General features: G+C 66.8%; 45 protein-coding genes, 2 tRNA genes and 1 pseudogene (1 of these 48 running past the window's edge). 16 read left to right on the plus strand and 32 right to left on the minus strand.

What is annotated here, in order from left to right; translation table 11 throughout:
- Window positions 1–90: 90 nt before the first annotated feature.
- Together ACZ3HL_RS31015 and ACZ3HL_RS31020 are read right to left on the minus strand one after the other, a co-directional pair.
- On the minus strand, window positions 91–468 hold the full coding sequence (locus ACZ3HL_RS31015) for a DUF3224 domain-containing protein (RefSeq protein ID WP_465418475.1): 378 nt from the start codon (window positions 466–468) through the stop codon (window positions 91–93).
- Window positions 469–515: 47 nt separating this feature from the next.
- Window positions 516–2,042 (minus strand): helicase HerA-like domain-containing protein, encoded by a 1,527-nt coding sequence (locus ACZ3HL_RS31020; RefSeq protein ID WP_465535037.1) that lies wholly within the window; start codon window positions 2,040–2,042, stop codon window positions 516–518.
- A gap of 112 nt (window positions 2,043–2,154) precedes the next feature.
- Here ACZ3HL_RS31020 and orn point away from each other — a divergent pair, with 112 nt between their 5' ends.
- The 3 genes from orn (at window position 2,155) to ACZ3HL_RS31035 (ending at window position 3,427) form a co-directional block, all read left to right on the plus strand.
- Entirely contained in the window at window positions 2,155–2,763 is a 609-nt protein-coding gene (orn, locus tag ACZ3HL_RS31025) for an oligoribonuclease (RefSeq protein WP_465418472.1), read from the plus strand.
- Window positions 2,764–2,841: 78 nt separating this feature from the next.
- Window positions 2,842–2,917, plus strand: a tRNA-His gene (locus tag ACZ3HL_RS31030).
- Between the two features lie 114 nt (window positions 2,918–3,031).
- Window positions 3,032–3,427, plus strand: a complete 396-nt coding sequence (locus ACZ3HL_RS31035; protein ID WP_465535038.1) for a hypothetical protein — start codon at window positions 3,032–3,034, stop codon at window positions 3,425–3,427.
- Window positions 3,428–3,479: 52 nt separating this feature from the next.
- Here the strand turns inward: ACZ3HL_RS31035 and ACZ3HL_RS31040 are convergent, their stop codons facing one another.
- Window positions 3,480–4,700: an Ig-like domain-containing protein gene (locus ACZ3HL_RS31040; RefSeq protein ID WP_465535039.1), complete on the minus strand. Its 1,221-nt coding sequence runs from the start codon at window positions 4,698–4,700 to the stop codon at window positions 3,480–3,482.
- A gap of 195 nt (window positions 4,701–4,895) precedes the next feature.
- Between ACZ3HL_RS31040 and ACZ3HL_RS31045 the strand changes: the two genes are divergently transcribed.
- Window positions 4,896–4,968 (plus strand) — tRNA-Lys (locus ACZ3HL_RS31045).
- 879 nt (window positions 4,969–5,847) lie between these two features.
- Here ACZ3HL_RS31045 and ACZ3HL_RS31050 read toward each other — a convergent pair.
- The 11 genes from ACZ3HL_RS31050 to ACZ3HL_RS31100 form a co-directional block, all read right to left on the minus strand.
- On the minus strand, window positions 5,848–6,093 hold the full coding sequence (locus tag ACZ3HL_RS31050) for a hypothetical protein (protein WP_465535040.1): 246 nt from the start codon (window positions 6,091–6,093) through the stop codon (window positions 5,848–5,850).
- A complete protein-coding gene (locus tag ACZ3HL_RS31055) occupies window positions 6,087–12,689 on the minus strand; it encodes a polymorphic toxin-type HINT domain-containing protein (RefSeq protein WP_465535041.1) in 6,603 nt (2,200 codons plus the stop codon). Before ACZ3HL_RS31055 ends, ACZ3HL_RS31050 begins: the two co-directional genes overlap by 7 nt.
- Window positions 12,690–12,883: 194 nt before the next feature.
- Complete coding sequence (locus ACZ3HL_RS31060) at window positions 12,884–16,321, minus strand: LamG-like jellyroll fold domain-containing protein (RefSeq protein ID WP_465535042.1); 3,438 nt, start codon at window positions 16,319–16,321, stop codon at window positions 12,884–12,886.
- Window positions 16,322–17,835: 1,514 nt separating this feature from the next.
- On the minus strand, window positions 17,836–18,279 hold the full coding sequence (locus ACZ3HL_RS31065; RefSeq protein WP_465535043.1) for a hypothetical protein: 444 nt from the start codon (window positions 18,277–18,279) through the stop codon (window positions 17,836–17,838).
- A 185-nt stretch (window positions 18,280–18,464) separates the two neighbouring features.
- The gene (locus tag ACZ3HL_RS31070) at window positions 18,465–18,890 is read right to left on the minus strand and encodes a hypothetical protein (protein WP_465535044.1); all 426 of its coding nucleotides are present in this window, start codon (window positions 18,888–18,890) and stop codon (window positions 18,465–18,467) included.
- A gap of 609 nt (window positions 18,891–19,499) precedes the next feature.
- Window positions 19,500–20,099, minus strand: a complete 600-nt coding sequence (locus tag ACZ3HL_RS31075; protein ID WP_465535045.1) for a hypothetical protein — start codon at window positions 20,097–20,099, stop codon at window positions 19,500–19,502.
- 680 nt (window positions 20,100–20,779) lie between these two features.
- Entirely contained in the window at window positions 20,780–21,541 is a 762-nt protein-coding gene (locus tag ACZ3HL_RS31080) for a DUF5984 family protein (protein ID WP_465535046.1), read from the minus strand.
- A gap of 213 nt (window positions 21,542–21,754) precedes the next feature.
- A complete protein-coding gene (locus tag ACZ3HL_RS31085; protein ID WP_465418425.1) occupies window positions 21,755–22,297 on the minus strand; it encodes a GNAT family N-acetyltransferase in 543 nt (180 codons plus the stop codon).
- Window positions 22,298–22,329: 32 nt separating this feature from the next.
- Window positions 22,330–22,527 (minus strand): hypothetical protein, encoded by a 198-nt coding sequence (locus ACZ3HL_RS31090; protein WP_465535047.1) that lies wholly within the window; start codon window positions 22,525–22,527, stop codon window positions 22,330–22,332.
- Window positions 22,528–23,180: 653 nt separating this feature from the next.
- Window positions 23,181–24,254, minus strand: coding sequence for a family 43 glycosylhydrolase (locus ACZ3HL_RS31095; RefSeq protein WP_465535048.1), 1,074 nt, complete (start codon window positions 24,252–24,254; stop codon window positions 23,181–23,183).
- Window positions 24,255–24,626: 372 nt separating this feature from the next.
- Complete coding sequence (locus tag ACZ3HL_RS31100; RefSeq protein ID WP_465535049.1) at window positions 24,627–25,400, minus strand: hypothetical protein; 774 nt, start codon at window positions 25,398–25,400, stop codon at window positions 24,627–24,629.
- A gap of 325 nt (window positions 25,401–25,725) precedes the next feature.
- Between ACZ3HL_RS31100 and ACZ3HL_RS31105 the strand changes: the two genes are divergently transcribed.
- On the plus strand, window positions 25,726–26,124 hold the full coding sequence (locus tag ACZ3HL_RS31105; RefSeq protein WP_465535050.1) for a hypothetical protein: 399 nt from the start codon (window positions 25,726–25,728) through the stop codon (window positions 26,122–26,124).
- Here the strand turns inward: ACZ3HL_RS31105 and ACZ3HL_RS31110 are convergent.
- From ACZ3HL_RS31110 to ACZ3HL_RS31130, 5 genes are all read right to left on the minus strand, one after another.
- Window positions 26,082–26,327: a hypothetical protein gene (locus ACZ3HL_RS31110; RefSeq protein ID WP_465418417.1), complete on the minus strand. Its 246-nt coding sequence runs from the start codon at window positions 26,325–26,327 to the stop codon at window positions 26,082–26,084. The genes ACZ3HL_RS31105 and ACZ3HL_RS31110 overlap by 43 nt on opposite strands.
- 17 nt (window positions 26,328–26,344) lie before the next feature.
- Window positions 26,345–27,235 (minus strand): AurF N-oxygenase family protein, encoded by an 891-nt coding sequence (locus ACZ3HL_RS31115; RefSeq protein ID WP_465535051.1) that lies wholly within the window; start codon window positions 27,233–27,235, stop codon window positions 26,345–26,347.
- Entirely contained in the window at window positions 27,232–28,113 is an 882-nt protein-coding gene (locus ACZ3HL_RS31120; RefSeq protein ID WP_465535052.1) for a crotonase/enoyl-CoA hydratase family protein, read from the minus strand. Before ACZ3HL_RS31120 ends, ACZ3HL_RS31115 begins: the two co-directional genes overlap by 4 nt.
- Window positions 28,103–28,702, minus strand: coding sequence for a TetR/AcrR family transcriptional regulator (locus ACZ3HL_RS31125; RefSeq protein WP_465418397.1), 600 nt, complete (start codon window positions 28,700–28,702; stop codon window positions 28,103–28,105). The genes ACZ3HL_RS31120 and ACZ3HL_RS31125 overlap by 11 nt, the downstream gene beginning before the upstream one ends.
- Window positions 28,703–28,799: 97 nt before the next feature.
- Window positions 28,800–32,369 (minus strand): discoidin domain-containing protein, encoded by a 3,570-nt coding sequence (locus ACZ3HL_RS31130; RefSeq protein ID WP_465535053.1) that lies wholly within the window; start codon window positions 32,367–32,369, stop codon window positions 28,800–28,802.
- Between the two features lie 259 nt (window positions 32,370–32,628).
- On the opposite strand from ACZ3HL_RS31130, the gene ACZ3HL_RS31135 reads away from it, so the two are divergent.
- Window positions 32,629–34,518 (plus strand): GTP-binding protein, encoded by a 1,890-nt coding sequence (locus ACZ3HL_RS31135; protein WP_465535054.1) that lies wholly within the window; start codon window positions 32,629–32,631, stop codon window positions 34,516–34,518.
- A gap of 59 nt (window positions 34,519–34,577) precedes the next feature.
- Window positions 34,578–35,321 carry a GAF and ANTAR domain-containing protein gene (locus ACZ3HL_RS31140; protein ID WP_465418391.1) on the plus strand — a complete coding sequence of 248 codons (744 nt, stop codon included), beginning with the start codon at window positions 34,578–34,580 and terminating at the stop codon, window positions 35,319–35,321.
- Here ACZ3HL_RS31140 and ACZ3HL_RS31145 read toward each other — a convergent pair.
- Complete coding sequence (locus ACZ3HL_RS31145) at window positions 35,318–36,457, minus strand: Gfo/Idh/MocA family protein (protein ID WP_465418388.1); 1,140 nt, start codon at window positions 36,455–36,457, stop codon at window positions 35,318–35,320. The genes ACZ3HL_RS31140 and ACZ3HL_RS31145 overlap by 4 nt on opposite strands.
- 88 nt (window positions 36,458–36,545) lie before the next feature.
- A complete protein-coding gene (locus ACZ3HL_RS31150) occupies window positions 36,546–36,917 on the minus strand; it encodes a MerR family transcriptional regulator (RefSeq protein WP_465418386.1) in 372 nt (123 codons plus the stop codon).
- Window positions 36,918–36,981: 64 nt separating this feature from the next.
- On the opposite strand from ACZ3HL_RS31150, the gene ACZ3HL_RS31155 reads away from it, so the two are divergent.
- Window positions 36,982–38,208 carry an MFS transporter gene (locus ACZ3HL_RS31155; RefSeq protein ID WP_465535055.1) on the plus strand — a complete coding sequence of 409 codons (1,227 nt, stop codon included), beginning with the start codon at window positions 36,982–36,984 and terminating at the stop codon, window positions 38,206–38,208.
- On the opposite strand, the gene ACZ3HL_RS31160 is transcribed toward ACZ3HL_RS31155, so the two are convergent.
- The gene (locus ACZ3HL_RS31160) at window positions 38,129–39,025 is read right to left on the minus strand and encodes a LysR family transcriptional regulator (RefSeq protein ID WP_465418382.1); all 897 of its coding nucleotides are present in this window, start codon (window positions 39,023–39,025) and stop codon (window positions 38,129–38,131) included. The two genes, ACZ3HL_RS31155 and ACZ3HL_RS31160, sit on opposite strands and share 80 nt — an antisense overlap.
- Before the next feature lie 86 nt (window positions 39,026–39,111).
- Here ACZ3HL_RS31160 and ACZ3HL_RS31165 point away from each other — a divergent pair, with 86 nt between their 5' ends.
- The gene (locus ACZ3HL_RS31165) at window positions 39,112–40,449 is read left to right on the plus strand and encodes an aspartate aminotransferase family protein (protein ID WP_465535056.1); all 1,338 of its coding nucleotides are present in this window, start codon (window positions 39,112–39,114) and stop codon (window positions 40,447–40,449) included.
- A gap of 46 nt (window positions 40,450–40,495) precedes the next feature.
- On the opposite strand, the gene ACZ3HL_RS31170 is transcribed toward ACZ3HL_RS31165, so the two are convergent.
- Window positions 40,496–41,299 (minus strand): alpha/beta fold hydrolase, encoded by an 804-nt coding sequence (locus tag ACZ3HL_RS31170; protein WP_465418377.1) that lies wholly within the window; start codon window positions 41,297–41,299, stop codon window positions 40,496–40,498.
- A gap of 8 nt (window positions 41,300–41,307) precedes the next feature.
- Window positions 41,308–42,162, minus strand: a complete 855-nt coding sequence (locus ACZ3HL_RS31175; protein WP_465535057.1) for a bile acid:sodium symporter family protein — start codon at window positions 42,160–42,162, stop codon at window positions 41,308–41,310.
- 182 nt (window positions 42,163–42,344) lie between these two features.
- Here ACZ3HL_RS31175 and ACZ3HL_RS31180 point away from each other — a divergent pair, with 182 nt between their 5' ends.
- On the plus strand, window positions 42,345–42,890 hold the full coding sequence (locus tag ACZ3HL_RS31180; RefSeq protein WP_465418373.1) for a DM13 domain-containing protein: 546 nt from the start codon (window positions 42,345–42,347) through the stop codon (window positions 42,888–42,890).
- Here ACZ3HL_RS31180 and ACZ3HL_RS31185 read toward each other — a convergent pair.
- The gene (locus ACZ3HL_RS31185; protein ID WP_465535058.1) at window positions 42,887–43,516 is read right to left on the minus strand and encodes a TetR/AcrR family transcriptional regulator; all 630 of its coding nucleotides are present in this window, start codon (window positions 43,514–43,516) and stop codon (window positions 42,887–42,889) included. The two genes, ACZ3HL_RS31180 and ACZ3HL_RS31185, sit on opposite strands and share 4 nt — an antisense overlap.
- 60 nt (window positions 43,517–43,576) lie before the next feature.
- On the opposite strand from ACZ3HL_RS31185, the gene ACZ3HL_RS31190 reads away from it, so the two are divergent.
- From ACZ3HL_RS31190 to ACZ3HL_RS31200, 3 genes are all read left to right on the plus strand, one after another.
- Window positions 43,577–44,008 (plus strand): RpiB/LacA/LacB family sugar-phosphate isomerase, encoded by a 432-nt coding sequence (locus tag ACZ3HL_RS31190; protein ID WP_465418369.1) that lies wholly within the window; start codon window positions 43,577–43,579, stop codon window positions 44,006–44,008.
- A 262-nt stretch (window positions 44,009–44,270) separates the two neighbouring features.
- Window positions 44,271–45,908: a glycosyl hydrolase family 18 protein gene (locus ACZ3HL_RS31195; RefSeq protein WP_465418367.1), complete on the plus strand. Its 1,638-nt coding sequence runs from the start codon at window positions 44,271–44,273 to the stop codon at window positions 45,906–45,908.
- Between the two features lie 10 nt (window positions 45,909–45,918).
- The gene (locus ACZ3HL_RS31200; protein ID WP_465535059.1) at window positions 45,919–47,280 is read left to right on the plus strand and encodes a cellulose binding domain-containing protein; all 1,362 of its coding nucleotides are present in this window, start codon (window positions 45,919–45,921) and stop codon (window positions 47,278–47,280) included.
- A gap of 330 nt (window positions 47,281–47,610) precedes the next feature.
- Here ACZ3HL_RS31200 and ACZ3HL_RS31205 read toward each other — a convergent pair whose 3' ends face one another.
- Complete coding sequence (locus tag ACZ3HL_RS31205) at window positions 47,611–49,380, minus strand: chitinase (protein WP_465535060.1); 1,770 nt, start codon at window positions 49,378–49,380, stop codon at window positions 47,611–47,613.
- A 225-nt stretch (window positions 49,381–49,605) separates the two neighbouring features.
- Between ACZ3HL_RS31205 and ACZ3HL_RS31210 the strand changes: the two genes are divergently transcribed.
- Window positions 49,606–50,241, plus strand: a complete 636-nt coding sequence (locus ACZ3HL_RS31210; protein ID WP_465535061.1) for a sigma-70 family RNA polymerase sigma factor — start codon at window positions 49,606–49,608, stop codon at window positions 50,239–50,241.
- Here ACZ3HL_RS31210 and ACZ3HL_RS31215 read toward each other — a convergent pair.
- From ACZ3HL_RS31215 to ACZ3HL_RS31235, 5 genes are all read right to left on the minus strand, one after another.
- Window positions 50,238–50,885: a response regulator gene (locus ACZ3HL_RS31215; RefSeq protein ID WP_465418358.1), complete on the minus strand. Its 648-nt coding sequence runs from the start codon at window positions 50,883–50,885 to the stop codon at window positions 50,238–50,240. The two genes, ACZ3HL_RS31210 and ACZ3HL_RS31215, sit on opposite strands and share 4 nt — an antisense overlap.
- On the minus strand, window positions 50,882–52,429 hold the full coding sequence (locus ACZ3HL_RS31220; RefSeq protein ID WP_465535062.1) for a GAF domain-containing protein: 1,548 nt from the start codon (window positions 52,427–52,429) through the stop codon (window positions 50,882–50,884). Before ACZ3HL_RS31220 ends, ACZ3HL_RS31215 begins: the two co-directional genes overlap by 4 nt.
- 30 nt (window positions 52,430–52,459) lie before the next feature.
- Window positions 52,460–52,939 carry a pyridoxamine 5'-phosphate oxidase family protein gene (locus tag ACZ3HL_RS31225; RefSeq protein WP_465535134.1) on the minus strand — a complete coding sequence of 160 codons (480 nt, stop codon included), beginning with the start codon at window positions 52,937–52,939 and terminating at the stop codon, window positions 52,460–52,462.
- Window positions 52,940–53,189: 250 nt separating this feature from the next.
- Entirely contained in the window at window positions 53,190–53,621 is a 432-nt protein-coding gene (locus ACZ3HL_RS31230; RefSeq protein ID WP_465418353.1) for a nitroreductase family deazaflavin-dependent oxidoreductase, read from the minus strand.
- Between the two features lie 10 nt (window positions 53,622–53,631).
- Window positions 53,632–54,414 (minus strand): TetR/AcrR family transcriptional regulator C-terminal domain-containing protein, encoded by a 783-nt coding sequence (locus tag ACZ3HL_RS31235; RefSeq protein WP_465535063.1) that lies wholly within the window; start codon window positions 54,412–54,414, stop codon window positions 53,632–53,634.
- A gap of 78 nt (window positions 54,415–54,492) precedes the next feature.
- Here ACZ3HL_RS31235 and ACZ3HL_RS31240 point away from each other — a divergent pair, with 78 nt between their 5' ends.
- Window positions 54,493–56,754, plus strand: coding sequence for an ATP-binding cassette domain-containing protein (locus ACZ3HL_RS31240; RefSeq protein ID WP_465535064.1), 2,262 nt, complete (start codon window positions 54,493–54,495; stop codon window positions 56,752–56,754).
- Between the two features lie 69 nt (window positions 56,755–56,823).
- Here ACZ3HL_RS31240 and ACZ3HL_RS31245 read toward each other — a convergent pair.
- Window positions 56,824–57,431, minus strand: a pseudogene (locus ACZ3HL_RS31245) (hypothetical protein); the annotation flags it as partial.
- A 137-nt stretch (window positions 57,432–57,568) separates the two neighbouring features.
- Here ACZ3HL_RS31245 and ACZ3HL_RS31250 point away from each other — a divergent pair.
- Window positions 57,569–57,671: the 5' portion of a metallophosphoesterase gene (locus tag ACZ3HL_RS31250; protein WP_465535065.1), read on the plus strand. Its footprint extends 1,031 nt past the window's final position; 103 of the gene's 1,134 nt are visible here — the first part of the coding sequence; the start codon lies at window positions 57,569–57,571; its stop codon lies off the right edge, out of view.

Raw genomic sequence — 57,671 nt, forward strand, 5'->3', positions numbered from 1 at the left:
AACCCACACCCACTACAACGAAAACACCGCCTGGGCCCACCACACCACCACCGCTTGACACACAAAACCCAGGGATGTCTTCACGGACATTCAGAGTTCGTAGGTGAGCGTGAAGGTGTGGTTGCCCTCGTCGTCCTTGACGATCTCCGCCGTTCCGGTGATGCCTGCCAGTTCACCGTGGCCGGAGCCAGGCAAGACGATCAGGTGATGCCCGTTCTCCCCCGCCGAGTGATGCAGGACGAAGCCGCCCTTGCGTCCACCGACGGTGACGGCCAGCCGCTCGAAGGCGACGTACGCCGACGACGTCTCGTTCACCGCCGTCAGCATCTCCACGGCACTGCTCCCTTCGACGTCGCCGGTGAACGTCTTGGTCAGCAGCACCCGCGAGAACTCGGTGCCTTCGGCCTTCTCGGTGGCTTGCGGATCCCAGCCGTCCACGGTGAACGACGCTGTCGCGGTGTTGGTCATACCGCCGAGCCTGCCGGACATACCTGACAGATCGCGTCAGGTATTCCTCACCGCCTCCGGTTCCCGAACAGGCCACGGGTGATTTCCCGCCCCAGCGCGCTCGCCGCCGAGCGGAGGAACGACTTCACCGCCGGGTTCTTCATCGCCTGCTCGACCATGCCGGGGCCTTCCTTCTCCGGTTTCGGAGCGGGGGCTGCGGGCGGCGGCGCCTCTCCGGCGGGCGGTGCGGCCACCTTCGCGGCGAGCATCTCGTAGGCCGACTCACGGTCGATCGTCTCGGAGTATTTCGCGTGCAGGTCCGAAGACGTCGTCGCCGCGGAGATGGCTTCGGCGCCGATGGAGCCCATCTTCGAACGCGGCGCGCGAAGGCGGGTCCACGCGACCGGCGTCGGCGCGCCCCGCTCGGAAAGGACGGTGACGATCGCTTCGCCGATACCGAGCGACGTCAGCGCCGAGTCCAGTTCGTAGTGCTTCGTCTTCGGATACGTCTTCACCGTCTTCGTCAGCGCCGCCTGATCCTCGGGCGTGAACGCGCGCAACGCGTGCTGCACGCGCGCGCCCAGCTGGGACAGGACGTTGTTCGGGATGTCCGTCGGGAGCTGCGTGCAGAAGAACACGCCGACGCCCTTCGACCGGATCAGCTTCACGGTCTGCTCGATGCGCTCCAGGAAGGCCTTCGACGCGTCGTTGAACAGCAGGTGCGCCTCGTCGAAGAAGAACACCAGCTTCGGCTTGTCGAGGTCGCCCTCTTCGGGCAGCTCCTCGAACAACTCGGCCAGGAGCCACATGAGGAAGGTCGAGAACAGCGCCGGCTTCGACTGGAGATTGTCCAGCTCCAGCAACGTCACCATCGCCTTGCCGTCGGCCTCGCGCATGAGGTCGTGGACGTCCAGCTCGGGCTCGCCGAAGAAGTCCTCGCCGCCCTGAGCCTCCAGATTGGACAGCGCGCGGAGGATCACCCCGGCCGTCGCGGCCGAGACGCCGCCGATGCCCTTCAGATCCTCCTTGCCCTCGTCACTCGTGAGGTGCGTGATGACCGAGCGGAGGTCCTTCGTGTCCAGCAGTGCCAAGCCGCGCTGATCGGCCCAATGGAAGATCAGGCCGAGCGTCGACTCCTGGGTTTCGTTGAGCCCCAGCACCTTCGACAGCAGGATCGGGCCGAAACTCGTGATCGTCGCCCGGATCGGTGACCCCTTGCCGCCCGTGCCCAGCGACAGGAACTGCACGGGGAACGCGGCGGGCTCCCAGGAGTCACCCAGCTCTTCCGCGCGTTTGGCGATCTTGTCGTTGCTTTCACCCTGCGCGGCGAGCCCGGACAGGTCGCCCTTCACGTCCGCGAGCACCACGGGCACTCCCGCGGCCGACAGCTGTTCGGCGATCAGCTGCAGGGTCTTCGTCTTGCCGGTACCGGTCGCGCCCGCGACCAGCCCGTGCCGGTTCAGCGTCGCGAGCGGCAGGCGGACCGCCGCGGCGGCGTCGGCCTTGCCGTCGATCACGACGGCGCCGAGCTCGACCGCCGCCCCCTCGCTGACATACCCCTGCGCGATCTCCTGGGCTGGACCCTGTTCGGCCACTGTCGCTCCCCGATCTGTGACATGACTCACCTGAGGATGCACACGGTGCCAGCAACGCGCCGAACCCGCACGTCGCGCGTCACGAATCCCCGGGTCGGGTTAGGGTTTCGGGGTGAACGACCGCCTAGTCTGGATCGACTGCGAGATGACGGGGCTCGACCTCGGCAAGGACGCGTTGATCGAAATAGCCGCGCTGGTGACCGACGCCGAGCTCAACGTCCTCGGCGAAGGCGTCGACATCGTCATCCACGCCGACGACGAAGCCCTCGACGGCATGCCGGAGGTCGTCCGCGAAATGCATGCCCGCTCCGGCCTCACCGAAGAGGTCCGGCGCTCCACCGTGACCATGGAGGAAGCCGAGCAGCGCGTGCTCGAGTACGTCCGCGCGCACGTGCCCGAGGCCAACGTCGCCCCGCTCGCCGGCAACTCCATCGCCACCGACCGCGGCTTCATCACCCGCGACATGCCGCTGCTCGACGCGCACCTGCACTACCGCATGGTCGACGTCTCGTCGGTGAAGGAACTCGTCCGGCGCTGGTACCCGCGGATCTACTACGCCAAGCCCGAGAAGGGCCTCGCGCACCGCGCGCTCGCCGACATCAAGGAATCCATCGGGGAGCTCGACTACTACCGTCGCGCCGCCTTCGTCCCACAGCCCGGCCCGACCAGCGAACAGGCCAAGGCGGCGGCCGCTGAAGTGCAGGAACGGCATCAAGGGTAACCCGTTGCGAGCCCCCGAAACGGGCACGCTAATATAGTGCGGCCGAGGTGATGGGGAAGCTTCCCGAGCCCGGCGATGGTGGGCGTAGCTCAGCTGGTAGAGCACCTGGTTGTGGTCCAGGAGGTCGCGGGTTCGAAACCCGTCGCTCACCCCACCACCCCAGTTCGGCCGGTTCTTTCCGGCAGGCTGGGGTTTCGCTTTTTCCGGGTATCGGTAACGCGGCACGGCCCACGCGCGAGTTCAGGAAGGAACTCGTGCGGAGGATGCCATGAGACGCTGGCTGGTCTTGGGAGTCTTGATGGCGGCCGGGGCCTGCACGACGTCTCCACCGGACCAAGTGCCCGTACCGGCGATGACGTCGACACCGGTCACGATCGTGACGCCGACGCCGTCCACCTCGGTGCCGCCGCCGGTGACCGTGACGGTGAGCCCGCCCAAGCCGACCGCCTCTTCGGCCAAGAAGTCACCGTGGCGATGCGAGCCGGGGTACCCGAACTGCACCAAGGCCCAATCCCAGAAGTACCTCGCAGAGCTCGAGTACCAGAAGTGCCTCCGTGATCCGGAGAAGATCTGGGACACCGGCACCCAGAAGTGCCGCTACAAGACCAGCGGCGAGGTGCAGTGGGAGCACTTCTACGGCACCCTGCCGCCCGGAACGCCATGAGGGGGCCCGTCAGGACGGAATTCGTCCTGACGGGACCCCTCATGGCTACGGGTCAGTTCCGGTCGCCGCCGGTCTTCCAGTCGTCCCACGACATCTGCCACACCGACCAGCCGTCGGTCGGCTCCAGCACCTGCGGGCCCGAATTGGTGACCGTGATGATGTCGCCCTTCTTCGAAGTGTCCATCAGCCACTTCGCGTTCTCGGTCGACAGGTTGATGCAGCCGTGGCTCACGTTCCGCTTGCCCTGCGAACCGACCGACCACGGCGCCGAGTGGTAGAAGATGCCGCTGTTGGACATCCGCACCGCGTACTTCACGAACGTCCGGTAGCCGGCCTTGCTGTCCGTCGGGACGCCGTACGTGCTGGAGTCCATCGTGTACCCGTTGTGCTCGCTCATCACCGTGTAGGTCCCGGCCGGGGTGCTGCTCGACGGCTTGCCCATCGAGATCGGCATCTGCTTGACCTCTTGGTCGTTCACCACGACCTTCATCTGGTGCGTACCGCCGTCAGCGGTCGCGACCAGCTTGTCGCCGACGACCACCTTGGCAGGCTTGTCCTCGCGGCCGAAGGTGTTGTTGCCGAGATTCTTGCCGTAGATCGCGGCGTTGACCGAGATCTTCGTGCCCGGCTTGAAGTACTCCTTGGGCCGCCACATCACGGTTTTCTCACCGAACCAGTGGAACGCGCCCTCGGCCTGCGGCTCGGTGACGATCTTCAGCGCCTTCTCGGTCGCGGCCTTGTCCGGCACGTTGCCGGTGAAGGTGAAGATCAACGGCAGGCCGACGCCGACCGTCTCCCCCTCGACCAGGTTGATCGAGACGCCGATCTGACGGCCCGGCTTTGCCGTGGAGAACGTCGAGGTCGAGGTGACCGGCTTGCCGTCGGTCCCGGTCGCGGCCGCGGTGACGGTGTAGGTCTTGCCGTAGCCGAGCGGCTCCGCCGACTCCCAGCCCGAACCGTCCTCCTTCGGCTTGCCCGCGACGACCTTGCCGTCGGCGCCGGTCAGCTTGACCTCGCCGACCTTGCCGTCGGCCACGGCCACCGTGACCGGCTCGCCGGGTGCCACGTTCGCCGCACCCTGCGCCGGGGTCAGCGTCACCACGGCGGGCTTCGGCTCCGGCGCGGGCGCTCCGCTCTGCTGCGACCCCCCGGGAGCACCACCCGGTGACGGTGATTCACCCGACGGTGTACTGGTGCACGCAGCCAGAGTGAACCCGGCCACCAAAGCCACCAAAGCCACCCGCGACCGCCCCGTCGCACCCCAGACCCTCATGCACACCGCCCGTTTCGCGTGGTACCAACCCCAACGTCTGGCTATAGTCTGCCTGACCGGCCGCAACGCTCGCGGCCGGATGGCCGAATACGTCCCGGCCCGTCGTTAGGGGACCCCCCTGAAACGGGCCCCAGCAACCCTGTGTTAATGTTTTCCACGTCGCCGAGGGGAACACCAAAGCGGCGGAACAAGCAGGCGCCATTAGCTCAATTGGCAGAGCAGCTGGCTCTTAACCAGCGGGTTCGGGGTTCGAGTCCCTGATGGCGCACAGTTCGAACGCAAAGCCCTCCAACGGTTTGCCCCGGATTTCGGGGTGCCGTCGGTGGGCTTTGATCGTATGTGCAGCCTACTGTGTGCCCCCTCCACGACGAATGAGGCGCGGACCTCGATCGCCACCCTGGTCTTCGATGTTGTCGACCGTGAGCGGACCGTGACCTGCAGATATTCTCACCGCTCGTAGCCGGCGCAACGAACAAGGCTCGCGGTCACTTCGATGTAAGTGTCGGCCGCTAGGACGATGCTCGCATGGTCCAGCAGCGTATACCCTGTCTTCAGACCGTTGCCACAGACAGTGACAGCGTCGCCGCACCATGCCGAAGGCCATGGAACCGCCCGACCCGGTCGAGGTCACACCAGCGCAGACCGAGGCTCGCCACGCCGCAGCACAGACGAGGCCGCGCCGCGAAGCATCGGCCGCAGCGGACACCGCCCGGCATGCGAAGGAACCCGGCGGACTGTTCAGCCGTCCACACCCGCCAACGATGAACGTTCCTCTGTCGACCGCCACAGCGCCACCCGCGTCTCCGCCCACGCCACCGGACGCGGCCGCCCCACCGAGAGCAACGCCACCCACCACGCCGGACAGCTTGCAACCAATCCACACCGGATAGTGCCGTTCAACGCCGCGCGCAACACCTCCCGCATCCGCTGCACCGTCGCCACCGACAACAGCCGACCGCACCCGCGCCCAGGAAGCCGTCGGATGTTCCCACCTTGAGGATCTTGCCCCATGGCAACGCGGTCAGAACTTCCCAGCCGGTTTGAGCAGGCTGCACGCGGCGGCCTGCCCGGCCGTCCATCATCGCCAACCAAGCGTCAGTAATGAAACCGGCCAGCCCTCGATGCCGCAGACCAGCGATCAGACCGATCATGAACCAGAAGATTCTCTCCCAAGCAGATACTCGAACTTCTCAGGAAATACTTCCAAGTCGAATCGGGTCGAGAGCCCTGAGAGCGCAGCCTCAGGAAGGTCGAACAGATCTCCGTCTCCAAGGTTGTCTAGCCCCAGCAGCAACCTAACATCATCGTCTGAGAGCCCAGTGAGCTTGTGTCGCCCGCAAAGACGCCCCGACGACGGATCAAATCTCTCCAGCACCCATCTGGCCATCAGCATCCCCCCAGCTTACGTCCAGGAACCGGCTTTCCCTTATTCCCAGGTAGCTGACTACCCGAATTGGGATCAAACTCACCCATATGCTTAGCGTTCTTTTTTCCGTTTGTCCACATTTCAATAGTGCCATGCGCGGAATCCCATTCAAGAACCCGACCATCCGGCATCGACCAACGAGCACGATATCCTCCACCTGATTTCGGGGAACCCTTACCGACATACTCGGCGTCAGGAAAACCCGGAAGGTTCTTATCGGAGGGCGGAGGTGTATAACCACCAGTGTTGTGGGCAAGAACTGGCACATCCTTGCCCGTGACATAGTAGGTGTGGTCGGTGTCGACAGTGAGGTTGTGGACCCGGGCGGGCGCGTCCCAAATACGCGTGGCGGCTACCTGCACCCGAGTACCTGTATTGCTCTGCAGCCAAGTCCCAGCGGTCAGCGCCTCGGCCGCGACCCATTCCCGCGACTCGGGGAGCCAGAACGGATGGCCGTCGGTGGCCACGATCGGCGCGCCGCCGGCGACGCTGATCTCCACCAGGCGTTTCTGACCCTGCCCGATGATCGTCGCCACGACCTTGCGAGACGTGGTCTTACCAGTCTCGGGATCTGTCGCCAAGACCTGATCGTCGAGCTCCAGCTCCTCGATCGGACGGCGGCTACCGTCCGCCATCACCACCAAAGTTCCTGGCACGAAGCTGTTACACGAGGTCTTCGACAACCGCTCCTCGGCCTCTTGCACCCGCCGCAGGTCCGCCTGAGCCTTGTCCCGCTTCCGGATCCACGCCAGCGTGTCCTGGAACGCGTTGACGATCTTGTCGACGATCTTCCCGCCCTTGAGGATCTTCCCCCAAGGCAGCGCGGTCAGAACCTCGAAACCGCACTGGAACAGGTTGAAGTTCTTGATGCAGTTGTCGACGATCCCCTTGACACCCACGATCTCCTGCAGAATGTCACCGCCGGCCTGGATCGCGATATCAATCCAGCCCCGCTTGTCTGCAGCAGCCTTCTTGGCTTCTTCGTATTCGGCCTGACTCAACCCGGCGTCCTTGACCGCCTGTTCCTTCTGGTTTCCACCCCCGCCGCCGCTGTTCAGCATCATCGACCAAGGCGAGTCGACCCAGACGCGGTAGACAAAGGTCTGGACAACCCAGTAGGCGAACGAGGCCAGCATCAACATGGGGAAGAACAGGCCGAGGAAGAACATCGACCAGACGAACCCGATACGAGCGGTCTGTTTGACGACCTTGACGGTCTTCCAGTAGAGACCGCTCGGGTCGGAGTTGGTCGCCGGCGCGTTGTTGGCGTAGGCGTAGCCGTTCATCTGCTGCGGATCGTCGGTGTCGAGCACCGGGTCCGGGGAGATGAACCGGCCGGTCTCAGAGTCGTATTGGCGCGCCCCGAGATTGGTCAGCCCGGTTTGATCCTTCGTTCCTCCGACGAAACCCTTGTCGTCCGGCCAGGTCTTCGCTTCCTCCCCGCGAGGGTTACCGAACGCGTCCTGCCGTCGCTGACTGACCGCGAGAGTGCTCGCATTGACGCTCATGGCAGCTGTGCCCTGGTGGTCTCCGAGCAGCCAGGACAACCCACCACCGGCACCGGAGGTCCTGACCGCGACGGCTGTACCGCCGTGGTCGTAGTACCGGCGGCCGGTCAGCTCCTGGGTGGCGGTCTTGAGCACCAGCTCCATGCCGTCGAGGTAGAGCGTGGTGGTCCCTGACTCGCGTTTGATCAACCTCCCACCGTCGGCGTCGTACAGGTAGGCCGACGTGCGACCGTCCGCCTCGGTGACCTTCTCGGTGCGGCCGAGGGGGTCCCAGTCGAGCTTCTGCGTCGACCCGGAGATGTTCCGGGTGGTCATGTTGCCGGTCGCGTCGTAGCCGAACTCGTCCTTCGACGTCCCCTTCGGCCCCGTTTCCGTGACTGAACGCAGAGAGTGGGGCTGAGTCCCGTTCTGGCCGCCATAGACGTAGGTGCGGGTGATGTCGCCGTCGAGCCGGTGGTCGACGTCGGAAGTACGGTTGCCCGCCTTGTCGTAGGCGTACTCGTGCCAGTACGGCGCGGCACCGCCCATTCCGGCGAGCGATGGCTGGACGGCGCAATCACCGTTCTTCGGGGTGAAGGCGCTGGTCATGCGCTTGAGGTAGTCGTAGGAGTAGCACTGTGTGTCGCCTATGACCCCTGGCGGGGTGTCGGCGATCTTGGTGACGTTGCCCGAAGGGTCGTACCCATAGCTTCGCTTGGCGAGGTAGGTGCTGCCCTCTAGGTTGCGCTGGACATCGACACCGGCGAGCCGCCGGGTGCCTTCCTCATAGAACATCGAGGTGTAGACCGTCTTTGCGCCGGAGCCCATGGTGAGCCGCAGCGTTTCGCCGTACTTGGAGTAAAGGTGCTCCGGCACGTACGTGTCGATGCCGAAGGTCTCGGTCGGCAACCCCAGTTCGTTGTACCGGTGGTTGATGATCTCCGCGTCGAGTCCGCCTGCCGCGGGTTGGGTCTGAGTCGCAACCCGCCCGGTGTTCGGCTCGTAGGAAGTCCTGAAGGTATAGGTACCGGTGAGTTTTCCTTCGCCTTCCGGGATGACGACCTTGGTCATGGTGGGCCGGTTCGCCGAGTCGTACGCGCCGACCTGCTTGGTGTAGGCCTTGCCGTCGATCCATCTGGTCGACGAGTCGACGAGCCCCTTCTTCAGACCGTCGTAGCTCCACGTCGCCGTCTTGACCTCTGCTTGGTCAGGCGCTCGCCGCTCAAAGTTCGCGACCTTGCGTCCGAGCAGGTCGTACTCGGCCCGGGTCGCCGCACCGCGCGAATCAGTGACCGTTTCGAGCTGGTCGAGTGCCGTGTAGGTATACCGACTCGTACCGCGGTCTGGGTCGTGGTCAGCGACACGACGGCCGAGCTGATCATGCTCGTAGCTCCACCGGGCGCCGTCCGGACCGGTGACCGACGTCGTCAGACCACGAACGTCATAGACGTACTTGGTGGAGTCGTAATCGCTGGTCGCCTGCCGCCCGTGATGCTGACGCTTCTCGACCGCACGGCCGTGCACGTCCCGGATCACCGTTGTCGTGGTACCACCCTCGGGCGGAATGACCGTGACCCGATCGGCTTCATACGACGACGAAGTCTGCCACTGCTTGATCCCGAGTTTGTGGTACGCGACTTCGGTTTCGCGCTGGAGCGCGTCGAAGACGGTGCGCGTCTGGTTCGGCACCGCGTTGTCGAGTACGCCGAGGAGAGCTTTCTCGGGCTCTTTCTCGTTGTAGTAGGCGCCATTGACCTTGTGCTTGAGGCCCCGGGAATCGTAGAACCAGTCGGTCAGGAGGCGGCCACCGGCGACTGCCGACAGCTGGGCTTGCCGCTCGCGCAGCAGGCCGTCGTAGAGCGTGTACGAGGTCGTATACTTGCCGTCCTCCCGGAGAACGCGGGTGGTGACGACGGTCGGCGCGTCCGTCCGGTATTCGTAGTCGAACTCGCTGCTCGGCGTTCGGCCGTCCGCTTTGGAGCGCCCTGGGGCCCAGGTCCGGACGACCCGGCCGAGCGGGTCGTAGTCGATGTCGGCTCGCTCACCGCTGATGCCGACGTCGGTCGTGGTAAGAGCCCACGCCGGGTCCAAAGTGGTGACCGACGTGTACCCGAGCGGGTCCTTTTTGGTCACTGTCCGGACACCGAACTCAGGGCCGGGGCTATAGGTGGTGGTGACCTTGTGCCCCTGGGAATTGACCACCTCGGCCGGGCGGCCCAGCGCGTCATAGGTGGTGCCCTGGGTCAGCTGCCAGGCCGTACCGGTCCACCTTTCGGTGGCAGTCAGGTTTCCCTTTGCCGGAACGGCACCGTACGCCTGGCCGTCGTAACTGGAGCGGACATGGGCGATGACGTCCTTGGGCGTGCCCTCTCCTGCCGCGCAGAGCAGGGTGACGGTGCGAACGGTCGAGGGCCTGGTCAGGATCCAAGCGTCGTTGTTGGCGACATAGGTCGTTCGAGAACAGGTTTCATCGCCGGTGACGCCGGTGTCTCCGGAATCCTCGACCTGGATGACATTCCCGTGATCGTCGAAAGAGTTGGTCACCTTGGTGCGCCGCCACGAACCATCACCGAGCAACGTCCGCCCTCGGACGGTGGCGATGTTGGTCATGTACGCCTTGTCTTCGCCCGCGGTCGCGGTCGGTCCATGGACCCAGGGGTCTTTGACCGAGGCGGACACGAGTTTGTCACCCTCGTAGGAAAGACTTTCCAGGCTGAACCCGGCGAGTGCTTCGGCGTCGGTGACCTTGCCTCCCTCCGAATCAATGACCTCGACCGTGCGTTTCTTGCCGTCCGGCAGGCGATCGCCATCCATGCCGCGCAGGAATCGCTCTGCCGTGACGGTTTGAGTCTTTCCGGGCTCCCCGGCGATGGTGCGGACTTCACTGAAGCCGCGCCATTGCGACCAGGTGCGGTGCTTCATCTCGGTGAACTCGGCATCGTCGAAGTGCCAGGCCGCGCCACCCTGGTACTGGTACTCGGTCTTCTTCAGTTCCGAGCCGCCGGTCCGGTCGTCTTCCGTGACCGCGGTGACGACGTACTTGTGAAACCAGCCGAGCACCGGCTCATAGCCGAATTCGGGAAGCCACCAGCTGGGGAAACACCGCATGGTGTTCGTTTCCGGGTTGGCGGGCATCGCCGATCCGGTCACACATTCGCGGTCGGAGTACTTGACCTCGGTGATGCCGCCGGCCTCGTTCTGGACCCGCTCGATGCGGTAGCGGGTGATCGGCGGCAAACCGTCGTTGGCTTCCACGCGGTTCGGCATGGACCGGCCGTGGAACACCATCTCGGGCAGCGCGGCAGTGCCTCCGGCCAGACCGGTGTGCGTGATCCCGGCCAGCCACAACGCCGGAGACAGCCCGTCACCGGTGTCGGGGAACTGGTGTCGCAACGTCCACGCGTCGACATCGCGCCACTGCGCCGGGCCGGTGACGTCGTCGCGGCGGATCTGGGTCAGCACCTTCACCAGCCGCTTACGGCTGAAGAACGCGGGCGAGGTGCGCCCATCACATTTCTCGCCCGACTTGCAGATCCGGTCGAAAGGAACGTCAGGCCAGGACTTCGCGGTGTCCTTGGTCAGCTGATCGGGGTTGCACGCGAACGTGCTGGTCGGCAGACAGCGTTCAGCGGTGTCGAACCACACTCGCGACGGTGCCGGGGCGAACAGCGCACCCGCGCGCAGGCCGTATTCGATACGCCGGACGAAACCGGCCGCGATGTAGGAGGTCTGCTTGTCCGCGGACTGGTCCCGGCCGTAGAAGTTCGTTTCGCGGTCGTAGTAGTAGGTGGTGGCGTTGCCGTTGGGATCGACGACGTAGTCGAGGTTCCACCGGTAGGCCTGCTGGCACCAGGAGTCGCCGAAGGCAGCTTTCGCGCAGGGTTCACCGGAGTTGTTGCCGAATACCGGAACCGTGAACGCCGAACCTGTCTCCGGGTTGCCCTCCACCCAGCCGGGAAGCCGATTGAGGCCAAGAAAGTACTGGGTGCCGTTGCTGCTGGTGACCTTCCAGTGCTCACCGTCATCATCCCCGTTGACAGCGCCGGTCAACCGTTCGATCCGCGACCCGTCATCATTCTTGGGCCGCCACGCACCGGTTTTCTCGTCTTTGACGAGCTCAGCCGTCACACCGTTGAGATGCAGGACGGCGTTGTCCGTGGCCCAGCACAGGTCACCGGTCTTCCGCTGCCCCTGGCTGCCACCGAGATCATCAGCGCAGGCTTTGTAGCGCCGTTCGATGAACCCGCCGGCGGAAAGCTCCCATCCATCACCTGGTGCGGCGGCCTGGTTGTTGGTGGCGCTCGTCCGGCCGTCGATCGTGCCCGACGAATAGCCGAGCCCGAGCTTCGGCGCGGTCCCCGCCGTCGGCGGAGGCACCCGAAGCGGGACGGAGTAGGTGAAGTCACCACTGGAACCACCGGCCGACCATTGCCCGGCGGGCGACAACCCGGTCGCCTCGAACGACCCACCGGCACCGGACGGGGCAGCCGTCGCGGCCAGCACCATCGTCGCTGCCCCGGCCTGATCTTTTTCCTTATGCGGAAGGGTGACCTTCCCGGTGAGCGTGCGCGCCTTGGTGTTGTTCTCCGTCTGCAACGGCTGCCCGGTGCGACATTCCGGTCTGTCCGGCGTGGTGATGGCGCATGTAGGCAACACGGCGAGCTTGAGGCGGGAGCCGTAGTCTCCGCCGAAAGCGTTGGCGAAGTCGCGGTAGTCGATCTGCACGGACATCGGCTTGCCCTCGGCGCCGCCGGCATCGGCTACAGCCACGACCAAACCCGTGACCCCGGCTTTGCCGGCCAGGGCCTGATCGTAGGTCTGCACCCGGACCTTCGCCGGGGCGGCCGCCGCACTTCTGGCTTCGGCGGAAGGTGGCTCGACGGCGACCGACACCGGCAGTGTCCCGGCGCGTTGGAAGCCGGCGGACGGTTTCACCGACCGTGCCGTCGCCGCGCTCGCGACCTCGACATCTGCCGATGCAGTCCCCGGCCACTTCGGCTCGGCCGGTGCCTTGACCGCCGCCGAATCGACCTCGTTCACCGGTATCGGCCGCGCGGGCACCGGCTTGCCAGGCACGGATTTCTCCTGCTGCAGCGAAGGTAGCCGCACGTGAGTGGGATCAGCGGCGACAGCGGGTACCGCCTGCGTCAGCGTAGCGACCATTACCGCCGACAACACGAAGGCGATCGCGACCGCAAAACGTCCTCTGGACAAACCTGGCTCCCGGAAAGATCAGGAAAAGAAAGAATGAGGTCTTGGAGGGGTTGCCGTTATCCCTGTGCCGGGAGCTGGCTGATGGCGCGGTCGCTCAAGGCGCCGGAGTACACGCGCACGTCACGGATCGCGCCGCGGAAGGGATCAACGTCCCGGCCGACCCACACGCCGCCGCCGATCATCAGCTCGCCGGTGCCGTTCCATCCGGTCACCCCACCGAGCCTGCCGGCGAATCGACCGTTGAGATAGATGCGGGCTTCCTTCGCCGCGAGGTCGTACACCCCGGTCAGATGCACCCACTGCTGTACCACCACATCGTCCTCAGCGGGAATCCACCAGCCACCTTCACGGTCGGCACCCAGAGACATCAAGAAATCCCATTTCTTGACCTCCGGCCGGTATTGCAACATGAACGGCGAGAACTTGGCGTCGCGCAGGCTGACCGCGGTGCGCGGCGCGCCATCGGCTTCGTCCAGACGCACCCAGGCAGACACGGTGTACGACCGGTCAGTCCGTAAGGTGGGCCTCGGCCCGGTCACCGCACCGTACTCAGTGCCATAGCCTCCGGTGAACCGTGCGGCTGGATAGCCGTCGGCCTCCGTCCAGCCCGCGGTCCCGCTGAACTTCGCTTCCTGGCCGGTCAAGGCTTCCTTAGTGACGGCTCCGGTTCCTTCGGCCAGGGGGTAGTGCGCACGAAGGACAGCCTGGTTCGCCAACGCAGCGGCCTCGCTCGGCACCAGAACACGTTGATAGACGCGGACATCGTCCACGGCTCCGGGGAAGTAGTCGACCGTCGCGCCATTCCAGAGCGCGGCCCCGATCTGGAGATCACCGGTCGCGGCCCAGGTGCTGGTGTAGGCGATCTCTCCGTTCAGCGCACCGTTTACATAGATCCGCAGCTTGCCCGCACCCTGGTCGTAGACACCCGTCAGGTGCGTCCACACGCCTGTCTGCACCGCTGTTGCGGAGAGCACGCGAGCATGCGTCGCACCGCCACCGTCCACATCGGAACCGAACATGACCAGCGACCACTTGCCGTCCGGCGAAGCCTGTAGCTGGAACGCGCTGGTTCGCTTCCCGTCTTCGGAGACCGCCGCGGGCCAGCCACCGACCTGGTCCAGCCGGACCCACGCCGACACCGAGAAACTCTTCGACGTGTCGACCACAGGGCCGGCGTGATGCAGGCGTTTGCCCGAACCGAGAACCGCGGTCTTGCCGAGGTAGCCCTCCGCCGTGGTTTCGACGCCCCCCACGTTCGCCAGCATCCGCCCGTTGCCGCTGGCGTCGGCGAGGTCGCCGTCCAGCTTCCAGTGTCCGTTCAGGTTTCCCGCGAGAGGATCACCTGCGCGGACGTAGATCGGGTACTTGATGATCGGTGAGAGGTTTCCCGCCCGGTCGACCGACCGGGCGAACACCGTCTGGGGTCCGTCGGTCGTAGGGGTCCAGCGAAACACGCCGGATCCGCCCACGGTGCCCGCGTTGACCCGGGTCTTCGGATCGTCGTTCTGCTGGTCGGTCACCGACCAGAGGAAGTGCTGCACGTCGGCCGTGCCGTTGGCGGAGATCGTGAACGCTCCCGTCTGGCCGATCCCACCTGCCTGGGTGCTACCGCCCCCGGGATAGTCCTCCGACGTGATCACCGGCTCGCCAGGTGGGGTTTTGTCGACCGCGAACTCGCAGTTCCCCACCCACACGGACGAGCTGCCGCCGTCGCTGGCGTACATCGACCAGTTGTAGACGCCCTCATCGGTGATCTTCCCGGTCGGGACCGTCACTTCCGCGAACGAACCGGACGGGACGTTCCCGATCGTGGTCCACCAAACCTCGCTGCTGGCCCCGAGCTTTCCCTTGTGCAAAGAGAAACGCGCGGTCAGCATGCCACCGTCCGGATCGGCTACCCGCCCGCGCAGCCGAGGCGTCGGGGTGAAGACGAACGGCCGCGCGTCACCGGAAGCGCACGGGATCTGGCCGCCTTCCATCCCCAGATCCGCAGGCAAGCCCGGGATCGAGTTGTAGACCACCTCGAGCACCGGATCGAGAGCGAACCGGCGCCAGTCGTTTTCCGCGCCTTCGTTCGCCGCCTTGAGCAGAAAGACCATATTGGTCCAGCCACCGTTCGCGGCATCACGCATCGTGCCGTCGATCACGACCTCGGCCGCACCCGCGCTCGGGCAGTACTTCGCGTTGTTCGACGTGGTGATGCCGCCCAAGCTGCCACCGAAACTCGGCTGGTTCGCCCAGGTCGTGCCCCAATCCAGGCCACTGGCGAGGCGCAGCTCCGTCGCCCCGCCACTGCAGGAAAACGAGTGGATCACCCGCGGGCGGACCTTCGCACGATGGATCACCTTGCCACGCAAGGCCGAAACATTGAAATTGAAGTACGACCGCGAGACGTAACCGCTCTGATAGCCCGCCTTCAGGTCTCCCAGCGCGCCGTCAGTGCGGTTGAAGTTGTGCTCGTTCGGCCACGCGCTCTGCACCACCGCGTGGCTCTGCTTCGCCTCGTCCCACCAGTACTCCGGGTCGATGATGACCGGATACACCCTCGCCGGGTCATTCAGGAACCCGGCATCAGGACGGACGATCGTCGCGTCCTTCGTGACCTCGACATCCATCGTCGCCACCGCGGACTTACCCGGAACGGGACTCACGACCGCGCTCGACCGAGCCGTGACCAATGCTCCCCCGCCACTGGAGTCCCACATCTTCGACGCGTCCCCACCGAACACCGTCCGCCCGGCATTGTCGACCGCCTCGATCCCACCGGTACTGGTCTTCCGCGGCGTCACCCCGCGCGCATGGTTCCGGAAGGAAATAGCCTTCAACCGCGGGTTCGCCGCCGCTTCGGGCGTCTTCACCACCAACAGCTGGCTAAAGCCCTTCGCCGTCGCAGTCACGGTCAAATCGACCCCGGGCAACACCTCGGCGTAGGTGGCGACAGAGCCGTTCAGCTTAGGAGCGGGCAGGGGTCCTTCCCAGCCGATGCCGATCTCGCTGCCGTTCTTGGCCGCGGTGGCCAGGAGCTCGCCCTCGCCGCCATCGGCTACGCGCACATCGACGATCGCCGCCTTCGGGCCGATGGTGCCGTCAGGGCGCACGACCATCGTCAGGTCTATCGGAACCCACGCATCACCGCGCCGCACCCGTTGAGGATCGAAGCTCTCCCGGCGGGTCACCGTGCCATCCGGATTGGCGAAAACCTCGGCGTACTCGGTGGTTTCCTCAGGCACCACCACGGATTTGCCGGACTTCTCCGCCGCGGCCAACGCCGCGACCACCGCGGGCGCCTCCCCCGACACCGCGCCGGGCTCCGCAGCCACCGACACCCCAGAAGCGCCGACGACAAACGTCAGCGCCAAAGCCACCGCACCCAAGGCACGCCGAGCAGAGCGCACGACTTCCTCCCCAAAGTCCCACACCGGAGCAAGAAGAACGTCCCGCTCGCAACCGGCAGGTAAGCACTCCCTCGCAATGATCGGATGAATAGGTACCAATGCCTATTGGCCCAGTCAAAACAAGATAGGAAGAACTCTCGTTAATCTTCAACATGGTTTCAGGTCGGACACTGGTCCAAATAGACGCTTTCAGCCTCCCACGTGCATGTTCACACCCTGGCAACGGCGGATGAAATGGACATTCGGACACGTTAACAGGCTTCGCTGTGAGTAAGACAACAATTACGCGCCATCGGATCAATACTCCATTTGGCTCCGACACGTCGCCTCATACCCCTGGCAAAGGCCGGCGACCGCTAGCTTGGCAGATTGTCGAAGAACGGCCATGTGGCCTACATCGAGGCCGAGTAGGCGGCGGGCACGTCGCCTACTCCCACTCCACCTGCCGGGAACCACCCGGCCCCCACCAGACGGCAGCCCGATCTCCCAAGGCAAACCATCACGACGAGTTCGGTGCAGTCGGGCTCAACCGACATCGCGACACCGACGACTGGCTCGACCACCGCGGTTGACCACGACCACCGGCCGAACACCGGCATCAAGCTCACCGCCGACCGCCCGACCACGGTGCCCTGCTCTTAACACTCCACAAAGAGGCATCGATCGAACGACAGAACTCGGCATCCACGCGCCCGAGACGTGTCCGAGAGGTCTGAACCAGTCCGACACCAGGCGACACACCCCGACACAGCTGATGCCTCACGACCAGACGAGGTCTTGTCCGGCACTACTCGACCCCGTCCGATACGCTCAGGTGCCGACTCTTAACCAGCGGATTCGGGGTTCGAATCCCTGATTGCGCACAGTTCCGATCCGAAGCCCACCAACGGTTTATCCCCTGATTTCAGGGCTGCCGTTGGTGGGCTTTGATCGTATGTGCAGCCGCCGTGTCCCCAGGTTCGGTTACTGACCGCCACCAGCCGTGCATGCGGCGCTGACGGGGCATCATCACCCTGTTGATCTTGGTACCGCGCTGGTGCCCGCCGTCGCATCCGCCGCCCGCTGCGACAGGGCACGACGCTGGTGTAGGCGTCGGCAGTGAGCACGATGCTGGAACGCCGAGAAGTGCCTGCACCACCCGTAACTCGCTACCCACCGAGAGCGACAGTATGGCCGCGCCGTGCCGCGGGTCATGGAACCTGATCGGCGTCGCCAACCAGCGCCCAAAGGCGTGCGAGGCGTAACACGAACTCCACAGTCCCCCTGACCGCGTGAGAGCGCGCAGGCGCACCACAACGCTATTTCGCAGCTCAACGGTTTGGCAGCCGACGTCGGCCTTGGGAGCCACCACCGCACGCCGACTGCCTTCCCACATCACAGCAGCGTCACCACGTGACACAGCGACAGCGGATGGTCACCTGCAGACTCGAGGAAACTCACGGTCTGCTCCGTAGCCACACTCCGACCGGAGGACTTTTCACTGGTCGATCCACCCCGGATAGATCGACGACAGTTGCCCTCCGACAGCACCACCAGAGTGCCCGACACACGAGCCGTCCGTCCCGGTCGTCTTCGACAACTGGCCCTCCCCCAAGGTGATCATGCTCGACGCTTCACGCAGTAGTACCGGGTTCACGCAGGACGAGAACCACTCGATCAACCCAATCGCTGTCGTTGACGAACACTTCGACCCGCAGGGAAACGCCGGTCAGCCGCACGCGCAAGCACGCGACTTCGTCAGAGTCATGCGCCTTGACTTCCCCTGATCGCATATGCAGCACCCCTTCGAACTTTCGCACAAGTTCAGAAGTGGCGAATTCAGGAAAGTGGTCATGGTAAATATCCACACGAACCGGACCGTCGACGTCAGCCTGCACTGCCACGTAAAGCGAATCAACGTCCAGGTGAAACGCCTCATTGGCGGCGTCCCAGGAATCATGACGAGCTCGACTGGACACGTCCTCGAACACCAGCAACCCATACTGAAAGAACGCGATGAAGCCACCTCTATAAAACTCGGCGTCCAGATCGCCGAATTCAGTCTCCTTAGGATCCATAACAGCCATCTCCCAACTAACGCATGATGCCAGCCTGCGTCGTACAGACCAATCCTGAGGATAAGCCGCGTGCCGCATTCCGTTCAGCGCGGCCGATGTGGGGTGACTGGTGATCAGATACCCAGGCGTCGACCTACTCGAACCGGCACAATGGCTTCACGCCTGGAAAATCAGAGACATCCCGGTCAATCGGACAAGGCACTGAGAACTACCATGACCTCCGTCGACTCGTCCGGATGATCACCGTAGATTTGTATCCTATTACGCGTACCCTCCACCGGCATTTGAAGACTCAATTGCCGATTGGGGTCATAGATTGCGAGAGACGCCCTTGATAGGCGGATTTCGCCGTCGAACAGCAAGCCGAGCTGCCGGACGTCTGCCGGCGCCTCCACGCATACGAGACCAACCGGTCCACTGGCAGACTGCTGTACCGCTACGAAGACCGAGTCGGGTCCGCCATGCACGCTTTGTACCGCGGAATCCCAACTTGCGTGGTCGTCGCGACTGTCTGGTGACGCGACCACGAGCAGTCCATGATCGAAGCGGGCAAGCCCTGCCCCATAGAGCCGATCACCGTATTCCTCGATCAACGCCGAATCGATGTTCACTTATACCATTCCTGTCGCAACCGTTCTCGATTCTCCTTACTTTAGAGGACAACCCTTGCAATGTGGATAGAGGGTCCACGGACCGTCCGGGGCCAGCCTATTAGTCGGGTTGCAGCCCAGTCCAGCGGCCGTCACGATAGCCAGATCTTCCTGCTTTGCCGATGAAGCAGCCGTTGCGGTCGCCGGACTCGTTGACCATCTTCTGTTCGTGCGGGAGAACCTTGTCGCCTCGCTCGGCAGCCGTTCCACCAGCCTGCAGTTCGTCAAGACTCGCTCCGAGCGTTAAGCCACAATTGTCATCATGGTTGGCACTGGATGCAAAGAAGCGCGGTATCCCTCACGGCGCAGTACGCGTGTTCGGTGTCGACGGTGAGGTTACAGACACGTGCGAGCACATCCCATAGAAACGAGTGGCGGTGGCCTGCACGCGAACACCGGAGGCGGGCTGGAGACTCAAAACCGGCGCGAACTCTTTCATCTGCACCATTTGCTCTACTCAGGACGCCAGCAGGAGTGGCCTTCGGGGGCCACGATCGGCGCACCATCGGCGAATTGATCTCGACCAGGCGTTTCGTCCCGGACGATCGATTTTTCCGGCTTGCCGGTCAGTCACCCTGTAGAACCGTAGTTGGCGGTCAAGGTCGCCGCATACCCATTCGGGACGATCCCATTTGCGAACACCTGCGGAAAATACGACCTCAAGGCGTCCGAAACCTCCAGGAAGGGGCCGAACAGATCAACCCACTCATTCCGCATGGCCTCGTTCGGAAAACCTTTAAATACTGCTACCTCGGCATCTCTTTCGCCCCAGCATCCCCATTTTCCAGACCGCCCGGTTACCGCGATGACGTTCGCAGAAATCGCGATGGACCCCATGATGTCGCCATCCGGCTCGAAACCAATAGCGGCCCAGTAGTCATTCTCACTCGCCGTGACCGGCAGTGAGATCGCTGGATGCATTCGGTACTCCGGCACGTAGAAATCATCGCTGCCGGGTTCAAGCACCAGAAAGCCGACATGTTCGTCACCGTGCCACTGGGCCATAACGCTCAGCGCAGGCCAAAATTCCGATGCAAGAACCGCATCAAATTCACAAAAAACTGAACAACCGTCTCCGATCTTGAAAACTTGCTCAGGAAACCTGCCTTCTAGATGGAAAACTTCCGAACTGCGATTCCTGATGCTCAGATAGTCATTTCGATCAAACACTGTCTGCCATCCTAGCCATCAGTCTTCGCCCAGCCCGTCCTTAGCGTACATGAGATTCGGCCCCTTCACCGTGCGAGTGATCACCGACCGAGCAACAGCATCAGACCCACCGCCGACCGACCTCGGTGCCCTGCTCTTAGCACTCCGCAAAGAGGCATCGATCGAACGACAGAACTCGGCATCCGCGCGCCCAAGAGGTCTGAAACAGTCAGGCACCAGGTGACACACCCCGGCACAGCGGATGCCTCACGCCAGATGAAAAGGGCTTGTTCGACACTCCTCGACACCGTCCGGCACGCCAAGGTTCCGACTCTTAACCAGCGGGTTCGGCGTTCAAGTCCCTGATGGCGCACATCCATACCCCACGTTGTCGACCTAGGTGACGTGGGGTTTTGTGCTATATGGATGCAATCCTTCCACTTCCTCACTGTCCATTGTGGTCGCATCGGAGCCCGGGACGACAGTTGGATTCCAGGATGACCTTCGCGTCCGCCTCGGCGACGAACGCACTGTAGAGCCAGGGACACTGGATGGAGTCCCTCGATCGCACTGCGGCTCGCCCCGCCGGTGGCATGAGTGCCAGGCATGCGATCGGCATCGACGCTCCGCACTCCGAACGGAGCGGATTTCACAGACGATCGGTGCGCAAAGTCTGCGGCTGGGCGGCTACGACGGTGCGGTCAATGACCCGGGTCTGTGGCAACCGGCGGTGGCTTCGGAGTTCGCGGCGAGAAGATGCGCGTGACACCTTCGCGAACTGCTGCCCAGTCCGTCGCGGGTACGTGCTGCAGTGTGGCGGCCAGGGATCGTGAACGCTGCTGGTGTTCGTGGCGGAGCTGTTCGAGGTCGAGTCGGGTGTCTGGATCCAGACCGTGGGCCTCGATCTCGGTGATGCGCTGGTCTATCGCATCGATCAGTTCTCGGTCGAACTCCTCCACGGCGCGCAGGAACAGCTCGGTGGGGACGCTTGCCTGCCCTTGCCTTGGCACAGTGCAGGCAAGCCCGTGTTCGGCGGTGTGCCGCCAGCCGACGGTGATCGTGTCCCGGCTGGAGATCGACCGCCACCACACGATGCGTGGTGAGGCGGCGAGGTAACTGGTGTACATGAAGTGGCTGCTGTACCAGTCGAGAGCTGCCTCCGCGTCCTCGACAACTTCCTCGCACCAGGCGTCCTGGTCACGGGTCATGCGGTCGGCGAGGTCTGCGGGCACGGGTTCCAGCACAGACGGCAGCATTTCCAGAAGGTCCTCCCACAGCCGGGCGATGTAGTAGTCGACTGGAGCAGGCCGGCCCGCGACGGTGTTCGACGGGTGGTGGAACAGCTTGTGTCCACCCACGTCGATCCAGTACCAGCCGTCGGTCAAAGCGAACCAGTGCGGATGGCGATCACCACAGGGCTCGACCTCGGCCGCCTGCCTCAGCCGGAAGTGGAAACGGATCACCGGAACAGCGTGCTCACCACCTTGAACTGCTGTCGAGTCATTTGGCGCTGACGTCTCCTCATGCCCGATGAGCGGATACGGAGCCGCGTATGGAGGACCCAGCGCGTAGGTTCAGCGGGCTCCGTCGACCAACTGGCAGGCATACCCTCACTCGGCCGACTGCTGGAGAAGGGTGATCGTGAGCCTTTTCCAACCTCACCTGAACAGGAGTGCTCATGGCGTTCCGGGACGATGCTCTGAGCGGAGCAGACCGTAGACGAGTACGTCGACATACTCGCCGTGTTGGAAGGACCTGCCCTGCATGACCCCTTCCCGGCGGAACCCCAGGCGTTCGAGGGCTTTCTGCTCGCCGAGGTTACCGCCATTGGTGAGGGCTTCGATTCTGTTCGCGGTCGTGCGGCCGAACAGGTAGTCCACGAGCAGCCTCTGCGCCATCGTGCCCACCCCCTGTCCACGATGCTCGGGTAGCACCCCCACGCCGATCTCGTAGGTGACACCCGAGGGGAAGCCGCGGGGTTTCCAGGAGACGATGCCGATAACCGTGTCGTCGGCCCGCGCGATCGCGACCGCCGCGGACTCGGCGGAGATATACCCGTCGATCTCCCATCGCTTGCGGCGTGCCCTCGGATCACCGAATCCGGGCCAGTCGAACTCGCCGAGCGCATCGGGATCCGTGCAGAGGCGGTCGAGAAAGGCGAGGTCGGCCTCGGTGAACGCCCTCAAGTGGACTTCGTCTGGGCGGTTCGCTGGTGTCATGAAGGCCAGTATCGCGCGCGGAACATCATCCGTCAGGCAGTGAGCACTTCCCAACCTTGTTGCGACAGGCTGGGGTTTGTCGGCCCCAGGTGCTGAATGTGGCGACGCTCCTGATAGAGGAGCGCCAGCGTCGCCGCACTCACGAGAACAAGGAGCCGTCGCGCCGAGCGCTGCACCTCAGAAGCTGCTCCATGCGCCGAGAGGCGGCGGATGGCCACGAGCAACGCCACGACTGTCAGGTCAACCGCAGGCGCGACCCAAGCCGGAGGGCAAGGGCGACCACCTTGCCGAAGCAGAAGAGGAATGTCAGGCCGACCACGGTCCCCACCATCGTGCTCACAGCCGACGCAACCGGATCGCGGCGATCCCCCACCGTCATCGTCCACACCCGTCAAAACAGGCAGCCAAAGCTGCTGGACCAGGCGACACACCCCGACACTGCCGATGTGCTGTGACCAGACGAAAAGGTCTTGTTCGACATCACACGACACCATCCGACACGCCCAGGTGCCGCTCTCTTAACCAGCGGGGTCTGGGTTCGAGTCCCTGCTGGCGTACAGTCAAGCCCCACGTTTTCGATTTCGATGACGTGAGGCTTTATGTTACATGGACGCGTTTCTTCCACTTCCTTACTGTCCACTGTGGTCTGATCCGCCCTGACGAGCCCGAACTGTCGGGCGGGGGCTCCGGACGCTGCGAGTGCGATCTCGGGCAGGACCGTGGCGTAGTGCCCACGGGCACGGTGATCGAGAAGTACAGGCTCCCGTCCGGAGCGGCCCTTGGCCGGCGTGGGTGAACGGTGCGTTCATGGAGGTGAGCGTGATGAACGCACCGTTCACGACAAGCCGCTTCAATACAAGCCCGGACGAGACGTCAGGGTTCCTTAATTGAGGTAGAAGCCGCCGTCGTTGCGGAGGACCACAGCCACGATCGGGAACCGGCGGCTGCCGTTCCACCAGTGGTAGACCGCGTGGTACTGGCCGTTGGCCGCCTTGAAGAAGTCCATCCCGCCAGGGCCGGGGTGGTTGCCGGGCAGGCCGCGATAGGGGTTGAGGCCCCCGGTACCGGTGTAGCCGAAGTAAGGCCGCTCGCGCCCGTTCTGCCGTGGTGTACAACGCGTCGACGGGATCGGACCGGTGCCGCACCTGGCGATTCCGGTCGCATACCGTGCGCTGTCCCAGTTGTTGCCGGAGTAGGCCAGGTACCAGTAACCGTCGGCGGACTTGAACATCGACGGGTTCTCGATCACGTGCGTGCCGCCGCTCATCCGGATGGTCTCCCAGCCGATGTCGGTGCTCTTCAACGCGTCCCGGCGGGTGTCCCAGTCCGCCATACCGTTGGAATGGGTGCGCACGACCGAGATACCGGTCTCCGGGTAAGAGGTGATCGCGTCGTCCCGGTAGGCGACATACATGGAGCTACCCGAGACGAACGGGTTCGCGTCGATGGCCCAGCGGCCGCTGCCCGGGCACGCCCACTCGACGGGGTTGGTGAACGGTCCCCGCGCGCTGCCCGAGACGGCGCGGCCGAGGCATTTCTGGCCACTGCCCCGCTTGGACGCGGTGTAGTACATGAAGTAGGTGTCGCCGAAGCGGACGACGCCGGGCGCCCAGACGTTGCCCTCCGCCCAGCTGCCCGGCCCGTTGGGCAGTGCGTCGGCCGACGCGCAGGTGCCCACGCCGACGGTGTTGCCGGAGCCGTGCGAGAGCACCGGCACGAACAGTTTGCCGGTCACGCCGCACCGGGCGCCGACACCGGCGCCGACCGTGGTGCCGTAAGTGACGTACGTGCCGTCCTTCGCCTGGACGGTGTCCGGGTCGGCGAGCGGGAACGTCGACTCGGCGGCCGCGGTCGAGACACCGTCGGCCGCGCCGGCCGTGTTGCCCGCCACGGCGGTGGCCGCGACGGTCGTCGCGAGCACGCCCGCCACGAGTAATCTGGTCGTCCACTTGCGCATGCTGAATCCCTCACTAGGCAAGGAGAGTAGGGTCTGTCACGAGGAGCACCTGGCCGGCCACGGTCGACGCGGCAAGCCCTGCCGCTGCGATGCCGAGCATGATTCGCCGGGGTGACCAGCCGGCCTTCCCGGTTACTTGTGGACGGACAAGTACGCCAGTCGGAAAACTATGTGACCCCGGTCGCCGACGCGACGGAAAGCGCGGAAACTGCCGGTCGATACATCCGTACGGCCTATCCGGCGGTGCCGTTCGACCTACGGCGGCGCTGCGCGGGGAGCACCGATAGGCACGCTCACCATCCTTTGTGGCTTCGGGCGGCGAGTCTCCGCGTGGCGACGGTGTTCCGCGAAACGACGTGGACGGCGCCGGTATCAGGACGAAACCGGGTTTTCCTTCCCGGCCGCCGGCAGCGATGTGGATTCCCTGACCGCGACCACCCGGATCCCGGCGCCGATCGTCACGGTCAGGCCCACCAGCTGAAGGGCGGCATAGGTGAACGTCGTCGCGTCGTCCGGTGCCGTCAGGCGGGTGGCGAGGAGGTTGTAGCTGAACAAAGCCTCGAGGAAGACCGCGGACATGACGGCGCTCAGCAGAAGCATCGAACGGCCGGGGACGAGAGTCACCAGAATCGGCAGGACCAGGAAGAGGGCAGGCCCAGGAGCGGTCAGGTCGAAATCCTGTGGTCCGCCGATGCCTGCCTCCGCGATCACCAGGGAGAGCACGGCGACGATCACCCGAAGCCGGTGCGGGTTGCGCTTGCTCAAAGGCGGCGTCCGAGGTCCCGCCGCGGCGTTCCAGTTCGCCACCAGCGCCGCGAGCCCGGCCGTCGCCGAAATCGCCAAACCGGCGACCATCACCCAGTTTCCCACCGCCAGCAGGGTGTTCGAGGAGGCGAGTTGCCTGCCGAGCATCTCGCCGGTGCCCAGAAAGATCCACGCGGTCAGCCCGATCGCGGCCAGGGGTGACCACATCGCCCGGCGATCCAGCCACAGAATGGCCAGTGCGCCGACGATGTACCCGAGACCCGCGGGCAGGACCTTCACCGGTTCGGGCGCCGCGGCCCACTGCAGAATCGTGCCCGACGCGGCTATCGCCTGGCCGCCGATCGTGGCCCACATCGCGGGCCGAACTCTGTTTTCCGTCATGGGAGCCAGCCTGCCCACGGACGGTGGAACGGACATCCGGCACGAAGCGGCCTCGCGGACTACCGCGCTCGACGTAGGGCCTGGCTGGTCGTCGGCACCGTGCTCACCACCGCCGTCGACATCTCGGGACTCACGATCGCCGACCGCGTCAACAAGTTCCTGATGACTCTGGCCACCTCCAGTCTCGTCGTCGCACGGACCGACCGCGCACGCCTTCTGGAACCCGGCAACGACCGGCTCGGCGATCGCGGCCTACTCGTTCCTGGTTCGACGCGGTCACGACGCTCAGCGAGGAAACACCCTCGCCGTCGGTGGCGCGCTGGTCGTGTCCTTATTGCTGCAATGGGTCCACCCGGGCAGCGCGTTCGAGGACGAGTCCTCCGCGGGCTTCGCCATGGCGGAACTCATCGCGGCCGTTGGCCTGCTCGTCACCAATCTGTCGCTGGCCGAAGCCACCTCTTTCATCAACTTCGGCGCGTTCCTCGGCTTCGCGCTGGTCAACATCTGTGTCGTCGCCTACGCGATCCGCCGGCGGCGCGCCGGGACCAGACACCCCTGGTTCGGCTACCTCCTCACCCGGCTCAGCGTCACCGCCACCTGCCTCGGCCTCGCGTGGCTGCTCATCGGCACCGCCGGAATTCACCCTGGACAAGGCACCGCGGGAGGGAGCCGGGGTCCAGGTCACCGGCGGGTGAGGACCCGCTTGCCCAGCCAGCCGGCGTAGACGGCCAGCCCCGCGAACCCGGCCTTCCGCGTGGGGCCTGCCGCGATCGCCAGGCCGATGGCGAGTTCGGTGGCGCCGTTGCGGTAGGTCCAGTTGCGGATGTCGTCGGCGAAGGCCATCTTCGTGACGGGTTCGAAAGCGGCCGGAGCGGCGAAGTGGGCGAGGCCCGTCGCGGCGATGCCGAGGCCGAGGAGTTTGGACATGGTGTGCCTTCCTTCGTTCAGTCGAGGACGCCGGCGCGGCGCCAGAGCCGGCGGCTCAGGCCGCCGATGAGGCCGATCTCGGTGAAGTGTTCGACGGCCTTGGCCGCCCACGCCGCCTTGGTCCGGCGCCAGTGCGGGTTCGCGGCGGCGGCCTGGCGGGCTTCGCGGGGGTCGAGGCCGACGGAGGTGTATGCCTTGGGGTGCAACAACTCCGACGTCGCCACGTAGGCCATCCCGGCGATCGCCCAGCGGATCAGTTCACGGCCGACTCGGCCGTGGCGCGCCCAGGCCCTGCCCAGTTCGTCCTTGGCGAAGCTGATGTGCCGTGCCTCTTCGATGACGTGGATACGCGAGATCATCCGGATCATCGGCTGCAGGCTGTCGTCGCGCATCATCTCGCGTTGCATGCCGTCGGCGAGTTCCTCGACGTAGATGGCGCCGGCGAACAGCAGCGCCGGGCCGCAGATCGCGCCGAACACCTTGCCCGCGCGGTGCGCCGAGCGGCTCGGGCGCCGGACGACACCGCCGCTCTTCTCGATCGAGCGCGCGAACATGGTGCTGTGACGGCATTCGTCGGCGATCTCGGTGAGCGCGTACTGGGCGTTGTGCGTCGTCGGGTCGCTGTTGTAGACGTGACGCACAAGGCCCTGCATGAGGATCAGCTCGAACCAGATACCCGACGCCGCCGCGGCCGCCGCCTCCTGACGGCTCAGCTCGGCGCGCCGGTCTTCGTCGAGACGTTCCCACAGTTCCGTGCCATACAGGGAACATCGCTCCGGCGCCTTGCCGTACGCCCCGTCGACCAGCGGTGCCAGCCAGTCGACATCGACGTCCGGGTCGTAGGACAGCCGCGCGGAGGAGCGCTGCAGGCGCTCGGCGACACGTTCGCTCTCGGTGTTCGCGGTCATGACGACCTCCTCGGATCCTCGTGCTCGGGCAGCGGTCCGCCGCCGTCGGGGATGACCTGCCCGGAATCGCGGTAGGCCACCGCCTCGTGGAAACCATCGCGTTCGGCGAACTCGCGGAACCAGCGGCCTTCCGGGGTGTGCCGGGTGATGCCGTCGAAGAGCGTCGCGAGCGTCTGGGTGCCGGAAAGGCCCATGTTGTCGTAGGCCTGGTTGATCATCAGCTTCTGCATCACCAGCTGGTTCGTCGGCACGCCCGCCATCCGGTCGGCCAGTTCCTCGACGGCCGCTTCGAGCCGTCCGGGTTCGACGGCCTCGAGCGCGAGTCCCCATTCCGCCGCGGTGGCGCCGTCGATGGTGTCGCCGGTGAGCAGCATCCGCTTGGCCCGTTGGGCGCCGGCGCGGTAGACCCACATCGCGGTCGTCGGGCAGCCCCACACCCGTGCGGGCGGATAGCCGATGCGCGCGTCGGTCGCCATGATCAGCACGTCGCACGACAGCGCGATGTCGCTGCCGCCGGCGATCGCGTGGCCCTGCACCTGGCAGAGGGTGGGTTTCAGCGATCGCCACAGGCTGAAGAAGTCGTCGGTGTTGCGTTTCATCACCCGGTAGTCCTTGACCGGATCCCAGACCGGGCCCTGGTTCCAGCGGCCTTCGGCGTCGTCCTCGGCGAACTGTTTGAGGTCGTATCCGGCGCAGAACGACCGGCCTTCGCCGCGCACCACGATCACCCGGACCGCGTCGTCCTCGTTCGCCAGCTCCACGGCTTGGCGGATCTCACGCGGCATGACGTCGTTGATCGCGTTGAGCCGCTCGGGGCGGTTCAAAGTGAGGTAGGCCTTCCGGTCTTCGACGCGGTACGTGAGCGTCTCAAACTCCATCGGAACCTCCCAACGCGCGAAGGGTGAACGTGACCAGCTGCGGGATCGTGTCCGGTCCGCTTTCGCCTGCCAAGGGACCGACCAGCATTTCCGCGCCCGCGCCGACCAGCGCCGCGGCGGTCGCTTCCGCGTCCTGCGGAGGCAGCAGTCCTCTCGTCACGCCGTCGGCGATGTTCCTGGCGATGACCTCGCGGAACGCGCGACGGAAGACCAGGCGCTCGGCCTCCACCACGGCGTCGACCGGTTCGGCCAGCAACGCGTACGCCAGCCTCGGCGCCTTCAAGGCCCGCCCGGCGAAGGTCTCGATGACGGCGACCACCCGCTCGCGGACGTCGCCCCGGGACGCGGCGGCCTCGACGGCGTCGACCTCCCGGGAGACCACCTCGCGGAAGACCTCGACGACGAGGTCGGCCTTGGACGGGAACTGCCGGTACACGCTGCCGGTGCCCACGCCCGCCTGTGCGGCGACCGCGGCCATGGAGCAGCCCGCGTAACCGGTCTCGGCCAGCAGCGCGATGGCCGCGGCCAGGATCTCGCCTCGCTGCGAGTCGAGCCTGGCCTGCGTCTTCGGGGTCCGGCGGTACGGCATGCCAAGGAGTGAAGCACGGATTCCGTACTTCAGCAACGCCTGGGCCTCGTGAGTGGCAAGGACGGTTAGAACCGTCCTTGCCACTCACGAGGGGCACTCAGTTGCGGTTGATGGTGAACGTGCTCGTCGTGTTCCGGATGCCCTCGGCGTTGTCGCTCAAGGTGAGCCCGGTGAACGTCGCCGAGCCGACGGCCGGGCCCTGGCCCGGTTCCGGCAGTTCGTTGACCCAGATCCCGATCCCCGACTTCGCGTCGAACTCGTCACCGCTGCGGTGCGCGCCGGTGATCGACACGTTCGTCAGCACCGTGTCCTCGACCGGGTTCTCCGGACGGTTCCCGGTGTACTTGGTCTGGAACATGATGCCGCTGTATGTCGGGCTCTGGATGTCCACATCGGACACCCGGATACCCCGGAACTCCTTGGAGGCGGAGAACATCCAGATCGCGGGGAACGTCTGCTGCCCCCAGAAATGACCACCGGCGCGGACCAGCGAGACGTTCTGGACGGTCGTCGGCTGCGGGCCGAACCCGAGGAACGGATAACCGAAGTCGAGCGAACTGATCGTGATCCCGGAGTACGTCAGCGTGTCCGCGATGTAGAGGTTCCGGAAGGTGTTGCCGTACCCGCCGTACACCGCGAGTCCGGCCGCGCGCCACGGAAGCAGCACGGTCAGGTTCTCGAACACGTTGTCGTACTGGTTGCCCGCGTTGAGGTCCGTGGCGGCGAACAGCGCGAAACTGTCGTCACCGGTCGAGCGGGCCTCGTTGTTGGTGACCCGGTTCCCCGTGCTGCCGTTGGTGAAGTTGAGCCCGTCGGCGAACATGTCGCGGATCCGCGAGTTCTTCACCGTCGTATTGTCCACATTGGTCGCCCACAGCAGGCACATCTGGTGCTCCACCCAGATGTTGTCGATCGTCATGTTCGTGACGTTCGTGAAGTTGAAGACCTTGCCGGGGCCGTCGATCCGGGACGTGTAGTTCCCGAACACGGCGAACCCGCCGAACGTCGAACCGCTCGCGCTCGCCTGCGCGTCGAAACCGATGTCGGTGTTCTCCTGCCCGGTCGGCGCGGTGAACCTCGTGAACCACGGTCCGGCGCCGAGCACCGTGATCGGCTTGCCGTACACGGTGACCTTGCTCGTCATCGGATACTGCCCCGGCGGCAGGAAGACACCGGTGAGGTTCGGGTCCTGGCGGACCTTGTCCAGCGCGGCCTGCACGTCCTGCTGCGTGAACCCGGCCGGGACGGCGTAGCGCGCCGGGTCGGGGTTCGCGGCCGCGGTGGCCAGCTCGAAGTTCACGAAGTCGATCGCGTAGTTCAAGCCGTTGCCAACGTCCTTCTGCAGCTTGATCTTGTGCCCGGCGGGCACGGTCGTGCCGAGCTGCATGCTGGCCTCGTCGTAGATGTGACGAGGGGGACCGGCGCCCGGGGAGTTCTGCGGAGAGGCTTCGGGACCGTAGAGCCACGCGTGGCGGGACGTCAGGTCGATGGCCTTCAGGAACGTGCCGTCGACGTAGACGTTCAGTGTCGAGTTCTGCCCGCCGCCACCCGCGGCGTCCGGCATCGAGAACCGGGTCACCAGGGTGTTCGTGGCCGCGCGGGTGGTGAACTCGACCGAGGAACCGGTCGAATTCAGGGTCACGGCCTTGCGGCCCGATGCCTCGCCCGCGAGATCGCCGATCTTCCGGTTCGGGCCGATCACGGACGCGCCACCGGCGACCACACCGTCCTCGGCCTCGTACATGTCGTAGGGCATGTTCGCGCCCCGGCCGACGAACAACGCTTGCGTGCTCGTGTTGTTGGCCTGCTTCGCGGGCAACTCGTTGGCGTCGTTCGCGACGACGGTCTTGACCGTGTACCGGCCGTTCCCGGCCGTCCAGGTGCCGGCGTTCACCGGCGGCGCGGTGGCCCCGGCGGCGATCGCGCCGGTGTACGAGCCGGTGAGGGTCTTGACGACGGCGCCGTTCTGATCGGTGATCGTCACCGTGACGCCGTGCGCCCCGCCCGCCGAAGCGACGGTGCCTTGGTTGCGCACCGTGGCGGAGAAGGTGACGGTGTCACCCGCCGTCGGGTTGTTCGGCGACCAGGCGGTGGCCACGACGAGGTCGGAGCTGGCCACCGGGCTGACGACGAGGGCCGTCGAGCCGGTGTAGGAGTTGTTGCCCTCGTCCTGCTCGACGACGGCGTTGGCCTCGTCGACCTTCGCGGTGAGCTGGTGGCTGCCCGTCTCCCTGGCGCCGATGTCCGCCGACACCGTCTCCGACGCTCCGGCCGCGAGTGCGCCGACCTGTGCCGTGCCGACCTTCGCCGTGCCCAGGTAGAGGTTCACGTTCGTCGCACCCGAAGCCGCCGTCCCGGCGTTGCGAACGGTCGCCGACACGGTGATCGCGTCGGTCTCCACGGGGTTTTGCGGCGACCAGGACACCCCCGAGACCGTCAGGTCGGGGTTCGGCGCGGGAACACCGAAGACCTGGAACTCCGCGGCCTGCCCGCCGGGGGCACCGGAGTTGGCGGTGATCCGCAGACGGACGTCGGCGGCGCGGCCACCGGCCGGGATCGTGACGGCGTTGCCGCTCGCGGGAGTGAAGGTGTACGTCTGCGCGGGCACGACCGTGGTGAACGCGGTCGCGCCCTGGTCACGTCCCTCGACGGCGATGGTCTGCGTCCGCTGGGCCCACACGGGGTCCGGGTTGAGCTTGACCACGATCCGGTCGAGGTCGGCGTTCGACCCGAGTGAGACGGTGAGCTGGTTCGGGTACGCCGCGCCCTCCCAATAGGTGGTCACGGAGTCGTCGTTGGCGTTGGCCGCCACGTAACCGTGCTGGACCGAAGAGGCCGTGATCGGCTTGCCCAGCGCGAGATTCGTCCCTGCCCGCGTACCTGTCCTCGTCACGCTGACGCTGTTCGGCGACTGGTTGCCCGCCGCGTCGCGGGCCCGCACCGAATACGCGACGGTCGCGCTTTCCGGCTGGTCGTCGGTGTACGTCAGGACGTCACCGGCGACGCTGCCACGCAACTGCCCGTTGGCGTACACGTCGTAGCCCGTGACTCCGGTGTTGTCCGTCGACGCCGACCAGGTGAGCCGGATCTTGCCGCTCGACGGCTCCGTGTAGGCGAGGTTCCCCGGCGCGGACGGCGGCTGCGTGTCCCCGCCCGCGGGACCGCGCACCTCGAACTCCGACAGCTGGGCGGCGGGCCAGCCGGTGTTGGCGGTGATGTTCAGCCGCACGAACCGGGTGTTCCCCGTGACGTCGAGGGTGACGGTATTGCCCGTCGCCGGGTCGAACCGGTGACCGGCCGACGGCACGAGGTCGCTGAAGCTCGTGCCGTTCGCGCTGCCCTGCACCGAGAAGGTCTGAGTGCGGGCTTCCCAGCCCGAAGGCAGTTTGAGCACGAGCCGGGCGATGTTCGTGGCCGCGCCGAGGTCGGCCTGGATCCACTGCGGGAACTGGTTGTTCGTGCTTTCCCAGTAGGTGGCCTGGTTGCCGTCCCCGACGTTCGAAACGGCGTACCCGGGCAGCTGGCTGCTGGCGGTGTACGTCGCGTCGGCCGCTTCGGCAGCGGCAGGAGTGGCCGCGGCCGCCGTTGGGGGATCGGACGCGGCTATGGCGGGTGGGGCCAGCAGAAGGGACAGGGCGGCGTACGTCAGAAGGCGCCTCGTTCTCATGACATTCCTCTGTTCCGGGAGGGGACTGAGCGGAATCTTCCTGACTCTTGTCATGTTCTTGCGCTGAATTGTTCGAGAATTACAGCTCATGGGCCGCCGCAAGTCAACGGCCCGGCCTAAATCGCGTGACCGGCCGGAAACACGCTGCTAACGTCCGGCCCGACCAGGTGCTTTCCCGGAAAGAAGGAGAACGGCGTGCGCCGAGCTGTCGAGTCCCCCAGCCGTATGGACCTTTCGACAGCCCTGGAGCCGTTCATCCATGGAGTACCTGAACCTCGGAATCCTCGCCCATGTCGACGCCGGTAAGACGAGCCTGACGGAGCGCCTGCTCCATCACACCGGCGCCATCGGCACCCTCGGGCGCGTCGACGACGGCGACACCCGCACCGACACGATGGAGCTGGAACGCCGTCGCGGGATCACGATCCGCTCGGCCGTCGTGGCCTTCCGCGTCGGCGACCTGCGCGTCAACCTGATCGACACCCCGGGCCACCCGGACTTCATCGCCGAGGTCGAACGCGCGCTGCGGGTGCTCGACGGCGTCGTCCTCGTCGTGTCCGCCGTCGAGGGCGTGCAGGCACAGACCCGGGTGCTCATGCGCGCGCTCAAGCGGCTGCGGATCCCCGTGCTGATCTTCGTCAACAAGATCGACCGCGCGGGCGCCCGCCACGCCGACCTCCTGGCCGGCCTCGCCGAACGCCTCGGCGTCGCCTGCGTGCCGATGTCGGAAGTCGACGGTCTCGGCACGGCGGCCGCGAAGGTCCGGCCGCGCCCGGTCGCACCGTCACCCGGGCTGGCCGAACGACTGGCCGAACACAGCGACGCCTTCCTCACCGCGTATCTCGAAGACAACGTGACGGCCGAGGACTACCGGGCCGAAGTCGTCCGCCAGACTCGGCTCGGCGTCGTCTCCCCGGTCTTCTCCGGCTCCGCGCGTAGCGGCGAGGGGATCGCCGAGCTGACATCGGGTATCCGCGAATTCCTTGCGGGAGCGGGGAAATCCGTACCCGACGGCCGGTTGCGCGCCGCGGTGTTCAAGATCGAACGCGGCCGCGCGCACGAGAAGGTCGCCTACCTCCGGGTGTTCTCCGGCGAAATCGGCGCGCGGGACCACGTCCGGTTCCAACGCCCGGGCGGGACGGTCGAGGCGAAGGTGAGCGCGGTGCGCGTTTTCGAACTCGGCGACGAAACCGTCGAGGCCCGCGCGCGGGCCGGGCAGATCGCCAAGGTCACCGGGCTCAAGGAGATCCGGATCGGCGACGTCGTCGGCGTCCCCGAAGACGAGGATGCCTCCACGCAGTTTCCGCCGCCCGCCTTGGAGACCGTGGTCAGCCCGGCCGTACCCGCCGAGACGGCGCCGGTGTTCGCCGCCCTGCAGGAGCTGGCGGAACAGGATCCGCTGATCACCGTCCGGCAGGACGACGAGACCCGCCGGATCTCCGTGCGGCTCTACGGCGAAGTCCAGAAGGAGATCATCGCGGAGACACTCGCCACGCAGCACGGCCTCGACGTCGGCTTCAGCCTCACCCGGCCGGTCCTCGTCGAACGGCCGCTCGGCACGGGACATTCGGTGTGGCTCATCACCGAGAAGCGGAATCCGTACTTCGCGACGCTCGGGCTCCGGGTCGGCCCCGGCGACCCCGGATCCGGCCTGGCCTTCGGCCTCGACGTCGAACTCGGTTCCCTTCCGCTCGCGTTCCACAAGGCGATCGAGGAGACCGTCGAGGCGACGCTGCGGCGCGGTCCGTCCGGCCGGGAGGTGATCGACTGCGTGGTGACCGTCACCCATACCGGTTACTTCAGCCCGGTCAGCGCGGCGGGCGACTTCCGCAAAGTCACCCCGTTCGTGCTGGAAGAAGCGTTGCGCGCAGCAGGGACCGAGGTGCTCGAACCGGTCGGCCGGGTCGAGGTCGAACTTCCGGCGGGCTCGGTGACCTCGACGCTCGCCAAGCTGGTCGATTGCGGCGGGATCGTCACCGGTTCGGTGGTGCGCGGCGACCGGGCCGAGCTGACGGGCGTGCTCCCGCTGGGCGAGGTCGCCCGGTTCGAGCAGCAGCTGCCCGGGCTCACCCGCGGCGAAGGCCTGATGACCACCGGGCCGGCGGGCCATCGGCCCCGGGTTAGCCCGAATCGGCCAATGCCTGGCTAGCCGGAACGAGTACGTTCTTGAGGGTCGGCGAAATCCGCCGTCCGAGGGAAAGGGCCACGATGGATCAGTTTCGCGACACCGCTTCGGCGTTGCGGGAGCTTACCGAGTCGATGCGGCTCGACGAGCCCCGCGACGAGTTGCTGGAACGGGTGGCGAAGAAGGTGGTCGGGCTGCTGCCCGGCGCGGACGCGGCCACGGTGACGCTGTACTCCGACGGCGAACCGAGTACCGTCGCCGCCACCGACGAGTCCCTGCTTCCCCTGGACAAGGCGCAGTACAGCGCGGACGAAGGCCCCTGCCTGAAGGCCGCCGAGAGCGGGACGATCGTCCGGACCCGGCTGGACGCCGACGCGGCCGCCCGCTGGCCGGACTTCACCACCACCGCCGAGCTGCTCGGCGTGCGGACCGCGCTGGCCTGCCCGTTGTTCGTCCCGGACGAGTCCCACTTCAGGCGACGCGAAACCGAGCCGCTGTCCGGCGCGCTCAACGTCTGGAGCTTCGAGGAGAACGCCTTCGACCCGGTGGAGGCGGCCCTGGTCGCGATGTTCACCTCGGCGATCTCGGCGATCATCCTGACCGCGTCCCGCTGGGCCGCCGCCGAACGACAGGCGGAGACCCTGGTCGCCGCGTTGGAGACCAGGGACGCCATCGCCACCGCGAAGGGAATCGTGATGGCGCGTCTGGAGCTGAACGCCGAGGAAGCCTTCCGCTGGCTCACCGAGGCGTCACAGCACACGAACCGCAAGATCCGGGAGATCTCGGTGCTGATCGCGGAAGACCCGGGAGCGGTTTTCGGCCGTTAGGCCAGCGAGACCCGGCGGCCCTCGCGCGAGGACTCCAGGCCGGCTTCCGCGAGCCGGATGCCGCGCACCCCCGCCATGAAGTCGTAGGGGTGCGGCGCGTCCTCCACGACGTGGCGGACGAACTGTTCCCACTGGGCGCGGAAACCGTTGCCGAAGTCCTCGTTGTCCGGCACTTCCTGCCACTGCGAGCGGTACGATCGCGTCTCGGCCAGGTCCGGGTTCCACACCGGCTTCGGCGTGGCCTCCCTCGGCTGGATGACGCATTTGTGCAGGCCCGCGACCGCGCTGCCCTTGGTGCCGTCGACCTGGAACTCGACCAGCTCGTCGCGGTGGACCCGGACGCACCAGGACGAGTTGAGCTGGGCGATGACGCCGCCTTCGAGCTCGAAGATCGCGTACGCGGAGTCGTCGGCCGTCGCGGCGTACCGGTCGCCCTTCTCGTCGACGCGCTCCGGGATGTGCGTGACGGCCTTCGCGGTCACGGCGTCGACCGCACCGAAGAGGTTCTCCAGCACGTAGTTCCAGTGGCAGAACATGTCGACGACGATGCCGCCGCCGTCTTCGGCGCGGTAGTTCCAGCTGGGCCGCTGCGCCGCCTGCCAGTCGCCCTCGAAGACCCAGTAGCCGAACTCGCCGCGGACCGAAAGCACCTGCCCGAAGAAGCCGCTGTCCATCAGGCGCTTGAGCTTGAGCAGGCCGGGCAGGTACAGCTTGTCGTGGACGACGCCGTTCTTGACCCCGGCCGCCTCGGCGTGCCGCGCCAGGGCGAGCGCGCCTTCGACCGACTCGGCCACCGGCTTCTCGGTGTAGATGTGCTTGCCGGCGTCGATGGCACGGACGATCGACTTCTCGCGGACCGCGGTCAGCTGCGCGTCGAAGTACAGCGGGAGGTCGTCGTCGCCGAGCGCGGCGTCCAGGTCGGTGGTCCAGCGGGTCAGGCCGTGCCGGGTGGCGATCTCTTCGAGCTTGTCCGCGTTGCGCCCCACCAGGACCGGTTCCAGCTGGACCCGCGAACCGTCGGCCAGCTCGACCCCGCCGGCCTCCCTGATCGCCAGGACCGAGCGCACCAGGTGCTGCCGATAGCCCATCCGCCCGGTGACGCCGTTCAGCACGACGCCGAGTTTCCGCGTGGTCATCCGTTCTCCTTTGAAAGCGCTTTCCTGAGCACATCCTGAAAGCGCTTTCTCACCCTGTCAAGACCGTTGCGAGGAAAGTCCCTCCGGCTCAGGAAGCCGGGTCGTAGGCGCGGACCGCGTCGAGGTACTCGGTGATGGCGTCCCGGTTGCGGAGCAGGCATTCGGCGCGCCGGGTCATCCGGTCGCGTTCGGCTTCCAGGGTTTCGAGCATCTCCGCGGTCGCGTCCGGGAAGTAGATCTGCCGGGGTTTGTCCAGGCACGGCAGGATCTGCTTGATGATCCTGGTCGGCAGCCCGGCGTCGAGCAGGCCGCGGACCTGGATGACCCGGTCGACCGACGGCTCCGCGTAGTCACGGTAGCCGTTGGGCAGCCGCTCCGAGACGATGAGACCCTGCTCCTCGTAGTACCGCAGCAGACGGCGCGACGTACCCGTCCGCTCCGACAACTCCCCGATCCGCATGTGCGCCACCTCACCCCGGCCGACTTGACCTTCACATCTATGTGATGGTTCGAGCATACGGAGCATGACCGCGAAACTCCCACTCGGCGCCCTGCTCGCGCTGACCACGGCGGCGTTCGTCACCGTCCTCACCGAAGCCCTGCCCGCGGGGGTGCTGCCCGCGATGAGCGCCGGGCTCGGCGTCAGCGAAGCGGCGACCGGGCAACTGGTGACCGTGTACGCGATCGGCACCGCGCTGACCGCGATCCCCCTGTCCGCCGCGACCGCCGGCTGGCGCCGCAAACGCCTGCTCCTGACCGGAGTGGCCGGGTTCGCCGTCGCCAACACGGTCACGGCGCTGTCCACGAATTACCCGCTGACCCTCGGCGCGCGATTCGTCGCCGGGATCGCGGCGGGCGTGGTCTGGGCGCTGCTGGCCGGTTACGCCCGGCGGCTGGCGCCGGAACCGGTGCGGGGCAAGGCGATCGCCGTCGTGATGACCGGTATCCCGCTCGCGCTCTCGCTCGGCGTCCCCGCCGGCACCTTCCTCGGCGGCCTCGTCGGCTGGCAGGTGACGTTCTCGCTCATGTCGGCGCTCGCGCTCGGCCTGCTCGGCTGGATCGCGCTGGCCGTCCCCGACTTCCCCGGGCAGGAGAAGGGCGGCAGGCTCCCGGTGCGCAGGACCCTCGCCGTGCCCGGCGTGACCGCGGTCCTGTTCGTGACGCTGACGTTCGTGCTGGCGCACAACATCCTCTACACCTACATCGCCACCTTCCTCGAACACGTCTCGATGGGCGGCTCGGTCGACCGGATCCTGCTGGTGTTCGGCCTGGCTTCGATGGTCAGCATCTGGTTCGTCGGCGTCCACATCGACCGGCGGCTGCGGGCGCTGACCGTGGCTGGCACCCTTCTCGTGGCGCTCGGCGCGACGATTTTGGCCCTGCTGGGCGAAAATCCACCGCTGGTCTATGTCGCGGTGACCCTGTGGGGGCTCGGCTGGGGCGGGATCCCGACGCTGCTGCAGACCGCCGCCGCGCAGGCGGGCGACAAGGGCGGCGCGGCGGACATCGCGCAGGCCATGCTGGTCACCCTGTGGAACGCGGCGATGGCGGGCGGCGGGATCGCCGGTGGCGTCCTCCTCGACGGCTTCGGCGCCGAGTCGTTCCCCTGGAGTGTCCTGGTGTTGCTCGTGCCGGCGCTGGCCGTGGTGCTGGTGGCGCGGCGGCACGGGTTCACAGCGGCAGTTCCGGATGACTCCGGATCGCCTCGAGAACCAGGTCGACAGCGGCGCGAGGCGCGGACCCGCGCCTGATCGCCGCGGTGATGGAGCGGTCGACCGGCGTCGCGAGCTCGCGGGTGGCGACGCGGTATCGCTTGTCGACGGCGAGGCCGGGCAGGAGCGCGATCGAAAGCCCGGCCTCGACGTGCTGCAGGGTCATCATGTAGTTGCTGAACCGGGCGATCACGCGCGGCTCGAAACCGGCTTCGCGGCAGAGCCGGGTGGCGAGATTGGCCATGTACGACTGGGGGACGTCGAACGCCCAGGGCTCGCTCGCGTAGGCGGCGAGGTCGGCGGGGCCGCGGCCCGCGGCCGGATGGGCGGGCGGGACGACGAGCACGATCGGGTCGGTCGCGAGCGGCACCAGGTCGATGTCGGGGCCCAGCGGCTGCTCGACGAAGTCCGTGGTCGTGATGATGACGTCGGCGTCACCGACCCGGAGTGCGGGCATGCTCACATGCGGTTCGAGTTCGAGGAGTTCGATCTGCAGGCGCGGATGCGAGCGCGCCAGCCGGTTCACCGCGGGGACGGCGATGGTGTGGATCGAACTCTGGAAGGCGCCGAGGCGGACCAGGCCCGCCGGGCCCTCGCCGAGGCCGCGCAACTCGGCCTCGACGGTGTCCATGTGGTCGAGGATCTCCCTCGCGCGGCGGGCCAGCATCCGCCCGGCCGGGGTCAGCCGGACGCGGCGGCCGGTGCGCTCCAGCAGCCGCGTACGCGTCTCGGCCTCGAGGACCGCGAGCTGCTGGGACACGCTCGACGCGCTCAGGTTGGCCGCTTTCGCGACCGCGCGGACGGTGCCGAGCGTGTCCAGCCTGCTCAGCAGGCTGAGCCTCCAGGGATTGAGCATGGCGCCATTGTTGTACGGATCGGCCGAACAGCACAGCCGGAATCGTGAGATGGACGTGTCGCTCGGCGAGGTCCTACCGTCGAGACATGGCTGCTCCGATCACCGACCTGTCCACCGACGGCCGTTTCTGGGCCGACGCCGACCGGCACCTCGTGCGCTACGCCGGGGCCGGCGATTTCACCCGCGAGATCATCGACCACGCCGCCGGGAGCTACCTGTTCACCGAATCCGGGCGACGGATCCTCGACTTCACTTCGGGACAGATGAGCGCGATCCTCGGGCATTCGCATCCCGAGATCGTCGAGACCGTGCGACGGCAGATCGGCTCGCTGGACCATTTGTTCAGCGGGATGCTGAGCCGCCCCGTCGTCGACCTCGCGCGACGGCTGGCCGGGACTCTGCCGTCACCGCTGGAAAAGGCGCTGCTGCTGACCACGGGGGCGGAGTCGAACGAGGCCGCGATCCGGATGGCGAAACTCGTCACCGGGAAACACGAGATCGTGTCGTTCGCCCGGTCGTGGCACGGGATGACGCAAGCGGCGGCGAACGCGACCTACAGTGCGGGCCGCAAGGGATACGGGCCGACCGCGCCCGGCAACTTCGCCATTCCCGCGCCGAATTCCTATCGGCCGGACTTCCTCACCCCCGATGGGGAACTGGACTGGAAGTGGCAGCTGGACTTCGGGTTCGAGATGATCGACGCGCAGTCCGTCGGCAGCCTCGCGGCGTGCATCGTCGAGCCGGTCCTCAGCTCGGGCGGGATCATCGAGCCGCCGGCGGGTTACTTCGCCGCCCTTCAGGAGAAGTGCCGCGAACGCGGGATGCTGCTGATCCTCGACGAGGCACAGACCGGCTTGTGCCGCACGGGAAACTGGTACGCGTTCGAACGCGACGGCGTCGTTCCCGACATCCTCACGCTGTCCAAGACGCTGGGCGCGGGCCTCCCGCTGGCGGCGGTGATCACCAGCGCGGAAATCGAGCAGGAGGCGCACGACCGCGGCTACCTGTTCTTCACCACGCACGTCGCGGACCCGCTGGTGGCGGCCGTCGGGAACACCGTGCTCGACGTTCTCACCCGCGACCGGCTCGACGAACGCGCCACCGAACTGGGTGCCTTCCTCCGCCGGGGCCTCGACGACATGGCCGCCCGTCATCCCGTCATCGGCGACATCCGCGGGCGGGGCCTGCTGGTCGGGGTGGAACTCGTCGTGGACCGGGCCACGAAACGCAGCTCCGACGAACTGGGCGCGCTGGTCACGCGGCGGTGCCTCGAACTGGGGCTGCACATGAACATCGTGCAATTGCCGGGGATGGGCGGGGTCTTCCGGATCGCTCCCCCGTTGACGGCCACCGAAGACGAACTGGCGGAGGGGCTGAGCACCCTGGACAAGGCGATCGGGGACGTCAGCGCGCGCTGGGCTTGAGGCGAGTCTCGTGAGTGGTAAGGACGGTTAGAACCGTCCTTACCACTCACGAGGCGCTGAACTCGCGAAGCAACCGAGCGACCTCGCCCGGCCGCTCCAAGAACGGCGAGTGTCCGGCGTCCTCGACGACCTCCACGCGAGCCCCGACCGCGGAGTACCGCGCGAAAGTCTTGTCACAGTCGTAAAAGCGGTCCCGGCGCCCGAGAATCACCAGGCACGGCAGCGACAGGGCCGCCACTTGCGCATCGAGAGGACGAAACGCGAGCAGCCGCGCCCGTTCCACGAGCACCACCCGGGCCATCGCGGGCGCGGTGACGGCGTGATCGGCCAAGTCCTGCAAGGGATCGCCGAACCAGCCGGCTCGGCGGAACCGGGAAGCGAACCGGACCCACCTCCGGTCGGCGACCTGCCGCACCAGGGCGCTGACCATCGGCAGCAGCACCGAACTGCCCGGCGGAAAGGACGCGTAGCTGTAGTCCGGCGCCTGTCCGATCAGGACCACGGAGCCGGCTCGCGGTGAGATCGCGGCCAGCGCCAAGGCGACGTCCGCACCGAAGGAGTGACCGGCGACCAGGACGTCCTCGACGCCCAGCGAATCGAGGACGGCGGCCACCATGCGCGCCTGCGACGCCGCGTCGAAACCCGAAGAACCACCGGTGCACCCGTGACCCAGCAGATCCACCCGGATCACGTGATGCGTCGCGGCAAGGCCGAGCGTGAGCCGGTCGAACCAGTGGACCGACCCGCAATACCCGTGCAGCAACAGCAACGGCGGCCCGGCACCGTCCTGCCGCACGTGGACGGCGACACCGTTCACGTCGAGGATCTCGCCGATGGGGGAACGAAACACGCCCCAGCTTAGACCCGCGCGCTCTCCCTGCTGCGGGACAACAGGAAGGCCGCGATCCCGGCGGGGAAGAACATGAGCACGCCGTAGACCCCGGCGGGTACGGCCATCGCCTTGTCGCCGAGCACCGAATACGCCACCGCGATCGCGAGTGTGGCGTTGTGGACGCCGATCTCCATGGCGGACGCGATCGACTGCCCGCGGCTCACCCGGAACAACCGCGGCACGTAGTACCCGATCGCCAGGCTGAGCACGGAAAGCGCCAGCGCCACCGGTCCGAGCGTCCAGATGTTGTCCACCAGGGTCCGGAACTCCTGCGCGATCGCCGCCGCGATCACCAGCACGAGCACCACGGCCGAGCCGATCTTGACCGGTTTGCGCATCCGCTCGGCCCAGCCGGTGAACCGGTGCCGCACCGCCATCCCGATCACGACCGGGATCAGCACGATCGCGAACACCTGCACGAACTTCGCGGGCTGGAGCCCGACCGAGGCGCCGCCGTCGAGGAAATGGGCCATCGACAGGCCGACCACCAGCGGCAGGGTGAACACGGCGAGTACCGAGTTGATCGCCGTGAGCGTGACGTTGAGGGCGACGTCACCGCCGGCGAGGTGGCTGAAGAGGTTCGCCGAAGTCCCGCCGGGCGAGGCGACGAGCAGCATCATGCCGACCGCGAGGACACCTTCGAGGCCGAACGACAGGATGAGGCCGACGCAGATCACCGGCAGCACGATCATCTGGCACACGAGCGCGATGACGGCGGCCTTCGGGTACTTCAGTACCCGCGTGAAGTCGCCGACGGTCAGGGTCAGGCCCAGCCCGAACATGACCAGTGCCAGCGCTACCGGCAGGAGGATGGAAAACATCGCCGAACCCATCGAGGGGCCTCCGTCCGATATGCCCTTTTCAGATCGGCAATCGTGTCAAGCGGCGTGACCGGGGTCAAGGCACCGACACCCAGCCGTGACCCCGCCCGATCGGCGCCGTAAGGGTTCGGTAACCGGCCGAACCGGGCGATCCGGACGGTTCACGCGGTTGAATGTCCCCCATGAAACGCAAGCGGGTACTCGCCGTGGTGGCGGCCGGTCTGGTGGTGGCGGTGGCCGCGGGCCTCTACTGGTTCCAGCCGTGGAAGCTCTGGGTGAACGAAACGGTCCAGGAGGCCGCACCCGTCGTCGCCCAGCCCTCGGTTCAACCGACGGCCCAGCCGTCGGAAAGTGCCACGCCCGCCCCGAAAGAGCCCTCGGTCGTGGCCACCGGCGCCTTGATCAGCCACGAGCACGCGACCACCGGTGACGTCCGGATCCTGCGCGCGGCCGACGGATCCCTGGTGCTGCGCCTGGAGAATCTCGACACGAGCAACGGCCCGGACCTCCGTGTCTGGCTCACCGACGCGCCGGTCATCCCCGGCAAGGACGGCTGGTTCGTGTTCGACGACGGCGCGTACGTGAGCGCCGGGAAACTCAAGGGCAACAAGGGAAGCCAGAACTACCCACTGCCCGCCGGCACCGATCTGGCGCGCTATTCGAGCGTGTCGATCTGGTGCGACCGGTTCAACGTGTCCTTCGGCGCGGCCGCGCTTACCAAGGTTTAGACGAGGCGGTCCACCGCGTACTCCATCTCCGCGCGGACGGCACGCAGGTCGATTCCGCCGGGATCGATGATCGAGGCCACGGCGATCCCGCGCAACTGCCCCACCAGCGCCGCCGCGTACGCGTCGGGGTCGCGGACGCCGGTGATGGAGCCGTCCGCGAGTCCGGCGGCGACGGTCTGCGCGATGGCGAACCGGTACCGGCGATCGGCCTCGGTCATCGCCGTCCGCACCGCCGGATCGCCGACGGTCGCGTCCGTCCAGAGCACCACGAACGCCCGGTTCAGCGGCGGCATGTCGGTGAGCAGCTCGAAGAAGATGTCCAGCAGGGCGCGCAGCATGTCCATCGGGCTCGGGGTCAGCCCGCCGGTCCGGGTGGCGACGGCGGCGCTGAAGGCGTCGGCGAACTTCTCCGCGGCGAACTCGACGAGCCGCTGCACCAGCGTCTCCTTCGAGCCGAACAACTGGTAGACGACGCCGCTGGGATAGCCGGTCCTGGCGCAGATCATGCCGATCTTGAGCCGGGCGAAACCTGCCTCGCCGATCAGCCGGGCGGCGGTGTCGAGAATCCGGGTCCGTGCGATCTCCTGGTCACGCTGGACCTGGTGCTCCTCCGCAGACGAGTCCACGGCGCGATCCTCCCATGACTTCCGGTTCGTCACCTGTCGACGCGGCGTTACGATCCGGACATGAGGATCGCCTTCGCCGCCGACGACCGGAACGCCACCACGGACGCCGTCCAGGCGTATCTCGCCGAGGCGGGCCACGAGGTGCTCCGCCCCGCGGCGTCGGATGTCTGGCCGGAGCTCGGCGCGGCGGTGGGCCGGGCGGTCGTGGCGGGCGAGGCCGATTTCGGTGTGGTGATGTGCTGGACCGGGACGGGGACGGCCATCGCGGCCAACAAGGTCCCCGGCGTTCGCGCGGCGCTGGCCTGGGACACCTGGATCGCCGCGGGCGCGCGTAAGTGGAACGACGCCAATGTGCTGGCGATGAGCCTCAAGCGGCTGGCCCCCGACGTGGCCGTCGAAATCACCGACGTGTTCCTTTCCGGCGTCCTGCCCGACCCCGACGAATCCGCGAATATCGCCCGGCTCGGCGAAATGGACGAATTCCGCCGGTGACCGGCACCGAACCAGTGAACGGTTAACGCTGTCGAACGTATTAGGCCGTTCGCAGGAAAATCACCACTCTACGTAGTGACGCTTCCCATATTGGTCCAGACCACGTACCGTCTCCCGCAACAAAGCGTTTCCGCATGGAGGTGGTCGATGAAGACGCATCCCCGCCTGCCCGGCTCCGGCCGCGGCAACGCGATGTCGCCGATTTCCCTTTGACGAAATCATCTCCAAGATCATTTCCCTGCACCGGGTTGTAAGGAGTGAAATGTCGAGAAAAAGATGGCATCTGGTCGGCCTGTTCACGGCCGTGGCGGCGCTGGCGGTCGGTCTGGTGACCGTGCCGGCGAACGCGGCGGGCGGGGTCGGAGCCACCCTGACCAAGGGGTCGGACTGGGGCTCCGGCTGGGAAGGCAAGTACACGATCACGAACAACTCGGGATCGAGCCTGTCCACCTGGACGGTGGAGTTCGATCTCGCGGCGGGGCACTCGATCGCTTCGCTGTGGGACGGCAGCTACACCGTCTCCGGCCAGCACGTGACCGTCAAGAACACCTGGAACGGCAACCTGTCCAACGGCGGTTCCACCAGCTTCGGCTTCAACGTCAAGTACTCCGGCGCCTACACCGCGCCCGCCAACTGCAAGATCAACGGCGGCTCCTGCGATCCGGGCGGCGGTAACCCGACCACGACGCCGACCACCCCGACCACCACGACGTCCAATCCCCCGACGTCGACCAGCACGAGCAACCCGCCGACCACCACGACCTCGAACCCGAACCCGGGCGCGAAGAAGAACCTCGGCTACTTCGTGCAGTGGGGCGTCTACGGCCGCAACTACCACGTGAAGAACATCCACACTTCCGGTTCCGCGGCCAAGCTGACGCATATCAACTACGCGTTCGGCAACGTCACCAACGGCTCCTGCACCGCGAACGACGACACCTACGCCGACTACGACAAGTTCTACGACGCCGCGTCCAGTGTGGACGGAGTCGCGGACTCGTGGGACGCCGGCTCGCTGCGCGGTAACTTCAACCAGCTGCGCAAGCTGAAGAAGATGTACCCGGGCCTCAAGGTGCTGTGGTCGTTCGGCGGCTGGACCTGGTCCGGCGGCTTCGGCCAGGCGTCGAAGAACCCGGCCGCGTTCGCGGAATCCTGCTACAAGCTGATCAAGGACCCGCGGTGGGCCGACGTCTTCGACGGTATCGACATCGACTGGGAGTACCCGAACGCCTGCGGTCTCACCTGTGACACCAGCGGCCCCGCCGCCATCAAGAACGTGGCACAGGCGCTGCGGACCAAGTTCGGCTCCTCGTTCCTGGTCACCGCCGCGATCACCGCGGACGCCAGCAGCGGCGGCAAGATCGACGCCGCCGACTACGGCCCCGCGTCGGCGTACTTCGACTGGTACAACGTCATGACGTACGACTTCTTCGGCGCCTGGGCGGCGCAGGGACCGACGGCCCCGCACTCGCCGCTGACGTCGTACCCCGGCATCCCGCAGCAGGGCTTCAACTCCGACGAGGCCATCCAGAAGCTCAAGGCCAAGGGTGTCCCGGCGAGCAAACTGTTGCTGGGTATCGGTTTCTACGGCCGAGGCTGGACAGGCGTCACCCAGGCCACCCCGGGCGGCACCGCGACCGGCGCGGCACCGGGCACCTACGAGGCGGGTATCGAGGACTACAAGATCCTCAAGAACAGCTGCCCGTCGACCGGCACGATCGCGGGCACCGCGTACGCGAAGTGCGGCAACAACTGGTGGAGCTACGACACTCCCGCGACCATCAACGGAAAGATGGGCTGGACCAAGAACCAGGGTCTCGGCGGCGCGTTCTTCTGGGAGCTCAGTGGTGACACCTCCAACGGCGAACTCGTCACGGCCATGCGCAACGGCCTGAACTGAGAGGTCGACAGTGGTTAAGCGGACTTGGATCCAGGCCGTGGGCCTGGCCGCCGCTGCCGCAACGGCCGGCGCGGTCCTCGTGATCGCGCCGGCCTCCGCGGCGGGCGGCGTCGGCGCCGCCTTCAGCAAGGGCTCCGATTGGGGCTCCGGCTGGGAAGGCAAGTACACGATCAGCAACAACTCGGGGTCGAGCCTTCCCTCGTGGACGGTCGAATTCGACCTCCCCGCGGGGCACTCGATCGCTTCACTGTGGGACGGCAGCTACTCGGTGTCCGGCCAGCACGTGACGGTGAAGAACACCTGGAACGGCAACCTTTCCAACGGCGGTTCGACCAGCTTCGGCTTCAACGTCAAGTACTCCGGGGGCTATGTCGCCCCGGCGAACTGCAAGATCAACGGTGGGTCCTGTGATCCGGGCGGCGGCGGTCCGACCACGACGCCGACCACGCCCACCACCACGACCTCTCCGACGACGACCACGAGCAACCCGCCGCTGCCCGGCGGCCGTGGTGCGCCCTATCTGTACATGGGCTGGGGTAGCCCGCCGAACCCGCAGACGGTCATGAACGCGACCGGGATCAAATGGTTCACGATGGCGTTCATCCTGTCGTCCGGTGGCTGCAACCCCGCCTGGGACGGCAGCCGTCCGCTGCAGGGCGGCGCCGACGCGAACGCGATCGCGCAGATCAAGGCCGCGGGCGGGCAGATCGTGCCGTCCTTCGGCGGGTGGAGCGGCAACAAGCTCGGCCCGAACTGCTCGACGCCGGAAGCGCTCGCCGGGGCCTACCAGAAGGTGATCGACGCCTACGGCCTCAAGGCGATCGACATCGACATCGAGAACACCGACGAGTTCGAGAACGCGGTCGTGCAGGACCGCGTGCTGAACGCGCTGAAGATCGTGAAGGCGAACAACCCCGGTATCCAGACCATCCTCACCTTCGGCACGACGACCAGCGGCCCGAACTCCTGGGGCAACCGGCTCATCGACCAGTCGAAGGCACTGAACGCCGGGATCGACGTCTACACGATCATGCCGTTCGATTTCGGTGGTGGCGCGGACATGTACGGGAACACCATCCGGGCCGCGAACGGTCTGCGGGACAAGCTGAAGTCGACGTTCGGGTGGAACGACGCCACGGCGTACGGCCACCTGGGCATCAGCGGGATGAACGGTCTTTCGGATCAGCGGGAACTGACGAGTCTCGACACCTGGACCCGGATCACCGACTGGTCCAAGACGAACAAGATCGCCAGGCTGGCGTTCTGGTCGACCAACCGTGACCGGGGCTGCCCGAACGGCGGAGTCGCCGAAAACTGCAGTGGTATCGCACAGAACGACTGGGACTTCACGCGGATCACCGCGGCCTTCTGACGTCCCTGGCCGGGGCTCCCCGGAACCGCGGGCCCGCACCGATGCTGCACGGTGCGGGCCCGCTCCTTCGTTCCACGCATTTAGTCCTCTGAATGCGGTACATGCACACGCAAGGACCGCATTCAGAGGACTAAATGCGGGCTTCGCTGGCTCCGGAGGCCGCGCGAGCGGGTTGCGAAAGCCACTTTCGCAACCTTCAGCGTTGCGAAAGTGGCTTTCGCAACGCCTCCCGGCCCGGTGACCGACCCCCGCAAGCCCTGTAAAGTACGTGAAGGCCCCCTTCACTGCGTCTAGCGCAGTGAAGGGGGCCTTCACGTACTACAGCTGCGATCAGGGCAAAGCGTTCAGGAACGGCTCGTGCGCGTTCTGGAACTCCCACCCGTAGTACCGGTCCCAGTTGATCGACCACGTCATCAGCCCGCGCAACGACGGTGAAGCGCCGCCGCGCAAGGAATACGACCCACAGCCGGAATTCTTCACCAGGCAGTTCAGCGCCGAATGCACCGCCGCCGGCGCGGTGTGCCCGTTGCCCGCGCTCACCGCGGCCGGCAGGCCGAACGCGATCTGGTCCTCACGCAGCCCCGGGAACCGGAATCCGGTCGAGGACACCGTGAAACCCGCCTTGATCATGTCGGTCATCGCGATGTGGAAATCCGCGCCGCCCATGAAGTGGTACTGGTTGTCCAGCCCCATCACCGGCCCGGAGTTGTAGTCCTGGACATGCAGCACGGTCAGCGCGTCCCGCATCGCGTGGATCACCGGGAGGTACGAGCCCGTCCGGTTGTCGGCGCCGCCGAGGCCGCCGTAGTACTGATATCCGGTCTGCACGAAGAACGTCTCCGGCGCCATCGTCAGCACGAATCCCGCACCATAGCGAGCCTTCAACGTCTTCAGCGCCGAGATGAGATTGACGATCACCGGCGTGGTCGGATTGCGGAAGTCGTTGTCGCCGGAGTTGAGGTACAGCGAATGTCCCTCGAAGTCGATGTCGAGCCCGTTCAGCCCGTACCGGTCGATGATCGCGGACACCGAGCTGACGAACGCGTCGCGGGCCGCGGTCGTGGTCAGCTGCACCTGCCCGTTCTGGCCACCGATGGAGATCAGGACCTTCTTGCCCTGAGCCTGCTTCGCGCGGATCGCGGCGATGAAGTCCGTGTCGCTCTCCACCGTCGGGCATTCCGCGACCGGGCACCGCGTGAAGCGGATGTCACCGGAGGTCACCGAAGTCGGTTCACCGAAGGCCAGGTTGACGATGTCCCACGCCGCCGGGACGTCGGCCATCCGCGTGTAGCCGGAACCGTTGGCGAAGCTCGCGTGCAGGTAGCCGATCAGCGCGTGCTTCGGCAGGCCGGTGTCGACGCAGCCGGAGGTCGTGGCGCCCGCCTCCGTGGTCTTCGGCGACTCGCCCGCACTGTTGTAGGCGGCCACCGAATAGCTGTGCGACGAACAGGCCGTCAGTCCCGAGATCGTGGCCGAAGTCCCGGTCACCGTCGCGACCACCTTGCCGGCCTCGTACACGCGATAGCCGGTCACCGTCCCCGCGGAGGCGCCCCACGAGAGCGCGATCGACGAGCTCGTCACCGCGCCCACGGCCGGATTCCCCGGTGACGGCGGCGCGCCGGGGGTGCCACCGCCGGGTCCGTCGAGGCTGATGTCGTCCGCGTAGTAGGTGCCCGACCCGTACCAGCCGTGGACGTACACCTCCGCCGTCGTCTGCGTGGCCGACGTCGTGAACGACAGCGACAGCTGCGTGTAAGCGGTCGCCGCGGTCCAGGTCGACGGCCCGCCCGTGACCCCGAGGTACACCGGGTTCCCGTTCACCCAGGCCGAAACCGCGTAGGTCGTGTTCGGCCGGACGGATACCGTCTGTGCGCATTTCCCGATCGTCGAACCGGGCGTGACCGAAACGGCGTAACCGCCGGAACGGACCGGCGTGGTGACGGTCGCGCCCGCCGCGCAGGTCCAGCCGGACGTCGAGCCCGCCTCGAAGCCGGGATTGAGGAGCAGGTTGGCCGCGCTCGCGGTGCCACCGCCGGTGATCAAGCCGGTGAAGGTGAGCACCAAAACGGCCAGAAATGACAACGATCTGGAACGCCTCATCGCGATTCCTCCGGGAAAGGGCGGCCTGCCGCCGCACTGGGCTAATTGTCTAGACCAATCCGGCGAAAGTCCATACCCCGGCGGCACCAGGGTCCAAAGACCCGACTACTCCGGGCTGCTGGACCGGTGTGACGCGGGGGCGCGCTCCGTAACGTCGGGAGGGCCAAACAGGGCTGGGGGCTTTCGGGAGGTGGGGACGATGGGACCGAGAACGGCAGATCCGGCGTGACCGCCGTGTCAGAAGCCGTGCGTCCGACATATCAGCTCCGGCCGGGAGAGCCGGACGGTGAGCTGATCCGCGCGGCGATCGGCGGGGACCGGTCTGCCGTCGGGAGGCTGCTGGCGCTCCTCCGGCCCATCGTGTTCCGCTACTGCGCGGGCAGGCTGGGCGGAACGGTACGCGGCGTCTCCAGCGCCGAGGACTGCGCCCAGGAGGTCCTGATGGCCGTCCTCGTGGCCTTGCCGCGTTACAGCTACCAGGACAACAGCTTCCTACCGTACGTCTTCGGAATCGCGTCGCACAAGGTCGCCGACGTCCGCCGCACCCTCGCCCGCGATCCGTCCGCGCCGGTGCCCGATCCGGAGCCCGACCAGGACGGACCGTGGAATCCGACGTTCGAGGAGGTCGAGAGGGCCGATCGCCGCCGCCGGTTGTCGCGGCTGTTCGAGGTCCTCTCGGCGAAACAGCGTGACGTCCTGGTGCTGCGCGTGATCCACGGCTACAGCGCCGAGGAGACCGCCGGCGCGCTGGGCATGGCGAGCGCGGGCGCGGTCCGCGTCACCCAGCACCGGGCCCTCAACGAACTGCGCCGGGTGCTGCGCGAGAACCCCGATTTCGCCGGCGGGTTCACCTTCTTCTAGACGGTGGGCTTGCGGCGTTGCGTGGCGTAGACGGCGGCGGCCGTGCGGCGTTCGAAACCGAGCTTGTGCAGCAGGGACGACACGTAGTTCTTGACCGTCTTCTCCGCCAGGTACAGCTTTTCCGCGATCTGGCGGTTGGTCAGCCCGTCGGCGATGTGGTCGAGCACCCGCCGCTCCTGCGGGCTCAGCTGTTCGTACCGCGGGTCTGGGAGGTCGCTCTCCCCGCGCAGCCGGTTCATCACCGAGGCGGTCAGCGTGCTGTCCAGGAGCGATCCGCCCGCGGCGACCGTGCGGACCGCCTTGACGAGCGCGCCGCCGGACACCTGCTTGAGCATGTACCCGGCCGCGCCGGCCATGATCGCGCCGAACAACGCGTCGTCGTCCGAATAGGACGTCAGCATCAGGCAGGCGGGGGGCGGGTCGATCGACGCCCGGATCTCCCGGCAGACACTGACCCCTTCACCGTCCGGGAGCCGGACGTCGAGCACCGCGACCTGCGGTTTCACCGCGGGGATCCGCACGTACGCCTCGGCGGCCGTGGCCGCTTCGCCGACCACGGTGAGGTCGTCTTCGGCCTCGAAGACCGTCTTCAGCCCGGTGCGGACGAGTTCGTGATCGTCCAGCAGGAACACCGAGATCGTCATCGCACACTCCCCTGTCGGGCCGGCAGCTCCACCGACCAGTCGAGCTTCGTCCCGCCTTCCGGCGCCGCTTCGACGGCGAACGAGCCGTTCCAGCGGGCCGCGCGTTCGGCCAGGTTCGCCACGCCGCTGCGGTGGCCGGGTTCGGCCGGCATGCCGACGCCGTCGTCCACCACCGAAAGGTTCAGCCATCGGCCGTCGCGGTCGACGGAGACGTCGACCGAGACCGCCGTCGCCCCGGCATGTCTGACCACATTGGACAGTGCTTCGCGCAGGGTCGCGATGAGGTCGGAGCGGACCGTGTCCGGCACGGCCGAGTCGAGCGGCCCGTCGAACCCGACCCGGGGTTCGGACGCGCAGCCCGCGTCGAGCGCGACCCGCAGCAGCTCCGACCGGAGGCTGCCCTGCGCCTCCGCCGGTTCCTGCAGCGAAAAGATGCTGTTGCGGATCTCGCGGATCGTGCGGTCTATCTCGTGCGCGAAGCCGGTCACCCGGTCGGCGACGGCGGGTTCGCCGGCGAGCCTGCCGAGCCCCTCCAGCCCGAGCCCGATCGCGAACAGCCGCTGGATCACCAGGTCGTGCAGGTCGCGGGCGATCCGGTCGCGGTCCTCGAAAACGGCGAGACGCTGCCTGTCCTGCTGTGCGCGGGCGAACTCGACCGCGAGCGCGGCGTGCGCGGCGAAGGTCTCGGCGAGCTGGACGTCGTAGGCGGAGAACGGGGTCTTGTCGCGGAACTTCGCCACCAGGAGGACGCCGAGCTTCTCCTCGCCGACGATCAACGGGACGGCGACCGTGGAATCGAGGTCCTTGATCATCGCGGGCATCGTGACGCCACGTCCGCCCTGATGCTCGATCACCTTGTCGCCGTACTCCCGCACCACGACGGGTTTGCCGCTCGTGTACGCCAGCCCGGTCGCGGTGCCCTCGGTCGGCACGGTGACCCCGGCGATCCGGTCGGCGTCGGGCCCCGGCGGCTCGACGATCTCGAAGACCAGCATCCCGTCACCGCGCGGACGGGCGACCGCACCCGCGGAGCCGCCGGCGACGACGCGGGCGCGCTCGGCGATCAGGCGGAGGGTCGCGGTCAGATCCTGGTCGGCCAGCAGCGCGCCGGTGACGTGGTAGGAGGCTTCGAGCCAGCGCTCGCGCCGCTGTACCTGGTCGAACAGGGCGGCGTTCTCGATCACCACACCGGCCGCGGCGGTGAGCGCGACGAGCAGGTCGTCCTCGGTTTCGGTGAAGTCCTCGCCGTCCGGTTTGGGCGCGAGATACAGCAGCCCGAAGATACGGCCGCGCATCCGGATCGGCACCACCCGGGACTCGTCCTCGGACGGCGGCCGTTCCCAGGCGTCACCGAAGCGGATGAACTCGTCCGAGTCGAGCACGCTCAGCGCGCCGAACGGCGCACCGGTCAGTTCGCAGGCCGATTCGACCAGGCGCCGCAGGACGTCGGAGAGACTGAGATCGTGGGCGATCCCGGCCACCGCGTCCAGAATCCTGGGCGCTTTGGCGTCGCTCGCCGCATTCACCCGCCGCACTGGCGTCACCGTCCCGGAGTAACTCCCCGGGCAGTGGGGTCAGGTATGACAGACGCGCCCGGATCGCTCATCTGGTGCGTCGATCACGGACAGTGCTTCGTTACCGCTCACCCCGAGGATCCTCCGTCCGGTCACCGACTCGATCGGGATCCGGAGGTAGCGGGAATCCGCCTGACCAGTCCAGCAGCCCAGCGGCAGGGTCTCGAGCTCGGCGATCACGATCGGATCACGTACCTCGGAGGCGCGGCCGACGACGGTGACGAACCAGCCGGTCACCAGGTCCTTGGCGAACTCGTCGACGGCGAACGCCACCACGCTGTCGAGTATCCCGGCGAACAACGAGCTCTGCGCCGGGGCCCGCACCACGATGCCGCCGTGGTGGAGCGCGAACCGCGCGGGCTGGATCGCCGGCATGGCCCGCGAGGTGAACACCACCCGGCCGAGCCCGGCGCCCGCGAGCAGCGCCAGGCACTGCTCGCGGCCGAGCGTCTCGAGACCCAAGGAGTCGGACATCGGCATCCCCGCGTTCTCGTCGTGTACTTCGTCGAGATCCACGGTCCCCGGCTTACCGACTCGCCGGTAGGGCCGATGGACCCGGCCCGCGCGGGGGATGCCGGGTTACGCGCCTGGGCGTCCGCCGGCTCGTAGAGCGCTGTTGCGAAAGCCACTTTCGCAACGTTGAAGGTTGTGAAAGTGGCTTTCGCAACGCGTTCCGTCAAGTGTGACCGACCGGGCACCCGTGTCGCGAAACCTGAGCGTCCGGAGGTACCTACGCCTTCGGCGAGAGCAGCACGACGGGGATCTCCCGGTCGGTCTTGGTCTGGTACTGCGCGTAGTTCTTGTAGTCCGCGGTGATCTTGGGCCACAGGCGGGCGCGCTGCTCGGTGTCGGCCACGCTCGCGACCATCGGCTTCGCGCTCTCGCCCTTCAGGGTGACCTGGACGTCGGGGTTGTCGCGGAGGTTGAGGAACCAGGCCGGGTGCTGGTCGTCGCCGCCGCGGGAGGCGACGATGACGTACGCGTCGCCCTCGCGCAGCGGCGAGGTCAGCAGGACGGTGCGCGGCTGGCCGGATTTGCGGCCGATCGTGGTCAGCTCAAGGACGGTCATCCCGGCGACCTGCCAGCCGGCGCGGCCGCCGCTGACCTTCTGGATGACGCGGTGGACGGCGTTCATGGTCTTCAAGGCGAAATCGGAGGGCATGCGGAGAAGGCTACTCCGCTTTCGTCGCGACTTCGATTCCGTCCAGGATGACCGTCAGCGAGAACTCGAAAGCCTCCCTCGCCTCCTGCTCCAGATAGGACACCGTCTCGTCCTCCATCCGGAACGCGTGCTCGCTCTCCATCCAGGTCAGCGTCGGGAAACGCTCGGCGAAGTCCGGCGAGACCTCCTTCAGACGCGCGGAGCGCGCGTACCACCACTCGTCGTCGGACTGCCCCGTCATTTTTTCGGCCAGCCGCGCCTCCGAGGCCGTCCTGGCCGGCTCGCGCACACACGAGTACAGCGCGCTGACCAGCCGCCGCAGCGCCGTCGGTCGCAGTCCGGTCCGGCGCAGGATCTTCACCAGCGCCTCCAGGACGACGTACTCGTTCGGCCCGAGCACCGGCCGCGCCTGCGAGACCTGCAGGACCCAGGGGTGCCGCAGATAGAAGTCCCACAGCTCCTCGGCCCAGCGCGCGGCGTCGGCCCGCCAGTCGTCTCCGTCGTAAACGGCCGAAAGTTCGGCGAGCGCTGTGTCGTACATGAGATCGACGAGTTCGCTCTTGCTCGGGACATAGGTGTAGAGCGCCATGGCCGTCCGGCCGAGGCGGTCCCCGACGGCCCGCATCGAGAGGCCCGTCATTCCTTCGGCGTCCGCGATGGCGATGGCGGTTCCGACGATCAGATCCACCGAAAGCCCCGGTTTGGGGCCGGGCCGCTCGGCGTCCGGCGACTCGGTCCGCCACAGCAGTGCCATCGACCGTCCGGGGTCTCCCTGCGCCGCGTAGACGACCACTTGCCAACTCCTTACAGCATAAACCAACCTCTGCTACCCTCACTTTACAGGCTAAAGAGTTCCAACCAGGGGAGAGCCATGCCTTCGGCCGCCGACAGCCACGACATGATCCAGGTGCGCGGAGCCAGAGAGAACAACCTCGCCGACGTCTCGGTCGACATCCCCAAACGCCGCCTCACCGTCTTCACCGGTGTCTCGGGCTCGGGGAAGTCGTCCTTGGTGTTCGGCACCATCGCCGCGGAGTCACAGCGGCTGATCAACGAGACCTACACCGCGTTCATCCAGTCCTTCATGGCCCCGGTCGGACGGCCGGACGTGGACGCGCTGCGGAACCTGAGCGCCGCGATCGTCGTCGACCAGGAACGGATGGGCGCCAACTCCCGGTCCACGGTCGGCACCGCGACCGACGCGCACACGATGTTGCGCATCGTCTTCAGCAGGCTGGGAACGCCGCACGTGGGGACGTCGGGCGCGTTCAGCTTCAACCTTCCCGAGGGGATGTGCCCCGAATGCGAGGGGCTGGGCAAGGTCTCCAGCATCGACATCGACCAGCTCGTCGACAAAGAGCTTTCGCTCGACGAAGGGGCGATCACCGTCCCGAACTTCACGCCGGGCAGCTGGTACTGGAAGGGACTGGCGGAAGCCGGTTTCGTCGATCCGGCGGTCAAGCTGAAGGACTACACCCCGCGGCAGTGGGAAGACTTCATGCACAAACCCGCCACCAAGATGAAGCTCGGCGGGATGAACACCACCTACGAAGGCCTCCTGGTCAAGGTGCAGCGGCTGTTCCTGTCGAAGGACAAGGAGTCGATGCAGGCGCACGCCCGGGCGTTCGTGGACCGGGCGATCACCTTCCGGCAGTGCCCGTCGTGCGAAGGCGCGCGACTCAACCAGGCGGCGCTGTCCTCGAAGATCGAGGGACTGAACATCGCCGACTGCTCGTCGATGCAGATCAGCGATCTGGCCGATTTCCTCCGCAAGATCGACGATCCGTCGGTCGGGCCGCTGATGCAGACGCTGCGCGGCACCCTCGACTCACTCGTGGAGATCGGCCTCGGCTACCTGAGCCTCGACCGTGAATCCGGGACGCTGTCCGGCGGCGAGGCGCAGCGCGTGAAGATGGTGCGGCATCTGGGTTCGAGCCTCACCGACGTCACCTACGTCTTCGACGAACCGACCGTCGGGCTGCACCCGCACGACATCCAGCGGATGAACGGTCTCCTGCTTCTCTTGAAGGACAAGGGGAACACGGTGCTCGTCGTCGAGCACAAACCGGAGACGATCGAGATCGCCGACCACGTCGTCGACCTCGGCCCCGGCGCCGGGCCGAACGGCGGGCGGATCTGTTACACCGGTGACGTCGCCGGACTGCGCGCGTCCGGCACGCTGACCGGACGGCACCTCGACCACCGGGCACGGTTGCGCACCGACGTCCGCAGGGCCCGCGGGCGGATCGAAATCCGGAACGCGACCCGGCACAACCTGCGCGGTGTCGACGTCGACATCCCGCTGGGCGTGCTGACCGTGGTCACCGGGGTCGCCGGTTCGGGCAAGAGCTCGCTCATCCACGGCTCACTGTCCACAAGGGACGACGTGGTGGTGCTCGACCAGTCGGCCATCCGCGGCTCGCGGCGCAGCAACCCGGCGACCTACACCGGCCTGCTCGACCCGATCCGCACCGCATTCGCCAAGGCCAACGGCGTCAAGGCGGCCCTGTTCAGCGCGAACTCCGAAGGCGCGTGCCCGAAGTGCAAGGGTATCGGGCTGATCTACACCGACCTGGCGATGATGGCCGGGGTGGCGACGGTCTGCGAGGAATGCGAGGGCAAGCGGTTCACCGCCGAAGTGCTGACGTACCAGCTGCGGGGCAAGGACATCAGCGAGGTCCTCGCGATGCCGGTCGCCGAGGCGCGCGAGTTCTTCCCGTCGGGGCAGGCGCGGAGGATCCTGGACCGGCTCGCCGACGTCGGCCTCGGCTACCTCGGGCTCGGGCAGCCGCTCACGACGCTGTCCGGCGGGGAACGGCAGCGGATCAAACTGGCCATCCGGATGGCGGAGAAGTCGGCGACCTACGTCCTCGACGAACCGACCACCGGTCTGCATCTCGCCGACGTCGACCAGCTGCTCGGCCTGCTGGACCGGCTCGTCGACGACGGGAACACGGTGGTGGTGATCGAGCATCACCAGGCGGTGATGGCACACGCGGACTGGATCGTGGATCTCGGGCCGGGCGCCGGTTCGGAGGGCGGCCAGGTGGTGTTCACGGGGACTCCGGCCGATCTGGTCGCCTCCGGTGACACGCTCACGGCGCGGCACCTTCGCGCTTACGTGGGCCGCTAGCGCGCTTGCTCGTGAGTGGTAAGGACGGTTCTAACCGTCCTTACCACTCACGACCACCCCGGTCACCGACACCAGCCGCACGCGCCGCCGTTCCGTCCAGTCCGCGAACTTCAGCAGCCAGGCGAGCCCCGGCACGATGAGGATCGCGTGCATCGCCACCGCGTGCAGCGGCTTCAGCGCGCCGGCGGTGGTGTACGCGGCCTGCGGGTTTCCACCGCGCGCATCGACGACGCCGCTCGCGATCATCGCCGCGCCCCCGCCGAGTGACACCAGCAGCGCGACCAGGCCGAACCGCACCGCGAGCCGCATGCTCGCGGTAGTCTCCCCTGCCCCGCGCATCGCCGCGGCCGTGAACGAGACCGCCGTCAGGATGATGACGCCGCCGCCCGCGGCGAGCGTGGTCGAGACCGCGTTGTCGAAGCCGGTCTCGAAGTTGAAATGCGACGGCACCCCGCGCCATGCCTGCATGCTCACGAGCACCGTCTCGACGACGCTCGCCCAGGCGACGGTGATCAGCGTCAGGCCGAAAGACAGGCCGAACGTGACCGCTTCCGCATCGACAGCGGCCCGGTCCACGAACCGCCGGACGCGACCAGCACGACCGCGTGCACGAGACCGCTGAGGAACAGGAGCGCTCCGGTCGCATAGGCGACGCGTTCGACCGTCCGTGGCTTCATGCCGAAGAGTGTCTTCCGCGTCAGGACGAAAAGCGTCGGCCGTGAAGCGACACCACGCGTACGCCCACGTACGTACCTGAGAGGCCCTCAGCGAGGACGGCGGTAGAGACCAATGGTCTGTTAGTCTGGCCGTCATCATGCCCCGCATCCTTGTCCGCGTCGCCGCGCTGATCGCCGTTCTCGCCCTCCTGTTCGGAGTGCCCTGGTGGACGGTCGTCGGCTCCCCCGAGCTCCCGGCGG

This window comes from Amycolatopsis sp. NPDC000009 (assembly GCF_055563465.1).

Bases quoted from the DNA above. Each gene is read 5' to 3' on its own strand.
- ACZ3HL_RS31205 (WP_465535060.1), bottom strand. From the start codon at position 49,380: ATGAGGCGTTCCAGATCGTTGTCATTTCTGGCCGTTTTGGTGCTCACC.
- ACZ3HL_RS31050 (WP_465535040.1), bottom strand. From the start codon at position 6,093: ATGCTGATGGCCAGATGGGTGCTGGAGAGATTTGATCCGTCGTCGGGG.
- ACZ3HL_RS31190 (WP_465418369.1), top strand. From the start codon at position 43,577: ATGAGGATCGCCTTCGCCGCCGACGACCGGAACGCCACCACGGACGCC.
- ACZ3HL_RS31130 (WP_465535053.1), bottom strand. From the start codon at position 32,369: ATGAGAACGAGGCGCCTTCTGACGTACGCCGCCCTGTCCCTTCTGCTG.
- ACZ3HL_RS31115 (WP_465535051.1), bottom strand. From the start codon at position 27,235: ATGACCGCGAACACCGAGAGCGAACGTGTCGCCGAGCGCCTGCAGCGC.
- ACZ3HL_RS31015 (WP_465418475.1), bottom strand. From the start codon at position 468: ATGACCAACACCGCGACAGCGTCGTTCACCGTGGACGGCTGGGATCCG.
- ACZ3HL_RS31165 (WP_465535056.1), top strand. From the start codon at position 39,112: ATGGCTGCTCCGATCACCGACCTGTCCACCGACGGCCGTTTCTGGGCC.
- ACZ3HL_RS31215 (WP_465418358.1), bottom strand. From the start codon at position 50,885: ATGACGATCTCGGTGTTCCTGCTGGACGATCACGAACTCGTCCGCACC.
- ACZ3HL_RS31035 (WP_465535038.1), top strand. From the start codon at position 3,032: ATGAGACGCTGGCTGGTCTTGGGAGTCTTGATGGCGGCCGGGGCCTGC.
- ACZ3HL_RS31140 (WP_465418391.1), top strand. From the start codon at position 34,578: ATGGATCAGTTTCGCGACACCGCTTCGGCGTTGCGGGAGCTTACCGAG.
- ACZ3HL_RS31145 (WP_465418388.1), bottom strand. From the start codon at position 36,457: ATGACCACGCGGAAACTCGGCGTCGTGCTGAACGGCGTCACCGGGCGG.
- ACZ3HL_RS31180 (WP_465418373.1), top strand. From the start codon at position 42,345: ATGAAACGCAAGCGGGTACTCGCCGTGGTGGCGGCCGGTCTGGTGGTG.
- ACZ3HL_RS31125 (WP_465418397.1), bottom strand. From the start codon at position 28,702: ATGCCGTACCGCCGGACCCCGAAGACGCAGGCCAGGCTCGACTCGCAG.
- ACZ3HL_RS31040 (WP_465535039.1), bottom strand. From the start codon at position 4,700: ATGAGGGTCTGGGGTGCGACGGGGCGGTCGCGGGTGGCTTTGGTGGCT.
- ACZ3HL_RS31095 (WP_465535048.1), bottom strand. From the start codon at position 24,254: ATGCGCAAGTGGACGACCAGATTACTCGTGGCGGGCGTGCTCGCGACG.
- ACZ3HL_RS31120 (WP_465535052.1), bottom strand. From the start codon at position 28,113: ATGGAGTTTGAGACGCTCACGTACCGCGTCGAAGACCGGAAGGCCTAC.
- ACZ3HL_RS31155 (WP_465535055.1), top strand. From the start codon at position 36,982: ATGACCGCGAAACTCCCACTCGGCGCCCTGCTCGCGCTGACCACGGCG.
- ACZ3HL_RS31150 (WP_465418386.1), bottom strand. From the start codon at position 36,917: ATGCGGATCGGGGAGTTGTCGGAGCGGACGGGTACGTCGCGCCGTCTG.
- ACZ3HL_RS31240 (WP_465535064.1), top strand. From the start codon at position 54,493: ATGCCTTCGGCCGCCGACAGCCACGACATGATCCAGGTGCGCGGAGCC.
- ACZ3HL_RS31065 (WP_465535043.1), bottom strand. From the start codon at position 18,279: ATGGATCCTAAGGAGACTGAATTCGGCGATCTGGACGCCGAGTTTTAT.
- ACZ3HL_RS31230 (WP_465418353.1), bottom strand. From the start codon at position 53,621: ATGCCCTCCGATTTCGCCTTGAAGACCATGAACGCCGTCCACCGCGTC.
- ACZ3HL_RS31175 (WP_465535057.1), bottom strand. From the start codon at position 42,162: ATGTTTTCCATCCTCCTGCCGGTAGCGCTGGCACTGGTCATGTTCGGG.
- ACZ3HL_RS31160 (WP_465418382.1), bottom strand. From the start codon at position 39,025: ATGCTCAATCCCTGGAGGCTCAGCCTGCTGAGCAGGCTGGACACGCTC.
- ACZ3HL_RS31085 (WP_465418425.1), bottom strand. From the start codon at position 22,297: ATGACACCAGCGAACCGCCCAGACGAAGTCCACTTGAGGGCGTTCACC.
- ACZ3HL_RS31135 (WP_465535054.1), top strand. From the start codon at position 32,629: ATGGAGTACCTGAACCTCGGAATCCTCGCCCATGTCGACGCCGGTAAG.
- ACZ3HL_RS31225 (WP_465535134.1), bottom strand. From the start codon at position 52,939: ATGCCGATGTCCGACTCCTTGGGTCTCGAGACGCTCGGCCGCGAGCAG.
- ACZ3HL_RS31100 (WP_465535049.1), bottom strand. From the start codon at position 25,400: ATGACGGAAAACAGAGTTCGGCCCGCGATGTGGGCCACGATCGGCGGC.
- ACZ3HL_RS31110 (WP_465418417.1), bottom strand. From the start codon at position 26,327: ATGTCCAAACTCCTCGGCCTCGGCATCGCCGCGACGGGCCTCGCCCAC.
- ACZ3HL_RS31195 (WP_465418367.1), top strand. From the start codon at position 44,271: ATGTCGAGAAAAAGATGGCATCTGGTCGGCCTGTTCACGGCCGTGGCG.